The sequence below is a fragment of the Clavibacter sp. GW821-FHT01D01 genome, assembly GCF_059422605.1.
On record NZ_JBWKXC010000007.1, the window covers coordinates 64,733 to 121,535 of the forward strand.

Here is a 56,803-nt window from a genome sequence, read left to right on the forward strand (position 1 = left end):
ACGGACCACCGAGATCTACACCTAGGCAAGGTCGTCGGCAGCGTCAGAGGTGTATAAGAGAAAGGCGGGGACCGGTGCCGGCCCGGTCAGGGCCGGCGGTGGATCAGGACGCGGGCCAGCTCGACTCGATGGCGTCGACCGTCTTCTGGGTGGAGTCGCCGCTCAGCCAGCCGACGATGCCCTTCCAGAAGGAGTCAGTGCCGACCGCGCCGGGCATGAGGTCCGAGCCGTCGAACCGGAACGTGGCGTTCGGGTCCTGCAGGATCTCGATGCTCTGCTTCAGGATGTCGCTCGACGCGTTCGCGGGGTCGAGCCCCGTGTTCGCGCTGATGACGCCGCCGAGCGAGACCCGGTTGTTCGCCCAGGTGTCGCTGGACAGGTAGGAGAGCACCGCGGTGATCTCGTCGCTCGACTTGAAGGCGCCGACGAGCTCGCCGCCGCCGGTGACCGCCGTGGCGTCGCCCTCGTTCGTGGGCGGCAGGAGGAACGCGTAGACGTCGCCGTCGGGCGAGACCTTCGCGTCGGTGCCGTCGGCCTTCTTCCAGAAGCCCTCGTAGAACGAGGCCTGGTGGTGCAGCGAGCACTCGCCCTCGAGGATGGGGAGGCCGGCGTCGCCGAACTCGGTGGAGATGATGGACGAGACGTCGCCCAGGCCGCCGTTGACGTAGTCGGGGTTCTTGATGATCTCCCCCACGCTGTCGAACGCCGCGGCGATGGCCGGGTCGTTGAACGGGATCTCGTGCGTGACCCACTTGTCGTAGGTCTCCGGGCCCGCCTCGCGGAGGACGTAGTCCTCGATCCAGTCGGTGCCCGGCCAGCCGGTGGCGTCGCCGGAGCCGATGCCGACGCACCACGGCTTGTGGTCGCCGTCGGCCGCGATGGCCGCCGTGAGGTCCATGAGCTCGGAGGTCGTCTTCGGGACCTCGTAGCCCTTCTCCTCGAACTCCGACGGGGAGTACCAGACGTAGCCCTTGACGCTCGCCATGAGCGGCGCGCCGTAGAAGGTGCCGTCGACGGTGCCGTAGCCCTTCCAGTCGGGGGACCAGTTGGCGTCGACGTTCTCCTCCACCGCGGCGGGGGCGGCCTGCAGGTAGCCCTTCGACGCGAGCACGTTGAAGAGGCCGGGCTGCGGGATGATGCCGATGTCGGGGGCGGAGTCGCCCTCGGCGAGGACGGCGATCTGCGCCTCGAACTCCTTGGTGCCCTGGTAGTTCACGGTGATGCCCGTGCAGGTCTGGAAGTCCTTCCAGGATTCGACGAGGCGGTCGGCCTCGTCGTCCTGGATGGTGCCGCCGATGCTGACCTCGGCGCCGTCGAACGTGCCGTACGACGAGTACGGCGAGCAGTCGGTGTCCGCGGCGTCCTCGGCCGCGATGTCGCCCGTGCAGCCCGTGAGCGCGAGGCCGGCGATGCCGACCGCTGCGAGGGGTGCCGCGAAGCGACGTCGGAATAGGGCGTGGCCCATGTGCGTCTCCTCTTCATCGAGTGGATGCGGGTCCACCCCGCCGTCCTGTCCTGCGTGCGTCGGCGGGTGAGGCGCCGTCGCCTGGTCGATCTCCCCTGCTGTAGGGAACCGGTTCCACAGGTCAATGTAGGGGAGCTCGCAGGCGACGGCAAGCCGGATCAGGTAACGAATCGGTCTACTTCTCCGGCACGGCGCGTGCGCCGCCGGTGCCGATGGTCCATCATCGGATTCGGCCCCCGCGCTTCCTGGAACCGCTTCCAGTGCGCGCGTCCGGCGCGACGGGGCGCCGCGGGACCCGAGGGAGGGAGCGCGATGAGCGCCATCGCCGACGTCGCGCGCCTGGCCGGGGTCTCGAAGGCCACGGCGTCCCGCGCGCTCAGCGGCCGGGGCTACGTCTCCCCCGCCACGCGGGCCCGGGTCTCCGAGGCGGCCGCCGAGATCGGCTACGTCGTGTCCTCGAACGCGTCGAGCCTCGTGACCGGGCAGTCCAAGAACGTGGGCGTGGTGCTGCCGTTCATCAACCGCTGGTTCTTCGCGGAGCTCCTCGAGGGCATCGAGGAGGCGCTCATCGAGGCCGACTACGACCTCACGCTGTACCGCCTCACCGACGACCCCGAGCAGCGCCGGAAGGTCTTCGAGTACTTCCTCGTGCGCAAGCGCGTGGACGCGGTCATCGCCGTGAGCGTGGCCCTCACGCCCGCGGAGGTCGTGCGCCTCCGCTCCCTCGACAAGCCGCTCGTCGGCATCGGCGGGCCCGTCGAGGGCATGAGCACCCTCAGCATCGACGACGAGGCGGCCGCGCGGCTCGCCACCGAGCACCTCCTGAGCCTCGGGCACGCGCGCGTCGTGCACCTCGGCGGCGACCTCCACGCGCAGATGGCGTTCTTCGTGCACGAGAAGCGGCTCGCGGGCTACCGGGCGGCCATCGACTCGGATCCGCGCGGCCTGGAGGCGCGCTTCGCGACGGCCGAGTTCTCGATCGACGGCGGGTTCCGCTCGGCCATGGCGCTCCTCGCCGATCCGCGGACGCGGCCGACGGCGGTCTTCGCGGCCTCCGACGAGATCGCGATCGGGACGATCCTCGCGGCGCGGCAGCTGGGGATCCCCGTCCCGGCCGAGCTGTCCGTCGCGGGCATCGACGGGCACGCGCTCGCGCCCCTCTTCGGGCTCACGACCGTGCAGCAGCACCCCCGGCTGCAGGGGCGGGGCGCGGTGGGCATGGTGCTCGAGGGGCTCGCGCCGGGCGGGGCCGCGGAGCGCACCGTGACCATGCCCGTGGACTTCGCCGCGCGCACCAGCACGACCGCGCCCCCGGCCCCGACGACGCGCTGAGCGCGGGCGGGACCGGGGACGGGCGGGCGAGGAGCGGTCAGGCGTCGCCGGCGGTGACCGCCTGCGCCTCCTCGAGGGCGTCCACCGACTGCGCGTCCACGCGGCGGAGCCAGCGGTGGCCGGCCACGACGATCACCAGGGCGACCAGCACGGATCCGGCGGCGGCGTAGTACGGCGCGGAGTCGGTGAAGAGCCGCGCGAGCTCCGTGGCCGCGGGCGGCGCGATGGCGCCGCCGAGGAACCGCACCGAGGAGTAGGCGGACGAGGCGACGCTCCGCGGGTGGTCGGTGGCCTCCATCACGCACTCGGTGAGGACGGTGTTGAGGACCCCGAGGAGGAGCCCGCCGACGATGACGCACACCACGAGCCCGGGCGCCGACCGGACCACGAGGCCCGCCGCGGCCAGGTCGACGGCGAGCAGCGGCAGCACGAGGCGGAGGACCGACGTGCGCGCCATCCTCCGGGTCAGCAGCGGTGCGACGAGCACGGAGGTGACGGCGAGGCCGACGCCCCAGCCGAAGAAGGTGAGGCCGAGGCCGATCGCGTCGAACCCCAGGGGGAACGGCGTGTAGGCGAGGAGCACGAAGAAGCCGATGTTGTAGAACAGCGCGGCGGCCGCCAGCACCGCGAGCGCGGGCGTGCGCAGGGCCCGCAGGGGCGCGGACAGGCGCATCGGCGACCGGGGCGCGTCGTCCCTGCCGAGCAGCGCGAGGATCGCGATGAAGCCGACCGCCATGAGGGTCGCGGTGCCGAAGAACGGGCCGCGCCAGCTCCAGCTGCCGAGGAGGCCGCCGAGCAGCGGGCCGACCGCGATGCCGAGGCCGAGCGCCGCCTCGTAGAGCATGATCGCCGAGGCCGTGCCGCCCGAGGCCGAGCCGACGATGGTGGCGAGGGCCGTCGAGATGAAGAGCGCGTTGCCGAGGCCCCACCCGGCGCGGAAGCCGATGACCGACTCCACGTCCTGCGAGAGGCCGGCGGCGGCGGCGAAGACGACGATGATCGCGAGGCCGATGAGGAGGGTGCGCTTGGCGCCGATGCGGCTGGAGATCCAGCTGGTGATGAGCATGGCGAGGCCGGTGACGAGCAGGTAGCTCGTGAACAGCAGCTCGGTCTGCGTGGCGGTGGCGTCGAGGCTCTCCGCGATGGCGGGGAGGATCGGGTCGACGAGCCCGATGCCCATGAACGCGATGACGCACGCGAAGGCGACGGCGAAGACGGATCGGGGCTGGCGGAAGATGTCGCGGAACGACGCGTGCGGCTGGGTGGACACGGGTGCGGTGTCGCCTCCTGGGATCGGTGCGGGTGGGATGGCCGGGGTGCGGCCGGTGGTGCGGTCAGGCGTCGGCGGGCGCGGGGGCGCCGTCGAGGCGCGCCATGACGAGCTCGACGGCGCGCGCGAGCACGGCCACGTCGTCGGCCGGCAGGTCGGCGAAGCGCGGGACGAGGGCGGTCGCGAGCCGGTCGCGCCAGTCGTCGAGCGCGGCGCGTCCGTCGGGCGTGATCTCGAGGAGCGTCGCGCGGGCGTCGGACGGGTCCGTGACCTGCGCGATCCACCCCTGGCCGACCAGCGAGCGCACGATCTTGGTGGTCGTGGGCTGCGAGACCCGGCTGCGCTCGGCCAGCGCGCCGAGGCGCATGCCGCCGGGCCACGTGACGAGCACCGAGAGCGTCCGCCACACGGCGGGCGAGCTGGTGCCGCCGACCTCGTGCGCGGCGAGGCGCGTGAGCCGGTGACCGGCCGTGACCAGGTCGCCGAGGACCGCGCGGAGATCCGGTGCCGTCGTCGTCATGGGTCAATCGTATAGCAAGGCTATGCATGTGTCGAGCGGGTCGCGGGCGGGCACCCCCGAGCTGGGGGTCCGTCCCGGGACACCGGATGGCGTCCGCGGCCGCGACGCGCCCGTCGGGGATCTAGCGTGAGACCCCTAGGGCCGGATCCGCTCCGGCCACCGCCCGCAGGAGCCGCCATGGCCGAGACCACGACCGTCGAGGCGCTGGAGCGCGCCGTCGACGAGGCGCTCGCCCGAGGGGACGACGCGGCGGCCGCGCGCGCCATGGCCACGGCATGGCCACGGCACGTCGACCTGCACCCGCATCGCGTCCGGGAGCTCTACGACCGCATCGCGCCGTCGGCGTGGGAGCACGACGCATGGCTGGTCGCGGGCATCGCCGCCACCTACCGCGGCACGTCCGAGACCGACCGCCGCGCGATCCTCCCCTACCGCTCCGCCGTCGACCTCCTGCTCACCGAGGACCCGCCGCCGCCCCCGATCGTGCGCGCCGGGGTGCTCGCGCACCGCGCCGCGGGCGACCGCCGGGTGGGCCGTCTCGACGAGGCGCGCGCATCGCTCCGTGAGGCGCGCCGCATCCTCGACACGGAGCGGGGCCTGCCGCTCGGCACCCGCATCTCGCTGCAGGCCGCCGTCGCGCTCCAGCACGGCCTCGTGCTCGTCCACCTCGGCGCCTTCACGGCCGCACGGGACGAGCTGCGCACCGCCGAGGCGCTCGCCGCGCGCCACCTCGTGATCACGGACCGGCTCGAGTGCCGCGGCGCGCTCGCCTACGTCGCCTACTGCCTGGGCGAGATCGCGGAGGCGCGCGACCTGGTCGACCGCGCGCGGGCCCTCCTGGTCGACGAGGAGGCGGGTCCCGCGCTCGCGCGCAGCGGGTTCCGCGCGCCCGCCGAGATCGCGGCGACGCTCCTCGCGGTGGACGAGACGCGTCGCGAGGACGCGCTCGCCCTCCTCGACGACCTCCGGCCGGCGTGCACCGGCACGGATTGGGAGCTCCTCGGGCTGTACGCGGAGGCGACGGTCGCCGCGATCCACGGCCTCCGGCTCGACGCGCTCGACCACCTCCGACGCCTCCACGACCTCGGCACGGCCTGGCCGGAGCAGGGGCCGCTGCCGGTCATGCGCGACTCCCTACGCGCCTCGCTGCTGGCGCACCTCGGCCAGACGGCGGCGGCCTGGGACCTGGTGCGCACCCTGACCCCGACCGAGCGCCACTCGACGTGCCCGGCCATGGTCGCGGGCCGCTTGCGGGTGCTCGCGGACGACCACCAGGGCGCCCTCACGGAGATGGCGGACTGCCTGGAGCTCGGCGACGCCCACTCGGGCCGGACCCTCGGCGACGTGCTGCTCGTGGTCGCGGCCGCCCACAGCGGCCTGGGCGACCCGGCCCGCGGCGACCACGCCTACGACCAGGCGGCCCGCCTCGCCACCTCGACGGGGATCCTCCGGCCGTTCGCGGTCTTCCCCGCCGCCGCCTCCGCCGCCCTGCTCGAGCGTGCGCTGGACCGCGACCAGCTCCCGGAGGTGCGACGGATGCTCGAGGGCATGCGGGCCGACCGCGGGCCCGCGGCGGCGGTGCGCATCGACCCGCTGAGCGAGCGCGAGCGCGTGATCGTCGCGTGCCTCGCCGACGGGCTGACCGTCGCGCAGATCGCGGGCCGGCTCTTCATCTCCCCCAACACGGTGAAGTCGCACGTGCGGAGCGTGTACCGGAAGCTCGAGGCGTCCAGCCGCGCGGAGGCCGTCGAGCGGGCCCGTGCGCTCGGCCACGACCTCCGCCCGGACACCTCCGCCTGACCCGGCCCCTCGGGCCGACCGGCGCCCCGGGCCCACCGGCGTCGGCCCCGGGGACGACGCAGGGCGCCGACCCCCGGGGGGATCGGCGCCCTGAGCGCTGTGCGGTGGTGCGAGCTACTTGACGGTGACCGTCGCGCCCGCGGCCTCGAGCTGGGCCTTGGCCTTGTCGGCGGCCTCCTTGTTGGCGCCCTCCAGGACGGCCTTGGGGGCTCCGTCGACGAGGGCCTTCGCCTCACCGAGACCGAGGCTCGTGAGGGCGCGCACCTCCTTGATGACCTGGATCTTCTTGTCGCCGGCAGCCTCGAGGATGACGTCGAACGCGGTCTTCTCCTCGACCTCCTCGGCGGGGGCAGCGGCGCCGGGGGCGGCGGCAGCGGCGACGGGGGCCGCGGCGGTGACCTCGAAGACCTCCTCGAACTTCTTGACGAAGTCGCTGAGCTCGATGAGCGTGAGCTCCTTGAAGGCCTCGATGAGCTCGTCGTTAGAGAGCTTTGCCATGATGTATCTCCTTGGGTTGGTGTGGTGTCTCGTGGGTTCAGTGCATCGCGCCCCGGGAACGGGACCCGAGGGGTGCTACTGAGCCGATTCCTGCTTCTCGCGCAGCGCCTCGACGGTGCGTACGGCCTGCGAGAGCGGTGCATTGAACAGGTACGCCGCGCCGAAGAGCGAGGCCTTGAAGGCGCCGGCGAGCTTGCCCAGCAGCACCTCCCGCGACTCGAGGTCGGCGAGCTTGTTCACCTCGTCCGCCGTCAGGGGGTTGCCGTCGAAGTAACCGCCCTTCACGACGAGAAGAGGGTTGGCCTTGGTGAAGGTGCGCAGCGCCTTCGCGACGGCGACGGTGTCGCCGTGCACGAACGCGATCGCGGACGGGCCGACGAGCTCGTCGTCGAACGACGAGATCCCCGCCTGGTTCGCCGCGATCTTGGTCAGCGTGTTCTTCACCACGGCGTAGGTCGCGTCTGCACTGATGCTCTTCCGCAGCTGCTTGAGCTGGGCAACGGTGAGACCGCGGTACTCGGTGAGCAGTACGGCGTTCGAGCTGCGGAACTTGTCCGCGAGCTCGGCGACCGAGGCTTCCTTGTTCGCCATGGCACTCCTTATCACGTGGTTCCCCGACACCGCGGAAGCGGTGCGAGGTGCTGGCAGCCCCCGGCTGCACACATGAGAAACGCTCCGGCACAGGAGGCCGGAGCGGGAGTGTCGCGCAGGCCCTCGGGGCATGCGCTGCATCGTGCTTCGATCACCTGCGCGGGCCTTCACCTGAGTGAACCTTCGTCCGACGCATCCCCTCACGGGAGCACGCCGACGACCAGCGGTCTGTGGCTCCGTTCAGAGTAGGGGCTCGGCGGGCGCCGCGCAAGTCGGCTCAGCCGCGACCGGATCCCCGCTCGTCGCCCGTCGCTCCGCCCGCCGCACCGTCCGCCGCGGAGCGGTCCCCGGCCGTGTCGCCACCGGCGGACGCCCCCTCCGTGGAGCTGAGCGGCGCCGCGATGTCCTCGAGCGACCGGCCGGCCGCCTCCACGCCGAGGAATGCCTCGACGAGACCCGCGCCGATCATCAGCCCCGCGCCGATCAGGTAGCCGTTCGCGACGGCGCCGATGCTGTCCTCCACGAGCCGGCCGAACAGCAGCGGGCCGACGATCCCGCCGAGGCCCGTGCCCAGCGCGTAGAAGAAGGCGATCGCCATGGCGCGCGTCTCCATGGGGAAGATCTCGCTCACGGTCAGGTACGCCGCGCTCGCTCCGCACGACGCGAGGAAGAACACGACGACCCAGCAGGCGGTGAGGGAGACGGGATCGAGCACCTCCGCCCGGAAGAGCAGCGCCGTCACGACGAGGAGCACCCCGGAGCCGATGTAGGAGATCGAGATCATGACCTTCCGGCCGATGCTGTCGAACAGGCGCCCGAGGGTCAGCGGCCCGGCGAAGTTGCCGAGCGCGATGGGCACGAGCGCCCACGGCACCACGTCGTCCGGCACGTCGAGGAGCTGGCTGAGCACGAGCGAGTAGGTGAAGAAGACCGCGTTGTAGAGGAACGCCTGCCCGGTGAACAGCGACAGGCCCAGCACGAACCGCTTCGGGTAGCGCGTGACCGCCACCCGGGCGATCTCGCCGAAGCCGATGCTGCGGCGCTGGCGGATCTCGAGGAGGTCCTCGTCGGGGTCCGTCGCCGGGAGCCGGGAGCCGGTCTCCTCCTCGATGGTCGTCTCGATCTCCCCCACGAGGCGCTCCGCCTCCTCGTCCTTCCCGTGGATGAACATCCAGCGCGGCGACTCGGGCACGTTCCGGCGCACCAGGAGGATCACGACGCCGAGGACGGCGCCCAGGCCGAAGGCCACGCGCCAGCCGACGTCGGCGGCGAGGAAGGACTCGTTCAGCAGCAGCACGGAGATGACCGCACCGAAGGCCGCGCCCAGCCAGTACGAGCCGTTGATGGCGAGGTCGACCATGCCGCGGCGCCGGGCGGGGATCAGCTCGTCGATGGCGGAGTTGATGGCCGCGTACTCTCCCCCGATGCCCGCGCCCGTGAGGAACCGGCAGACGAAGAAGAAGACGGGGTTGAACGAGAACGCCGTGGCGACGGTGGCGAGCAGGTACAGGCCGAGCGTCGCGATGAACAGCCTCTTCCGGCCGAAGCGGTCGGTGAGGTAGCCGAAGACGAGCGAGCCGGCGCACGCGCCCGCGACGTAGATCGCCGCGGCGAGGCCGATGTCCGACGGCGACAGGCCGAGGCCCGCCTCGGGGTCGGTGAGGCGGCTGCCGATCGCGCCGATGATGGTGACCTCGAGACCGTCGAGGATCCAGACGGTGCCGAGCCCCACCACGATGAGCCAGTGCCAGCGCGCCCACGGCAGGCGGTCCATCCGCGCGGGGATGTCGGTGCGGATGGTGGAGAGCCCGTCGCCGGTCATGTCGATCCCCTCGCCGTCGTGGTGTGACGGCGACGCTACTCGCGCATGCGCTCGGCGCCCAGGGGTGCGGGGAGGGCGTCCGGACGACCCCGCGGGGCCGTCCGGACGGCGCTCAGTACCCGACGACCGCGTGCGGCACGTAGTGCTCCTCGAGCCGGGCGACCTCGTCGTCCGTGAGCTCGAGGTCGAGGGATGCGACCGCGTCCTCGATGTGCGACACCCTCGTGCCGCCCACGATGGGCGCGGTGACGACGGGGTTCCGCGACACCCACGCGAGCGCCACCTGCGCCCGCGGGATCCCGCGCGCCTCGGCCACCTCCGCGACGGCCGCGGCGACCCGGCGGTCCGAGTCCTCCTGGGCCGCGTAGAGCGTCTTGCCGAACTCGTCCGTCGCGCTCCGGTCGGTCGTCGCGTCCCAGTCGCGCGTGAGCCGCCCGCGCGCGAGCGGGCTCCACGGCAGCGATCCGACGCCCTCGTCCTCGCAGAGGGGCAGCATCTCGCGCTCCTCCTCCCGGTTCACGAGGTTGTAGTGGTCCTGCATGGTGACGAACCGCGCCCAGCCGTTCGCCCGCTGGAGGTGCAGCGCCTTCGAGAAGCGCCACGCGTCCATCGAGGAGGCGCCGAGGTAGCGCACCTTGCCGGCGCGCACGAGGTCGTCGAGCGCCTCGAGCGTCTCCTCCAGCGGGGTCGCGGGGTCGAACCGGTGGATCTGGTAGAGGTCCACGTAGTCGGTCCCGAGGCGCCGGAGGCTCTCGTCGATCTGCCACATGATGTGCTTCCGCGACAGCCCGCGCGAGTTCGGCCCCTCCCCCATGGCGCCGTGCACCTTGGTGGCGATGACCACCTCCTCGCGCCGCGTGAGCTCCTTCAGGGCCCGGCCCGTGATCTCCTCGCTCGACCCGTCGGAGTACACGTTCGCGGTGTCGAAGAAGGTGATGCCGAGCTCCACCGCACGGCGGATCAGCGGGAGCGAGTCCTCCTCCGGGAGCGTCCACGCGTGGCCGCCGCGCGTCGGCTCGCCGTAGCTCATGCAGCCGAGGGCCAGGGCCGAGACCTCGGTGCCCGTGCTGCCGAGGCGGACGTACCTCATGACGCGGCCCTCACGACGGGTGACCGGCGACCGGGTCGTCGCCCGTCTCGGCCGGCGCGTGGTCGCGCCAGGTGTGCTCGGGCTCGTAGCCGAGGATCCGGCGCGCCTTGTCGATGGACAGCAGGGTCTCGTGCTCCCCCAGCTCCCGGGTGACCTCGACGCCCGGGAACACCTCCGCGGCGAGCTCGGCGCTCGAGCGGCTCATCACCGTGTCGGCGTTGGCGACGATGAAGCGGTCGAAGCCGCGGCCGTCGTGCTCGAGCGCCTTGCGGACCGCCTGCGCGCCGTCGCGGCCGTCGATGTAGCCCCACAGGTTCCACTTCCGCGCGAGCGCGTCGGCGTCGTAGCCGGGGAACGCGTCGTAGTCGTCGACGTCCATGACGTTCGAGAACCGCAGCGCCGTGACCTGCAGCTCCGGATCCCAGCGGCAGAGCTCGATGGCCATCTGCTCCTCGAGGTGCTTCACCAGCGAGTAGGTGCTGTTCGGCTGCGCCGGGTACTCCTCGTCCACGGGGAGGTACGGCGGCGGCACGTCGAACGGCAGGCCGAGCACGGTCTCGCTCGACGCGTAGACGATCTTCGTGATGCCCGCCCGGCGCGCGGCCTGGAACACGTTGAAGCTCGTGAGCATGTTGTTGTGGAAGGTGGCCACGTCGCTCAGGATCGCGGGGGCCGGGATCGCGGCGAGGTGCACGATCGCGTCGAACCCGTCGTGCAGGTCCTGGACGCCGAACACGGCGTCGACGACCTGGCCGTAGTCGGTGGTGTCGACGCGGACGTAGCCGGATCCGCGCTCCCCCACCTGGTCGATGTTGGTGACTTCGCGTCCGTGGGCGCGCAGGTCGGCCACGACGTGGCGGCCGAGCTTCCCCGAGCCTCCGGTGACGGCAATTCTCATCAGCGAGCATCTCCTTTGTGGGGCGGTTCCGCCCCCGTCCATCCTGCCCCGCGGCGGACGGACGCGACAGCCGGGCGCCGCTCGGCGGATGCCCGGACACGGCGACGGCCCGCCGCCCCCTCTCGGGGACGACGGGCCGTCGGTGCGGAGCCGGTGCCTAGTCGCTGGTGATGGCGAGGTCCGGGGTGCTCGGCCCCGTGCCGATGCCGGCCGCGACCGGCAGGCCCTCGCGCTGCGTGGTGAGGAACGTGAACTGCCCGTCCACGTAGTCCACGTGCACGTGGTCGCCCGCGTTGAGCTCGCCCTGCAGGATGCGCTCCGACAGGCGGTCCTCGATCTCGTGCTGCACGGCGCGGCGGAGCGGCCGGGCACCGAGCGACGGGTCGAAGCCGACCTCGATGAGGCGCTCCTTCGCGGCGGTCTCGAGCGTGATCGTCAGGTCGCGGTCCATCATGCGGTCCGACAGGCGCTTCACGAACAGGTCGACGATCTGGAGCAGCTCGGGCTTCGACAGCTGCGGGAACACGATGGTGTCGTCCACGCGGTTGAGGAACTCGGGCTTGAAGTTCTTCTTCAGCTCCTCGCTGACCTTGCCCTTCATGCGCTCGTACGAGTTCGCGGCGTTGTTCTCGACCTGGAACCCGACCGGGGCACCCGTGATGTCCTTGGTGCCGAGGTTGGTGGTCATGATGATGACCGTGTTCTTGAAGTCGACGACGCGACCCTGGCCATCCGTCAGGCGCCCCTCCTCCAGGATCTGGAGGAGCGAGTTGAAGATGTCCGGGTGGGCCTTCTCGATCTCGTCGAACAGCACCACGGAGAACGGCTTGCGGCGCACCTTCTCGGTGAGCTGACCGCCCTCCTCGAAGCCCACGAACCCGGGAGGGGCGCCGAAGAGGCGGCTCACGGTGTGCTTCTCGCCGTACTCGCTCATGTCGAGCGAGATGAGGGCGTCCTCGTCGTCGAACAGGAACTCCGCCAGGGCCTTCGCGAGCTCGGTCTTGCCGACGCCCGTGGGGCCGGCGAAGATGAACGATCCCGAGGGACGACGCGGGTCCTTGAGGCCCGCGCGGGTGCGGCGGATGGTCTTGGAGAGAGCCGAGATGGCCTCCTCCTGGCCGATGACCCGCTGGTGCAGCGCCTTCTCCATGAAGACGAGCCGCGAGGACTCCTCCTCCGTCAGCTTGAACACCGGGATGCCCGTGGCCTGGGCCAGGACCTCCGCGATCAGGCCCTCGTCGACCTCGGCGGTGGTGCGGACGTCGCCCGAGCGCCACTGCTTCTCGAGGCGGAGGCGCTCGCCGAGGAGGTTCTTCTCCTCGTCGCGCAGGCTCGCGGCCTTCTCGAAGTCCTGGTCCTCGATGGCGGTCTCCTTGGCCACGCGGACCGTGGAGATGCGCTCGTCGAACTCGCGCAGCTCCGGCGGCGCCGACAGGATCGAGAGGCGCAGGCGCGCGCCGGCCTCGTCGATCAGGTCGATGGCCTTGTCCGGCAGGAACCGGTCGGCGATGTAGCGGTCCGCGAGGTTGGCGGCCGAGACGATGGCGCCGTCGGTGATGGACACCTTGTGGAACGCCTCGTACTTGTCGCGCAGGCCCTTGAGGATGTTGATCGTGTGCGGCAGCGAGGGCTCCTGCACCTGGATCGGCTGGAAGCGGCGCTCGAGGGCCGCGTCCTTCTCGAAGTGCTTGCGGTACTCGTCGAGCGTGGTGGCGCCGATGGTCTGCAGCTCGCCGCGCGCGAGGAGCGGCTTGAGGATGCTGGCCGCGTCGATCGCGCCCTCGGCGGCACCCGCGCCGACGAGGGTGTGGATCTCGTCGATGAAGGTGATGATGTCGCCGCGGGTGCGGATCTCCTTGGTGACCTTCTTCAGGCGCTCCTCGAAGTCGCCGCGGTAGCGGGACCCGGCGATGAGCGAGCCGAGGTCGAGCGTGTAGAGCTGCTTGTCCTTCAGCGTCTCCGGGACGTCGCCCTTGACGATGGCCTGCGCCAGGCCCTCGACGACGGCGGTCTTGCCGACGCCGGGCTCGCCGATGAGGACGGGGTTGTTCTTGGAGCGGCGCGACAGGATCTGCATCACGCGCTCGATCTCCTTCTCGCGCCCGATGACGGGGTCGAGCTTGCCGTCGCGCGCGGCCTGCGTGAGGTTGCGCCCGAACTGGTCGAGGACCGTGCTGCCCGCCTGCGCGCTCTGCTGGGTCTCGCCGCCGACGGCGACCGCCTCCTTGCCCTGGTAGCCGGACAGGAGCTGGATGACCTGCTGGCGCACGCGGTTGAGGTCGGCGCCGAGCTTGACGAGCACCTGGGCGGCGACGCCCTCGCCCTCGCGGATGAGGCCGAGGAGGATGTGCTCGGTGCCGATGTAGTTGTGGCCGAGCTGGAGGGCCTCGCGGAGCGACAGCTCCAGGACCTTCTTCGCGCGCGGCGTGAACGGGATGTGACCCGTGGGCTGCTGCTGGCCCTGGCCGATGATGTCCTGGACCTGTTCGCGGACGGCATCGAGGGAGATGCCGAGCGACTCCAGGGCCTTGGCGGCCACGCCTTCGCCCTCGTGGATGAGGCCGAGCAGGATGTGCTCGGTCCCGATGTAGTTGTGGTTGAGCATCTTGGCCTCTTCTTGGGCCAGGACGACGACGCGACGAGCGCGGTCGGTGAATCTCTCGAACATCTGTATCTCCCTGGGCACCGGGGCAGGGGGCCGGTGCCGATATGTAGAGAGTAACGACGGGTCCCGGCAGTGCATGCCCCTGTTCGCCGTGGGCGTGACGCGATGCGGCGGGCGGTGCGGCAGGCGGTCCGGCAGCGCTCCGCCGGGGCAGGCGCGGGCGGCTTCCGGTGCCGGTGCGGGGCTGCGGGCGGGCTAGCGGTCGGCGTCGGGCGCGGGCACGCCCATGCGGGCGCGCTCCTTGGCCTCGATGGCCGCGTACGCCTTCCGCTCCTGCTTGTCGGCCTGGATGACCGCGCGCATGATGAACCAGAAGATCAGGCCCACGCCGAGGGTGGGGAGGAGCGACCAGATCGCGCTCGCCCAGAAAGCATCCATGTGAGGAGGATACGCCGTGCTCTACGTGAGGATGCCGTAGACGCCCTGGCCGATCATGACGACGGCGATGCCGCCGACGATGATCCAGAGCGCGTAGCGCGCGGTGGTGGGCTTCTTGGGGTCGGTGCCGTTCGGTCCGAGGGGCATGGTCGCCTACTTCACTAGGGGGAACAGGATGGTCTCGCGGATGCCGAGGCCGGTGATGGCCATGAGGAGCCGGTCGACCCCCATGCCCATGCCGCCCGACGGCGGCATGCCGTGCTCGAGCGCGCGGAGGAACTCCTCGTCGAGCGGCATCGCCTCGTCGTCGCCCCGCGCCGACTGGCGGGCCTGGTCGAGGAAGCGCTCGCGCTGCACGACCGGATCGACCAGCTCGGAGTAGCCGGTGGCCAGCTCGAAGCCGCGGATGTAGAGGTCCCACTTCTCGACGACGCCCTCGATGGAGCGGTGGGCGCGCGTGAGGGGGGAGGTCTCCACGGGGAAGTCGAGCACGAAGGTCGGGCGTTCGAGGCCGCCCTTCACGAAGTGCTCCCAGAGCTCCTCGACGAGCTTCCCGTGCGTGCTCAACGGCACGACGACGCCCTCGCGGTCGGCGATGGCCTGCAGCTCCTCGACGGAGGTGGCGGGCGTGATCTCGACGCCGGCCGCCGCGCTCAGCGAGCCGTACATGGAGATGCGGTCCCACTCGCCGCCGAGGTCGTACTCCGTGCCGTCGGCCCACGTGACGACGTGGCTCCCGGCCACGGCCATGGCGGCGTCCTGCACGAGCGTCTGCGTGAGCTCGGCGATGGAGGTGTAGTCGCCGTACGCCTCGTAGGCCTCGAGCATCGCGAACTCGGGGCTGTGCGTGGAGTCGGCGCCCTCGTTCCGGAAGTTGCGGTTGATCTCGAAGACGCGGTCGATGCCGCCGACCACCGCGCGCTTCAGGTACAGCTCCGGCGCGATGCGGAGGTACATCTCCGTGTCGAACGCGTTGGAGTGCGTGACGAACGGGCGCGCGGAGGCGCCGCCGTGCATGACCTGGAGCATGGGCGTCTCGACCTCGACGTAGCCGCGGAGGCGGAAGGTCTCGCGCATGGACGCGTTCACCCGTGCCCGGTCGAGGACGTTCCTCCGGGCCTGGTCGCGCACGATGAGGTCGAGGTAGCGGCTGCGGACGCGGGTCTCGTCGGAGAGCTCGGAGTGCAGGTTCGGCAGGGGCAGGAGCGCCTTGCTGGCGATGCGCCACTCGGCGGCCATGACGGACAGCTCGCCCTTGCGGCTGGCGATGACCCGGCCCGCGACGAAGACGTGGTCGCCGAGGTCGACGAGGTCCTTCCATGCCGCGAGCGCGTCCTCGCCGACCTCGGCGAGCGAGATCATGGCCTGGATGCGCGTGCCGTCGCCCGCCTGGAGCGTGGCGAAGCAGAGCTTGCCGGTGTTGCGGTAGTGGACGACGCGCCCCGCGATGCCGACCACGCGGTCGGTCTCCTCGCCCGGCGCCAGGTGCCCGAACTCCGCGCGGACGGCCGGGATGGTCGTGGTCACCGGGACCTGCACGGGGTACGCGCCGCCGCCGAGGCCGCCCTCGGCGTTGAGGCGGTCGCGCTTCGCGAGGCGCACGGCCTTCTGCTCGGCGATGTCCTCGGCGGACCCCTCGGGGGCCGTGGCCGTGGCCGTGGGGGTCGCGGGCGTCGCGGGCGTTCCGGGGGTGTCGGTCATGTGCGGACGGATCCTCGCGGGTCAGGGGGGCGGGCGGCCGGTCGGCCTCCTCGATTCTCGCAGGTGCCGGCGGGGCCCGGGCACGGCGGCGCGGGCGGTCGCCCGACCTCGCTCAGGCGATGACGACGGTCTCGTTGTCGATGAGGCGCGTGCTGCCGACGCGGGCGGCGATGACGGCGAGCGCGACGCCGCGGAAGCCGTCGTCCACGGTCTCGAAGGTGGTCGGATCCACCACCTGGAAGTAGTCGAGGGACACGGCGGGCTCGCCCATGACCACCGACTGCGCCGCCGCGATGACGGCGTCGATGCCGCGGGACCCGGCGCTCTGGGCGGCCTCGAGGGCCGCGGGGAGGACCCGCGCGGCGCGGCGCTCCCGGTCGTCGAGGTAGCGGTTGCGGCTGGAGAGGGCGAGTCCGTCGGGCTCGCGGACGGTCTCCAGGTCCTCGATGCGGACCGGCAGGTCGAGGTCGTGCACCATGCGGCGGACGAGGTGCAGCTGCTGCGCGTCCTTCCGGCCGAACGTGGCGACGTCGGGCGCTGCGATGTGCAGCAGCTTCGCCACGACCGTGAGCATGCCGTCGAAGTGGCCCGGGCGGGAGCGCCCCTCGAGCGTGAGCGCGACGGAGCCGCCGGTGACGCGGATGCGGGCGGGGCCGTCCGGGTACATCTCGGCGGCCGACGGGGCGAAGACGAGGTCGACCCCGGTCTCCGCGAGGGCGGCGACGTCGGCGTCGAGCGTGCGGGGGTAGGCGTCGAGGTCCTCGCCGGCGCCGAACTGGAGCGGGTTGACGAACACCGAGACGACGACCAGCGAGCCGAGCTCGCGGGCACGGCGGGCGTGCGCCAGGTGCCCCTCGTGCAGCGCGCCCATGGTGGGCACGAGCACGACGGTCGACGCCTCGTCGGCGGCGGCGCGCGCGGAACGGTGGTCGCGGATGCGGGCGCGCAGCTCGGCGATGCCGATGACGACGGCGGGCGCGGGGTTCGACATGCCTTCGGGCTCCTCGGGTGCTCGGGACGCGGACACGCCAGGTTAGTGCGGCGCGCCGCCCTCGTCCGCCGGCGGCGGCACGTCGCGCGTGGTGAGGCGCGCGCCGCCCGACGGGGAGGAGCGGCGGAGGGCGTCGTCCACGGCGGAGCGGATCAGCGGGCCGAGCACGCGCCCGGGCTCCTCGACGCCGATGCCGGCGAGGAGGCCCGCCGCCTGGTCGACGATCGCCGTGGAGAACGTCGTGGCCGTCGCGATGGCCTCGGCGTACGCCGCGCGGTCGCGCTCCTCCACGACGACGGGCTCGCCGCCCATCTCCACCACGAGCACCTGCGCGATGGGGAGCACGGGCGCGGGGGCGGTGACGGCGAACCAGCTCTCCGCCATGCGGCCGAGGTCCATGCTCGTGCCGGTGAACGACATGGCCGGGTGGATCGCGAGGGGGATGATGCCGGCGGCGAACGCGGGCGCGAGCACCTGGATGCCGTGCGCGGCCGACGTGTGCACGACCAGCTGGCCGGCCTGCCACGCGCCCGTGGCCGCGAGGCCCGCGACGAGCCCCGGCAGCTCGGCGTCCGGGACGGCGAGGACGACGAGCTCGCTGCGCTCGATGAGCTCCGGGATCGCGAGGACGGGGACGCCGGGGAGCATCGAGTCGGCGCGCTCCCGGCTCGCCGCCGACACGGCCGAGATGCCGGTGATCGCGTGACCCGCGCCCGCGAGCGCCGCGCCGAGCACCGGGCCGACGCGGCCGGCGCCGACGATGCCGACGCCGAGGCGCCCGGAGCGCTGGGACGGGGAGCTCACGCGGGGTCCTCCGGGGTGGAGCGGTGGCGGGGGGCGGGATCGGGCATGGGCTCCGGAGTGGTCTCCGGGGCGGGGCTGCGCTCCGGGCCGGGGGTGGGCTCCGGGGCGGAGGCGGGCTCCGGGGCGGGGGTGGGCTCCGGGGCGGGGGCGGTCCCGGAGGCCGGCGCCGGCCAGTCCCCCGACCCCGCACCCCAGTGCGCCGACGTGTCGGAGCGGGCGGAGGCGACCGCGGCCGCGACCAGGCGGGTGGAGAGCTCCATCCCGGTCGCGCGGTCGATGGCGCCGAGCCGCGTGTCCACGGGACCGGCGACCGTGGCGGCGCGGACCGAGACGAGGTCGAGGCGACGGTCGACGGGCCCCTGCGTGAGGTCGACGCCCTGGGTGCGGGCGTGCGGCACGATCACGAGGCGGCGCCAGATCACGCCGCGGCGGATCAGGAAGGCGGACGCGTCGACCGCGAACCCGGTGCGGCGCCAGGAGAAGGGCTTGAGGATCCGCGCGCGCCGCGGCGACGTCGTGAAGCCGTCGTCGGTGCCGCCGCGGCCGGTCATGCCCACGTCGACGAGCGCGAGCGCCTGCTCGCCCACCAGGTCGGGGAGCACCAGGCCGAGCACGCGGTCCACGTCGCGGCGGTCGCCGACGGGGAGGATCGAGGTGTTCTGCTGCCCCGCGGCGCCGGGCGCGGACGAGTGCGAGGCGCGCGTGATGCGGATCTCCCACCAGCCGGCGGCCCGCCAGAGGAGCGGCTGGACGACCTCGACCGCGTGGATCCGGCCGGGCGGGATGGTGTCGTTGCTCGTCGACAGCAGGCCGAAGCCCACGCGCACGCCGTCCGGCGTGCCGGCGACGCTGTAGCGGAGCGAGCGCGTGATGCGCCGCACGAAGAAGCCGGCGGAGCCGAGGAGGGTCGGCAGCAGCGGCACGAGCAGGTACCAGGCCTCGAAGCGCACGATGAGCGGGATCCCGACCACGACGAACAGCACGAGCACGACCGTGGGCGCCGACAGGAGCACGGCCCCGACGAGGCGCGGGATCGGGATGCGCACGACCGACTGCGGCGGCGCGGCGTCGGGGTCGAGCTCGGGCGCCAGGAAGTCGTCGACGCGGGCGCCCACGAAGCCGCGTGCGGCGCCGGCCGGGCCGGACGCGGGAGCGGGACGGGACCCGGCCGCCTCGGCGCGCGCGCCCGACGCGAGGCGGAGGACCCGCAGCCGGAACGCGTCGGCGTCGCGCGAGCGGAGGTACTGCAGCGGCAGGTTGGCGTCGTTGCCGGCCACCTGGATCTCGAGCTTCGCCGCGCCGATCAGGCGGGCGACCACCGGTCGCACGATGTTGACGCCCTGGATCCGGTCGAGCCGGGCCCGCCGGTTGGTGCGCGAGAGGATGCCGCTGCGCACCTCCACGGTCTCCTCCGTGACGCGGAACGTGTGCATGCGCCACGACAGGTACGAGACGCCGACCGCGAGCAGGGTGAAGGCGAGGAGGCCGAGGATCACCCAGATCAGGCTGCCGGTCTCGACGAGCATCGGGATGAGGTCCTGCTCGCCGTCGCGGCGCTGACCGGGCACGAACTGCTCCACGAGCTGCTCGCGCAGGGACGACAGGAGGAAGCCAATGACGACGAGGAAGACGATGCCGCCGCGCAACAGAGGCGTGGCGGGGTGGAGGCGGTGCCAGTCGCCGTCGGTCAGCTCCTCGGCGATGCGCGCCTCCGCGGCGGGGACGGCGGGTCCGGCGGGGTCGGCGGGGCCGGCGGGGCCGGCAGCGGAGCCGTCCGCGGACTCCGGGATCCGCGGTGCGCGCGCCGGGTCCGGCTCCCCCGACGTCGGGTCGGTCACAGCCCGGCCCGGCGGGTCTCGGCGAGGGCCACCAGGTGGTCGCGCAGCTCCTCGGCGTCCGCGTTCGTGAGGCCGGGGATCTGGATGGCCGCGGCCGCCGCCGCCGTGACGAGCTTGAGGTCGGCGAGGCCGAGCGCCCGGCCGACGGGCCCGCGCGTGATGTCGACCAGCTGCATCCGGCCGTACGGCACCGCGACGACGCGCGTCCACATGATGCCGCGGCGGAACACCAGGTCGTCCTCGCGCAGCTGGTAGCCCATCGCGCGCACCCGGCGCGGGACGACGACGAGCGTCACCACGAGCTCGACGAGCGCCGCGGCGCCCAGCACGATCGGCAGCCACCGGGGCGCGTCGACCGCGTACAGGAAGGCGGCGACGCCGCCGAGGACGAGGGCGGTGATCACCCCGCCCACCAGCTCGACGCCGATGAGGCGCGGGGAGACGCGGCGCCACGAGACGCCGTGCGGGTCGACGTTCGCGGTCACGGGGGCTCCTCGGGGTGGGTGCGGCGGTGGGCCTAGGAGAGCTCGCGCGCCGGGTCCCCGGGACGCGTGTCGTCCCGGTCGTCGGGAGGGACCGTGCACCAGTGCTCGGCGACCAGCCCGGCGACGAGCAGGACGACCGCTCCCACCGTACCGGCCACCGCCAGCCCGACGGAGGACGCGCCGGGCAGCACGGGCCGAGCCAGCACGAAGGCCAGCACCCCTCCCGTGATCCCCGTGAGCAGCGCCCCCGCGAGCGCCGACGCCTTGGCGAGCAGGACCACACGCGTGGCGCGGAAGGGGTCGACGCGTCCCGGCGTGCGGCCGAGCGTCGAGCGTCGGATGGGGCGGGCGAGCGCGAGCAGGACGATCCCGACGATGAGGAGGGTGGCGCCGAGGGTGAGCGGCGGGATGAGGAGCGCGCGCCCGCTCATGAGGAGCGCGTTCTCGGCGAACCAGCCGACGGCCGCACCCGCGATGAGCAGGGCGACCAGGGTGGTGGGGCGCGTGCGGGTCATCGGCCGGCCTCGGCGGGGCCCGTGGATCCCGCGGATCCCGCTGCCTCGAGATCCCGCAGCAGCGCGTCCACGCGGCCCCGGCCCGGCAGCTCCGCGTCCGGGTCCGCCTGCAGCCAGGGCCCGAGGACGAAGGCGCGCTCGGCGGCGCGCGGGTGCGGGAGCGTGAGGCGGTCGTCGTGGATCCGCGCGTCGCCGAACGCGACGACGTCGAGGTCGATGGTGCGGTCGCCCCAGCGCTCCTCGCGCACGCGGCCGAGGTCGCGCTCGATGGCGGCCAGCTCGTCGAGGAGCGCGTGCGGGCCGAGGCCGGAGTCGACCAGGACGACGCCGTTGAGGTAGCCGGGCTTCGTCGGGTCCTCCCCGGCGGGCGTCACGGCGACGGACTCCACGAGCTCGGAGGAGCGGACGACCCGGAGGCCGGGCACGCGGCCGATGCGGGCGACGGCGTCCTCGATGGTCGCGCGGCGGTCGCCGAGGTTCGACCCGACGGCCACGACCGCGCGCACGGGCGCACCCGGGGCGGGGAGCGTCGACGCGCGCTCGATCACGACGGCGACGTCGTCGAACGGCACGGCGATCGGCGCGTCCGGCTTGTGCACGGTGACGCGCACGGACCGGGCGACGGCGTGCGCGAGCACGACCGCCGCGACGCGCTCGGCCAGCGTCTCGATGAGGTCGACGGGATCCCCGCCCACGGCCGCCGCGACCTCCTCGGCGAGCTCCCCGTAGTGCAGGGTGCGGCCCAGCTCGTCGCTGCCGCCCGCGGGGGCGAGGTCGAGGGCGACCTCGAGGTCGATCACGAACGCCTGCCCGTCGCGACGCTCCGCGGCGTAGACGCCGTGGTGCGCGTGGACGCGCAGCCCGGTGAGGACGATGCGGTCGGTCGGGAGGGCGGTCACCACGAGCGGCCCACGACGATGGAGGGGAGGTCGCCCGGGTCGGTCGGGTCGTACCAGAGCGGGAGCTTGCCGCCGACGGCGGGCAGCAGGCGGTCGGCGGTGGTGACGGTGCGGGTCACGTGGTGGTCGCGTCCGTCGGCATCCGTGAAGGCCACGGTGAGGCGCGCGCGGACGGCGTCGCCGGATCCGTCGAGGCGCTGCACGGCGGTGACGATGGCCGCGGTCCGGCGGCCCGTCTCGGTGACGCGGCGGGCCGTGGCGGCGAGGCGCGCCACGCGGCGCTGCACGACGGCCCACGCGACGGCGGCGGCGACGCCGAGGACGACGAGCACCGCGGCGACGAGACCGAGGACGCCGTGGGACGCGTCCCCGTCGCCGGCCGTGGCGGCGAACGGGAGGGCGCCCACGATGCCCAGCGCGGTGCCGAGGAGCACCACGGCGACCGGCCAGAGGACGGCTCCCGCGGTGGTGAGGACGGGCGAGAGCAGCACCACGGAGGCGTAGACGGCGCCGAGCGACCCGAGGAGGCCGAGCACGGCGGCCGCGACCTTCACGACCACGACGGCCGTGGCGGCGCCTCCGGCGAGGTCGGCCGGGAAGGTCAGCCCGGCGCCGAGGACCACCGAGGCGATGAGCGCGGCCACGGCGATGCGCACGAGCAGCCCCTGCGGGGAGACGACGACACGGTCCTGGCTCACGGCGCTCATGCTCCTACTCTGACAGACCGGCGGCGACCGACCACCCGGCGGCGGCCGGTCGCGCGGAGCCGGCGGCAGCGGTCGCGTACCCGGCCTCGGCGCGTCCGCGCGCCCACGCCCCCTCCACCGCGAGCGCGGCACGGGTGGATCCGACGTCGTGCACGCGCACGGCCCACGCCCCGGCGCGCGCGGCGAGCGCGCTGACGACGGCCGTAGGCACGTCCCGGTCCTCGACGGCGGCGCCGTCGGGCAGCAGGCGCCCGAGGAAGCGCTTGCGGGAGGCGCCGACGAGCACGCGGTGACCGAGGCCGGTGAACTCCTCGAGGGATCCGAGGAGCTGCCAGTCGTGCGCGGCGTCCTTCGCGAAGCCGAGGCCCGGGTCGAGGACGATGCGCGCGGGATCCACCCCGGCGGCGACGAGCCCCTCGACGCGGGCGCGCAGCTCGTCGCGCACCTCGCCGACGGTGTCCGCGTAGGTCGCGCGCGCGCCCATCGTGTCGCTGTGGCCCCGCCAGTGCATGGCCACGTAGTCGACGTCGACGCCCGCGACGACCGCCGCCATCCGCGGGTCGGCCAGACCTCCGGACACGTCGTTGACGATGCGCGCACCGGCGGCGACGCACGCCTCGGCGGTCGCCGCGCGCATGGTGTCGACGCTCACGACGAGGCCCTCGGACGCGAGCTCGCGGACGACGGGCAGGACGCGGGCGAGCTCCTCGTCGGCGTCGACGCGGCCGGCTCCCGGCCGGGTGGACTCCCCGCCCACGTCGACGACGTCCGCGCCCGCCGCGACCAGCCGCCGGGCGTGCGCGAGCGCGTCGTCGAGCGCGAGGTGGAGTCCGCCGTCGCTGAAGGAGTCGGGGGTGGCGTTGAGGATCCCCATCACGAGCGCGCCGGACGACGGGGCGCGGGTCACGGCCGGTCCCGGCCGGCGGCGACGGGCAGCAGCGCGAGCACCTCCGCGCGCGCGGACGCCTCGGCGAGCGAACCGCGCGCGGCGATGGTGATGGTGGTGCTCCCGGCCTGGCGCGTGCCGCGCGCGGTGACGCAGCCGTGGGTCGCGTCGAGGATCACCGCGACGCCGCGGGCGCCGAGGCCGTGCTCGAGCGCCTCGGCGATCTGCTCGCCGAGCCGCTCCTGCATCTGCGGGCGGGAGGCGAGGTCGTCCACCACGCGCGGCAGGCGGCCGAGGCCGACGATGCGCTCCCCCGGCACGTACGCCAGGTGCGCGACGCCCGTGAACGGGAGCAGGTGGTGCTCGCAGATGGAGCGGAACGCGATGCCCGTGACGATGACGGGCTGCGGCGCCGCCGCCGTCTCCGGGAGCGGGAAGGTCTCCCGCAGGTGCCGGAGCGGATCCGTGCCGACGCCCGCGAAGAACTCGCCGTAGGCCTCGGCGACCCGGGCCGGGGTGGTCGCGAGGCCCTCCCGGCCCGGGTCCTCGCCGATGGCCAGGATCAGCTCGGACACGGCCGCCTCGATGCGCGCCCTGTCGACGCCCACCGGGTCAGGCCGTCGCGGGACGCGGGAAGGGCGAGCGCTTCGGCTTGCCGGCCGGCGGCTCCGAGTCGACCGCGCCGTCGACGACGCCCTGGTCGATGGGCGCCTTCTGCGGCATGGGCACGGGCGGCAGGTCCGACAGCGGGCGCTTGTCGCTCGACAGCCACTGCGGCCGGGGCGGCAGCTTCCGCACGTCGGCGAAGATCGCGGCCAGCTGGTCGTGGTCGAGCGTCTCCTTCTCGAGGAGCTCGGTGGCCAGGTGGTCGAGCACGTCGCGGTTGTCGTTGATGACCTGCCACGCCTCGTCATGGGCGCCGTCGAGGAGCGCGCGCACCTCGGCGTCGACCGTGAGGGCCATGTCCTCCGAGTAGTCCCGTCCCCCGCCGAGCTCGCGCCCGAGGAAGGGCTCGCCGGAGCTGGAGCCGAGCTTGACGGAGCCGACCTTGGCGCTCATGCCGTACTCGGTGACCATGCGGCGGGCCGTGGACGTGGCCTTCTCGATGTCGTTCGAGGCGCCGGTGGTGGGGTCGTGGAACACGATCTCCTCCGCGACGCGGCCGCCCATGGCGTACGTGAGCTGGTCGAGCAGCTCGTTGCGGGTGACCGAGTACTTGTCCTCCAGCGGCAGCACCATCGTGTAGCCGAGGGCGCGGCCGCGGGGCAGGATCGTGACCTTGGTCACCGGGTCGGTGTTGTTCATCGCCGCCGCCGCGAGCGCGTGACCGCCCTCGTGGTACGCGGTGATGAGCTTCTCGTGGTCGCGCATGATGCGGCTGCGGCGCTGGGGCCCGGCCATGACGCGGTCGACGGCCTCGTCGAGGGCGCGGTCGTCGATGAGCTGCGCGTCGGAGCGCGCCGTGAGGAGCGCCGCCTCGTTGAGGACGTTGGCCAGGTCGGCGCCGGTGAAGCCCGGGGTCTTCCGCGCGAGGACTTCGAGGTCGACACCCGAGGCCAGCGGCTTGCCGCGCCCGTGCACCTCGAGGATCTGCCGGCGGCCCTGCAGGTCGGGGGCGTCGACGCCGATCTGGCGGTCGAAGCGGCCCGGGCGCAGGAGCGCGGGGTCGAGGACGTCGGGCCGGTTGGTGGCCGCGATGAGGATGACGTTGGTCTTGACGTCGAAGCCGTCCATCTCCACCAGGAGCTGGTTGAGGGTCTGCTCGCGCTCGTCGTTGCCGCCACCCACGCCGGCGCCGCGGTGGCGGCCGACGGCGTCGATCTCGTCGACGAAGATGATGGCCGGCGCGTTCTGCTTGGCCTGCTCGAAGAGGTCGCGCACGCGGCTCGCGCCCACGCCCACGAACATCTCGACGAAGTCGGATCCGGAGATGGAGTAGAAGGGCACGCCCGCCTCGCCGGCGACGGCGCGCGCCAGCAGGGTCTTGCCGGTGCCGGGAGGGCCGTAGAGCAGCACGCCCTTGGGGATGCGGGCGCCGACGGCCTGGAACTTGGCGGGCTCCTTGAGGAAGTCCTTGATCTCCTCGAGCTCCTCGATGGCCTCGTCCGACCCGGCGACGTCGGCGAACGTCACCTTCGGGGAGTCCTTCGAGGCGAGCTTCGCCTTCGACTTGCCGAACTGCATGACGCGGTTCCCGCCGCCCTGCATGCCGGAGAACATGATCCAGATGAAGAAGCCGATGAGCAGCAGCGGCAGCAGGATGCTGAACGCCGACAGCAGCCAGCTCGGCTGCGGCACCTGGTCGTCGAAGCCCTCGGCGGGGTTGGCCTCCGTGATGGCGGCGACGATCTCGGTGCCGCGCTGGGCGACGTAGTTGAACTGCACCATGGTGCCGTTGTCGCCGTCGGCGTTCGTGAGCGTGAGGTCCACGCGCTGCTCGCCGTCGATGATCTTGGCGGAGGCGACCTCGCCGTCCTGGATCAGCTCGAGGCCGTGCTGCGTGGTGATGGTCTTGTAGCCGGATCCGGTGATGAGGCTGAAGCCCACCGACACCACGACGATGGCGAGGACGACGATGAGGATCGGGCTGCGGAGGAGTTTCTTGAAGTTCATGAGCGTAGGGGCGCGGGCCCGACACCTTTCTGCCCGTGCCGCGCCGTACGGCGACGAGATGTCTCGAGGATACAAGCGGCTGTCTGGGCGTGGCCGCGGTGTTCGCCGCCAGCCGAACGTGCGCCGCCCTGGAGCCGGATAAGAGGAGAGGGGCGCGTCAGCTGTAGACGTGCGGCGCGAGGATGGCCACGTCGCGCAGGTTCCGGTACCGCTCCGCGAAGTCCAGGCCGTAGCCGATGACGAAGTCGTTCGGGATCTCGAAGCCCACGTAGCGCACGTCGACCGCGATCTTCACGGCCTCGGGCTTGCGGAGGAGGGCGCAGACCTCGACGCTCGCGGCGCCGCGGGAGCGGAGGTTCGCGAGGAGCCAGGAGAGCGTGAGGCCGGAGTCGATGATGTCCTCGACGATGAGCACGCGGCGGCCCGTGAGGTCGGCGTCGAGGTCCTTGAGGATGCGGACGACGCCGCTGGACTTCGTGCCCGACCCGTAGGAGCTGACGGCCATCCAGTCCATGTGCACCGGCAGGGCGAGCTCGCGGGCGAGGTCCGCCATGACCATGACCGCGCCCTTCAGCACGCCGACGAGGAGGAGCTCCTCCCCCGCGTAGTCCCGCTCGATCTCGCGGCACATCTCGGCGATCCGTGCGTGGATCTGCTCCTCGGTGTGCAGGACCTCGGTCAGGTCGTCGGCGATGTCGGTGGATCTCATGTCACTCTTCCGTCGTCCTGGCGCTGAGGACGATGAGCTCGTCCCTGCGTACGACCCTAACGCCCGGCAGGTCGACCGGCCCCTGCCCGTGCCAGTCGGTCACGAGCCGCGCGACCTCCAGGACGTGCGTCCGGGAGAGGTGCGCGGCGAACTCCTCGCGGGCGGCGAGGCGGATCAGCCGGTGCCGCAGCGCGGGCGGAGCGGCCCGGAGCGCGGCGACCTCGAGCGAGATGCCGGCCTCGGCGTGGTCGGCGATCTCCTCGACCATCTCGGCCGCGAAGAGCTCGAGCGCGTCGTCGTCCTCGCGCAGCTGGTCGGCGGTGCGCGCGAGCGCCTCGGCGATGCCCGGGCCGATCTCGCGCTCGAGGACCGGCAGCACGTCGTGGCGCACGCGCACGCGGCGGTACGCGGGGTCGGCGTTGTGCGGGTCCTGCCACGGGTCCAGGCCCTGGTCGGCGCAGGCGGCGCGCGTGGCGGCGGCGCGGATCCCGAGCAGCGGCCGCAGGTAGACGGCGTCCGCGCCCCGAGCGGGCGCCGACAGTGCCATGCCGTGGAGGCTCGCGGCGCCGGATCCGCGGGCGAGCCCCAGCAGGACGGTCTCGGCCTGGTCGTCCAGCGTGTGCGCGAGGAGGAGCGCGCGGGAGCCCGTCGCCCGGAGCGCGTCGTCGAAGGCCGCGTAGCGCGCGGCGCGGGCGGCGGCCTCGGGGCCCGCGCCACCCGGGTCCACGCGGACGCGCGTGACGACGACGGGGTCGAGGCCCAGTGCGCGCGCGGCCTCCGCGGCGCCTGCGGCCACCGCCGCGGAGGCGTCCTGCAGGCCGTGGTCGACCACGACGGCGCCGACCGCGACACCCGCGCGCGGCCCCTCGAAGGCCGCCGCGGCCGCGAGGGCGAGGGAGTCCGCGCCGCCCGAGAGCGCGACGAGCACGGGGCCGGCGGCTGCCGCGGGCAGCTCCGCGAGGGCCTCCCGCACCGCCCGTCGGAGGTCCGCGACGGCGGGCGTGAGACGGGGTCGCTCGGAGGGCATCCACTAACGTTATGGCAGCATCCCGCCCACGGCAGAACCACGAGGAGCACACGCATGGCCAGCTACGACGTCGTCGTCGAAATCCCCAAGGGGTCCCGCAACAAGTACGAGGTCGACCACGAGACGGGCCGCGTGTACCTCGACCGCGTGCTCTTCACGTCGTTCGTCTACCCCACCGACTACGGCTACTTCGAGAACACCCTCGGCCTCGACGGGGACCCGGTCGACGCGCTCGTGCTGCTCGAGTACCCGGTCTTCCCCGGCGTCGGAGTCGCCGTCCGCCCCGTGGGCGTGTTCAACATGAGCGACGAGGCCGGCATCGACTCGAAGGTCATCACCGTGCCCGCGAAGGACCCGCGCTGGGCCCACATCCAGGACATCGAGGACGTGCCGCAGCAGGTCCGCAACGAGATCGAGCACTTCTTCGAGCGCTACAAGGACCTCGAGCCCGGCAAGTGGGTCAAGACGGAGGGCTGGGGCGACGCGGCCGAGGCCGAGCGCATCGTGCAGGCCGGCTTCGAGAAGCTCCAGGCCGAGGGCGGCCACGACGGCCACGCCGGCGAGCCGGAGGAGGACGCCTGACCCGCGTCCGCACCTGACACCACGACGCCCGCCCACCCGCAGCAGATGCGGGTGCGGCGGGCGTCGTCGTGCGTGCCGGGGACGCGGCGCGGGCCGGGATCAGCCCGGGCGGCCCACGTAGGGCATGAGGTCGCGGCCGCCCCAGAGTCCCTGGATCTTGACCACGTCACCGGGCTTCGGCGCCGCGATGATGGTGTCCCCGCCGAGCGAGATGGCATCGTGGTAGAACCCGCCGCCGCTGTTCCAGAAGACGATGTCGCCGGCCTGGCGCTGCGAGAACGGCACGAGCCGGCCCTGCGCCTGCATCCTGGCGTACTGCGAGCTCACCGAGTGGCTGCCGACGTCGATGCCGGCTGCCCGGTACGCCATCATCACGAGGCCCGAGCAGTCCCACTGGTTCGGGCCGGCGCCGCCGAGGAGGTACGGCTCCCCGAGCTGCGCCTTCGCGAACGCGATGGCGACCTGCGCGGCGTTGCCGGACGGGGCGGGCGCGGGGGCCGGGGCGGGTGCGGGGGCGGGAGCTGGCGCCGGACGCGAGGGCTGCGGCGGCGCGGGCTGGGGCGCCGGCTGCGGGGGTGAGGGCTGCTGGGGCGCGGGCTGGGCCGGCGCGGGGGCGGGGGCGCTCGAGCCGCCACCGGTGGAGGCGCCGCCGCCCGACGAGGATCCCCCACCCGACGAGGCTCCGCCACCGGTCGACGAACCGCCGTCTGTGGAGCCGGATCCCGCCGACGGTGCCGCCGCCGCCGGGATGGCCGGCTGCGTGAGGCTCTGGATGTACTGGGCCTCGATCTCGGACGTGGAGTCCTTCAGCAGCGCGAGCTGCGCGATGAGCTGGTCGCTGTTGCGCGTCTGCTCCGCCACCGCGGCCGCGGCCGCCGCGGCCGCGCCGTTGGCTGCCGCCAGCGACTCCTCCGCCTCGTCGGCGAGACGGGCGAGCTCGTCCTTCGCGATCTGCGCCTGGTCGCTGAGCGACGCCGCGCTGTTGCGGTCCGAGAGGGCCTGCGCGTACACGGTCTGCGTGCTCTCGGAGAGCTTCGACATGGTGCCGAGCGAGCGCAGCAGCTCCTCGGCGTCGTCGCCGTCGGAGGCGAGCAGGCTCGCCGTGATGTCCTGGCCGCCGGCGCGCGCGAGGTGGCTCGCGAGGAGACCGGCGCGCATCCGGCTGGTGAGGGCCGCGGCCTGGGCCTCGTCGGCCTTCTGCTGCAGGCGCTCGAGCTTCTCGGCCTGCGCGTCGCGCGCCGCCTGGGCCTGCGCGTAGGCCTCCCCCGCGATCATCGCCTCCTTGTTGGCCTGGTCGGCCGACTCCTGGAGTCCCGTCGCGAGCTCGGTGACCCGCTCGATGGCGGTCTGCGTCTGCGCCTCGTCCGCCTTCGCCGCCTGCACGTCGGCCCACGAGGGGTAGTCCGTGGCGGCGAACGCGGTCTGGGCGGCGACGCCGCTGGAGACCGCGATCGCGCCCACGGCGAGCGTGGAGATGACGACCGTGGTCGGGCGGAGGTGGGTCATGTCGTTCCTCATGTCAGTGCGTGCTGGTGATGGAGACGCCCTGGCCGTGCATGAACGCCACCGGATCGGTGGGGTTCCCGTTCAGGCGGATCTCGAAGTGGGAGTGGCAGCCGGTCGAGCCGCCCGTGGTGCCGGTGATCGCGATGGGCTGGCCGGCGACGACCTGCTGCCCGTTCCGCACCAGGGTCCCGCCGTTGGCGATGTGCCCGTAGGCGGAGGAGACGCCGCCGCCGTGGTCGATGCGGATGTAGTTCCCGTAGCCGCCGTTCCATCCCGCGAAGACGACCGTGCCGGAGTGCACGGCGTACTGGGTGGTGCCGCACGTGGCGCCCCGGACGAGGTCCTCGCCGGCGTGGAAGATCATGCGGTGCTGGATGGGGTGGAAGCGGGGGCCGTAGTAGCCGCTCGTGTAGGCGCCGGGGAGCGGGGCGGTCCAGCCGGACGCGCTGATCTGGCCGGGCGACACGTCGCCGCCCGCGCGGCCCTGGCTGGCGGCGAGCGCGTCGGCCTCGGCCTGGCGCTTGCGGACGCCCGCCTGGTAGTCGTCCTCCGTGGCCTCGCGGTCCTCCGCCATCACCGCGAGCTTCGCGTCGGCATCGGCCTTCTGCACGGTCTGCTCCTCGAGCGCCGTCTCGAGGGCCGCCTGCGCGTCGGCGGCCTCCGTCAGGAGCTGCTCGGCCTTGGCCTTGAGGGCGTCGAGCTCGGTGAGCGCGACCTGGGCCTGGTCGCTCAGGGACTTGGCCGCGTTGCGGTCCTGCAGGGCGATGACGTAGATGCGGTCGGACTTCTCGGCGACCTTGCTCATCGTGCCGAGCTTGTCGAGGAGGTCGTCGGTGCCGTCGCCCTCGCTGAGCAGCAGGGTGCCGGAGAGGTTCTGCCCGCCCGAGCGCATGAGCTGCTTCGCGAGTCCCGCCGCCTGCTCCTGCGAGCGCGTGGCCTTCTGGTCCGCCGCGTCGACCTTCCGCTGCAGCTGGACGGTGTCCTCGTACTTGTCGTCGGCCGCCTGCTGCGCCTCGTCGTGCTCCTCGCCGCGCTTCGTCACGAGCGCCCGGGCGTCGGTGACCTGCTGCTCGAGGGCGGCGACCTCGTCGGTGATGCGCTGGACCAGGTCCTTCTGCGCCTGCTCGTCCCCGCGCGCCTTCTGCACGTCATCCCAGGAGGCGAACGTCTCGGCGTGGGCGGGGGCGGCGATCGACCCGGTGAGGAGGACGGCGAGCACCGCGACGACGGCCTGCAGCCCGCGGCGTCCGCCCAGGCGCGTGCGCGGGACGCGTGCCGTGCGCGCGCTCCGGTGGAGTTCCGTGTCCATGGTGATCCCGATCATCGTGTCGCCCGGCTGGCCGGCTGCGCCTCCCCGCGGGGCCGGCGGGGTGCCGCGGATCGCATCCGCCACACCGTCACCGGCTCTCACAGTAACAACGGGGATCGTCGGCGCACAGCGCGCACGATGCGGGGATCCGCGCGGGGATCCCCTCCCGGGAGGGTCGAGCGAAGGCTAACCTCGCCGACGGCGGGCGCCCGGGCAGCGCGCGGGCCGTGTCGGCGATCCCGCAGCCGTCGCGTGCCGGTCGGCGCCTACGGGCCCTCGCGCGGGGCGCGCGCTCCGCCGGAGGTGCCTCCCGATGACGCGCGACGGGACCGCGACACGCCGTCGGATCCGCATGCCCGCGCGGTGCGTCCCGTCGCTCGGACCGTCGATTTGAGTCCTCGCCCGGCATGCGGTTATGCTGACGTGTCGGTTGCTGCAGGCCTGGGAGACCAGGGCGAGCGGCCCCATCGTTTAGCGGCCTAGGACGGCGCCCTTTCACGGCGCTAACACGGGTTCGAATCCCGTTGGGGTCACCACAGCAGACATCGACACGCAAGGCCCTGTAGCGCAGCTGGTTAGCGTGCCGCCCTGTCACGGCGGAGGTCGCGGGTTCAAGTCCCGTCAGGGTCGCCACGGATGTGAAGCCCTCTCACACGAGAGGGCTTCTGTCCGATGTGGGTGACTTCTCGAAGTCGCCCGCTCGCCTGGGTAGCTCAGTTGGTAGAGCGTTCGACTGAAAATCGAAAGGTCCGCGGATCGACGCCGCGTCCAGGCACATCACGCCGGTCCCCGTCCTCGACGGCAGGGCCGGCGTCCTGCTTTCCCCCGGGTGCGCGTTACGAGCCCGTCGACCTCGATGGCGCGGCCCCGTCCCTCAGGCGTCGGACGCGAGCGCCGCATCGAAGGCGGACAGCACCTCGTCCGAGAAGAGCACGAAGCGCACGAGCTCGAGGCCGGCACCCCGCCCCTCGGCGAGCGCCCCGCGCACCGCGGCGACCGCCACGCGCGCCGCGTCGTCCACCGGCCAGCCGTAGACGCCGGCCGAGACCGCGGGGAACGCGACGGTGCGGATCCCGAGGCCGGCCGCCACCTCGATCGAGCGGCGGTACGCGCTCGCGAGCACGGCGCTCCGGTCGTCGGTCGCGGACCACACCGGGCCGACCGTGTGGATCACGTGCCGGGCCGGCAGTCGGAAGCCCGGGGTCGCGACCGCCTCGCCCGCGGGCAGGCCGTCGGGGAGCTGGTCGGCTCGGATGCGGCGGCACGCGGCCAGGAGCTCGGGGCCGGCCGCGCGGTGGATCGCGCCGTCCACTCCCCCGCCGCCGAGGAGGGACGAGTTGGCCGCGTCCACGATCGCGTCGACGTCCTGCCGGGTGATGTCGCCGCGGACGGCCTCGAGTCGGGTCATGCACCCAGCCTGCACCGCGTGGAGCAGGAGAGGAGAAGAGGAGGGGGAGGTGGCCCGTGCGGACGGCGCTGTCCCACGGGCGGTGACCGGAACCGTTCGGGTTGGCTCCGGGCCCATCAGCCGTGTTCGGAACGTGCTGGAAAACGGTTTGCACGAGTTCGAGGCCACATGCGCGGCGAACCGCGCACGGCGAGCCGTCATGTCCCGCGACTCCCCCGCGCAGGCCGAGCACCGGGGGTCCAGGGATACTGGAGGGGTCGGTGCCCCGCCTGCCGGCGTCGACAGGAGTCCCATGGCCACGCCCGCAACCCGCCCCGTCCCCGAGCGGATCGACGGCTACATCGCGCTCCGCAGCTACGCCGCCATCGGGGACGGCCGCACCGTCGCGCTCATCGCCGAGGACGGCGACATCGACTGGCTGCCGCTGCCCGACCTGCACACGCCGCCCGCGTTCGCCGCCATCATCGACGCGCCGCACGGTGGGCGCTTCACGCTGCGGCCCGACGAGGACTTCGAGGTCGCCCGGGCCTACGTCCCCGGCACCAACGTGCTCACCACCACCTTCACGACGGCGTCCGGGAGCGTGCGGGTCACGGACGCGCTCATCACCGGCGTCGCCGGACGCCTCCCGTGGTCCGAGCTCGGTCGCCGCGTCGAGGGGCTCACCGGCTCGGTCGCGATGAGCTGGCGGGTCGCGCCCGGAACCGCGCTCGGCACCTCGTCGCCGTGGGTGCAGTCGACGCACAACGGACCCGTCATCCGCGTGGACGGCGTCACGCTGGCGGTCGTCGGGTTCGAGCACGGGCCCGCGGAGCCCGGCACGCAGTCCCTGTCGGGGGCCTTCACGACGGGGAAGGGGTCGCGCCACATGATCACGATGGTCGGGACCGAGCGCGAGCCCGTGCGGATCCCGAACCCGGAGATCGTCGACCAGGGCATCGACCGCACCATCCGCAACTGGGAGAACTGGAGCGCCGAGTTCCGGTACGACGGCGAGTGGGCCGACGCCGTGCAGCGCAGCGCCCTCGCGCTCAAGCTGCTCGTGCACGCCCCCACCGGGTCCATCGCCGCGGCCGCGACGACGTCGCTCCCCGAGCGGATGGGCGGCGGCAAGAACTGGGACTACCGCTTCGCCTGGGTGCGGGACCTCGCCTACACCGTGAACGCGCTGGTCAAGTTCGGCCTCCGCGAGGAGACCCACGCCGCCGTGTCGTGGATGCTCCGCACGATCCGCGACAACGGCCCCGACCTGCACGTCTTCTACTCCCTGCAGGGCGGCGTGCCCGAGGGCAGCACCGAGCCGGAGGTGCCGGGCTGGCGGGGCGTCGGCCCCGTGGTCGACGGCAACGACGCGCAGGCGCAGCTGCAGCTCGGCGTGTACGGCGACCTGTTCGACGTGGTGCGCACCTACGTCCGCGACGGCAACGTGCTCGACGCGGACACCGGCCGGCTCCTCGCCACGTTCGCCGACCGCGCCTGCGACATGTGGCAGCGCCGCGACGCCGGCATGTGGGAGCTCGAGGACGAGCAGCACTACACCACCTCCAAGCTCGGCTGCTGGCAGGCGCTCGACTGCGCGGTCGAGCTCGCGGAGCTCGGCCAGATCCCCGGCGTGCCCGACCGGTGGCGGGCCGAGCGCGACCGCATCCGCACGTGGGTCGAGGAGGAGTGCTGGGACGAGGGCCGCGGCGCCTACGTGATGCACCCGGGCAGCCAGCGGCTCGACGCGAGCATCCTCCTGCACTCCATCTCCGGCTTCGACCGCGGCGAGCGCATGTCGCGGACGCTCGACGCCCTCCGGTCCGAGCTCGGCCGCGGACCGCAGCTGTACCGCTACTCGGGGATGCCGGAGGAGGAGGGCACGTTCACGGCCTGCGGCTTCTGGATGGCCGGGGCGCTCGCCTGCGTGGGCCGGATGGACGAGGCCCGCGAGCTCATGGACGAGCTCGTCGCCCTCGGCAACGACGTGGGCCTCTACTCCGAGATGATCGACGCCGCGGACGACTCCTTCCTCGGCAACCTGCCGCAGGGGCTCAGCCACCTCGCGCTCGTCAGCGCGGCGATCACCATCGACGAGCTCGCGGGCGGGAAGGCCCGGTCCACGCGGACTCCGCGCGAGGACCGCTGACGCGGGTCGCGGTCACGCGGACGTGCGACGCGTCCGCGCGCGGCGTCCGCGGGACGTCAGGCGTCGGCGCGAGGACGCAGCGGTCCGGCGAACTCGGTGCGCACGCCGCGGGAGAACAGCACGGAGTCCGGGGCGCGGTCGACGATCCCGGGAAGGCCGGCGGCCGCCACCAGCTCGTCGTCGAGGTCGACGAGCTCCGCGCGCTCCAGCGTCCACGCGTCGTGCGTGTTCGGCCAGTACCGCGTGACGCCGCCGCGCGCGACGTGCATGCCCCAGCGCGCCGTGAGGAAGTCGGCCAGCGGATCGCCCTCCACCTCCTCGCCGAGGGGACGCACCGAGATGCGCGACGAGGGGCGCGCGCCCGTGCGCCGGCGCGACGTGTAGGTGATCACGCCGTCGCGCTCCCCGTGCGTCATCGACGCCCACATGTACGGCAGGCCGAGGCCCACGCGCGCGCCGAGCACCGGGAGCAGCTTCGCCGCCTCGAGGGACCGGAACACGACCCCCCGGCGGCCGTCGTCGCCGACGCTGTAGAGGCGGACGTTGAGCTCGGCGAACGTGCCGGCCCACGGCACGGCCGGCAGCGGCGGGAAGGCGCTGCGGGACAGCACGAACGGGATGAGGCCGACCCAGCTGGAGCCGTCGTGCACGTCGGGGCGCGTGCCCGGCGGGAGGAGCGGGGCGACGAGCGCGGGATCCACGCGCCAGTGCACGAAGGCGAGGTCGCTCCACCGCTGGCGGATGACCGCGCGGCCGGGCAGGTCGGGGGCGGCGGCGGAGACCGGGTCCGCAGGGCGGGTCATCGGCGGGGCCGGGCGGAGGCGGAGGCGGGTTCGGATTCGGATGGCGCGGCGGCGGGCGGCGCGGCGGCGGGCGCGGGGCGGCCGGCCGCGCGGATCACGTCGATGAGGCCCCGGCGCATCTCCTCGGAGCGGGTGAGCTCGGGGAGGACGTCGCGCTCGAGGTCCTGCGCGCGCGACCAGGCCTCCGCGCCGGCGTCCGTGCGGGCGACGACGTGCCGGCGGCGGTCGTCGGGATCCGGTGCGCGCGACACCAGGCCCTCGCGCTCCAGGCGCTCGAGCGTGCGCGACATGGTCTGCGTCTCGACGTGCGCGGAGCGGGCGAGCTGGATCTGGCTGAGCGGCCCGTCGCGGAGCAGGTGCAGGGCGATGAGCCCCGCGTGCGTGACCCCCAGGGTCGCGAGCGCCTCCGCCCACGCGTGCTCGACGGCCCGCGCGGCGGTGGACAGCAGCCGTCCCGTGGGCCAGCTGGCGAGCTGGTCCTCCGCGGACACCTCTCCGGCCATCAGCACCTCTCCCTGCTAGTGTGATCATCAGCAGGCTTACTATCCGCCTGCTGACATTCCCATCGTAGAGGAGCAGGCCGCATGGGCACCGTGAAGGACATCGTCCGCCAGATCGTCGTCATCTCGAGCATGGTGTTCGCCATCGTGGGCTCGGCGTTCGGCTCCGGCGCGTTCAGCGACGAGAGCATCCAGAACGCGTCGAGCGGTGCGCTCAGCGCGAGCTACACCCCCGTCGCGCCGGCCGGCCCCGCCTTCTCCATCTGGAGCGTCATCTACCTCGGCCTCGTCGCGTACACGATCTGGCAGGCGCTCCCCGCCCAGCGCGCCGACGAGCGCCAGCGCCGCGTCGGCTACCCGGTCGCCATCACCCTCGTGCTCAACGCCGCGTGGATCCTCAGCGCGCAGGCCGGTCTCCTCGTGCTGAGCGGCGTCGTCATCGTCGCGCTGCTCGTGACGCTGATCTGGACCTTCCGCGCGCTCCTCGCCACCCGGCCGCGGAACCTCGTCGAGGGCATCGTGCTCGACGGCACCATGGGCCTCTACCTCGGGTGGGTGAGCGTCGCGACGATCGCGAACATCACGTCCATCCTCACCGCCTCCGGCTTCCAGCCCGGGACGGCCGGCCGCGACGCGTGGGCCGTCGTGCTCCTCCTCGTCGCCGGGGCGGTCGGCGTGCTGCTCGCGCTCCGCGACGGCGGGCGGCTCGCGCCGACCGCGGCCATCGCGTGGGGGCTCTCCTGGGTCGCCGTCGGACGGCTCACCGGCGAGCTCCTCTCGACGCCCGCGGCCGTCGCGGCGCTGGTGGCAGCCGCCGCCGTCGTGGTCGTGACGCTGATCGCCCGGACGCGCGCCGGCTGGGCGGGACGCACCGCGCGGCCGGCGGTCGCCGGCCGCTAGCGGGCCCGGCGCCAGCGCGGCGTCGGCGCTCCGGCGCCCTAGCGCCCCGCAGCCGCCCGGTAGGCCTCGTCGGCCGCGTGCTTCGCCGCCACGAGGCGGGTGATGCGGCGGTCCGTGTCGGCGTCCGGCCGAGCGAGCTCCGGGTGCGCGGCCCGCCACGTCACGATGCCGCGGACCGCCAGGTGGAACGGGATCCGCGGCTGGAAGGCGGGGACGAGCCGCCGGATCCTGGTCGTGTCGAAGACCGCGCTGTGGGAGAGGTCGCCGAGCACCAGCTCGGACCAGCCCCAGTCGGGCTCCACGACGGGGAACTGCTCGGCGGGCACGTGCACCAGGCGGGCCTCGACGCCCAGGGCCTCGGCGACGAGGTGGTGGATCCGGTCCCACGTGAGGACGTCGTCGCTCGTGATGTGCAGGGCCTCCCCCACGGCCCGCTCGTCGCCGAGGATGCCGACGAGGCCGACCGCGAAGTCGTCGGCGTGCGTCAGGGTCCAGAGCGAGGTGCCGTCGCCCGGCACCACGACCTCCTCGCCGCGCGCGATGCGGTCCACGACCGTCCAGTCGCCGGCGAGCGGCGGGCTCGCCTCGTCGTAGGTGTGCGACGGGCGCACGATCACGACGGGGAAGCCGCCCTCGGCGTGGTGGCGGAGGAAGGCGTCCTCCATCGCGATCTTGTCGCGGGCGTAGGCGAGGAACGGGTTCGCCCGGAGCGTCGACTCGGTGATGGGCGTCTGCAGCGCGGGCTTGCGGTAGATCGACGCGGAGCTGATGGCGACGAACTGCCGCGTGCGGCCGGCGAACGCGGCCACCCGGCGGTCCGCTCCGGCGGCGTCGTAGGAGAGGAAGTCGACCACCGCGTCGAACGTGCGGTCGCCGAGGGCGGCGGCGAGCGCGGCGGGATCCTGGACGTCGGCCACGAGGGTCGTCACGCCCTCGGGGACGCCGCGACCCTTCGCGTCGGCGCCGCGGTTGACGACGGTGACGTCCATGCCCGCGGCGGCCGAGGCGCGGACGCAGGCGGCGCTGATGGTGCCCGTCCCGCCGAGGTAGAGGACGGACAGGGACGCGGCGCCGGGGATCATGTCGTGCACGCTACGCCGCGGGAGCCCCCTTCCCCGCTCGGCGCGAGGGGAAAGCTTTCGGGTATCCGCGGCGCGGTGGACGCCCCGCGCGGCCCCCGCGTAGGTTCCGGACGACCGCACCGACGCGCCCGTCCGTCGCCCGCGTCGTCCGCCCTCCCGTCCGCCTGACCGGACGAGTCGGACCGGCGGCGGGCGGCCGTGGCGCCCGCTCCTCGAGGGGACCCATGACCGCCACGCCCGCCGCATCCGCCGCCTCCCCCGCCTCCGGGCGCCGACCCGCCGCGATCCCCGACGCGCGCCGCGCCGACGCCGTCATCACCCTCCGCGACGCCTCCGGGGAGCCGCTCGCCCACGCCGACGTGCAGGTGGAGCAGGCGCGGCAGGAGTTCGCGTTCGGCAACATCGGCTTCGACCTCATCCCGCTCGGCAACGGCGAGACGGACCCGGAGCAGGCCGGCATCGAGATCTTCGGCGGCGCACGGCTCGAGGGCCTGGAGCGGCTCGCCGAGCAGTGGCTGGCCGTGTTCGACACCGCCACGCTCCCCTTCTACTGGGGCCGCTTCGAGCCCGTGCGCGGACGCCCCGACACGGAGCGGCTGCGCACCACGGCCCGCTGGCTCCGCGAGCGCGGCGTCGACGTCAAGGGGCACCCGCTCGTCTGGCACACGGTGACCGCGCCGTGGCTGCTCGACCTCCCGCTCGAGGAGGTCGAACGGGTGCAGCGGGAGCGGATCCGGCGCGACGTCGGGGACTTCGCCGGACTCGTCGGCACATGGGACGCCATCAACGAGGCGGTCATCATGCCCGTGTTCGACCGCGAGGACAACGGGATCACCCGGCTCGCGGCAGCCCGCGGGCGCCTCGCCATGGTCCGGCTCGCGTTCGAGGAGGCGCGGGCGGCGGACCCGGCGGCCACCCTCGTCCTCAACGACTTCGACCTCTCCCCCGCCTACGAGGAGCTCATCGAGGAGGTCCTCGGCGCCGGCATCCCGGTCGACGCCATCGGCCTGCAGACCCACATGCACCAGGGCTACCGCGGCGAGGAGCAGGTGCTCGGCATCGTCGACCGGTTCGCGCGCTTCGGGCTGCCCATCCACCTGACCGAGACGACGCTGCTGTCGGGCGACCCGATGCCCCCCGAGATCACCGACCTCAACGACTTCCAGGTGCGGAGCTGGCCGTCCACCCCGGCGGGCGAGGAGCGTCAGGCGGACGAGATCGAGCGGCACTACCGCTCGCTCGTCGGGCACCCGGCCGTGGCGGCCATCACCTACTGGGGCCTCACCGACGACGGCATGTGGCTGAACGCCCCCGGCGGGCTCGTGCGGGCGGACGGCACGCCGAAGCCGTCCTACGAGGCACTGCGTCGACTGATCCGGGAGGAGTGGCGCCTGGCGCCGACGACACTGCGCGCGGACGCCGCCGGACGCGTGGCCGTCACCGCCTTCGCGGGCGACGTGCGGGTGTCCCACGCGGGGCGCGAGGCCGTCGTGCCGGTCGCCGCGGGGGCGTCGGCGGTGGGGGCGGTGGTGGGCTAGGAAGGGACGCGGGGGGCGACCGCCCCCCGAAGTGGGGAAGCCGCCCGGAGGCCGTCACCTCCTATGGTTGTCGGAGCAGCAGACGATCGTCCATATGCCGTACCCGCGGCGGACACCGGCCGTCCACGTGCTCACCCGGCACGAACCGCTGCAGCCCCTCGCACGACGGCTCCGTCGGTCCCCTACCCAGGATCGCCGCGCCTACCTCCCCGCACCACCCACCTGTAACCCGAAACGCAGGCACTCACCCGATGAACCCGTCATCGGCGCTGGACCGAGCCCGTCGGCCGCGCCTCCCCGCATCCACCCGCACCTCCGAGACCCCTCGCCGGCTCGACGCGCTGCTCGGCACGCGATGAGCACCACGAGGAACCGCCCCGCGACCCGGGGCGACCGCACCCGCGTGCGCGCCGAGCGCCGTTCCGCGCACCGCCCGATCATCGGATCCGGCGTCGCGCCGGCCGCCCCCGCCGTGCCCTCGGGCCGCCGTTGGGCCCGTGACTACCGCACCCGCCTGATCGCGAGCGACTGGGCGATCATCGTCGCGACCGTCCTGGTCGCGCAGCTCACGCGCTTCGGCACCGCCGACGCCGCGGTCGAGGCCGGCGCGGTGCAGCTCGACTACGGGATCGTCTCCGTCGTCGTCATCGGCGCGTGGATCGCCGTGCTCGGCGCCTTCCGCACCCGCGACGCCCGCATCGTCGGCGTCGGCGTCTCCGAGTACAAGCGGGTCGTCAACGCGTCCGCCATCACGTTCGGCGCCCTCGCGATCGGCTTCCTGCTCCTCAAGGTCGACATCGCCCGCGGCTACGTCGTCATCGCCTTCCCGCTCGGCGTCGTGGCGCTGCTCGTGGCCCGGTGGAGCTGGCGCCAGTGGCTCATCCGCCGCCGCATGCAGGGCGCGCACCTCTCCCGCGTGGTCGTCGTCGGCAGCCGGGCGGACGTCGAGGACGTGGCCACGCAGATCCTGCTGCGTCCCGCCTCCGGCTACACGGTCGTCGGCGTCGCGATCGACGACCACCTCGACGGCCTCGAGGTCGCCGGGCGCACCATCCCCGTCGTCTCGGACCTCGGTTCCGTCGCCGCCGCCGCCGCCCGCACCGCCGCCGACGCCGTCATCGTCGCGAGCCAGCCCCGCGCCGGCAGCAACGCCGTCCGCACGCTCGGCTGGGAGCTCGAGGGCTCGTCGATCGAGCTGGTGCTCGCCTCGCGGCTCACCGACGTCGCCGGTCCCCGCATCCACTTCCGCCCGGTCGAGGGCCTCCCGCTCATCCACGTGGAGATCCCGCAGTTCGAGGGCGGCAAGCACGTGATGAAGCGGGCCCTCGACATCGCCGTGGCCGGCGTCGCGCTCGTGATCCTCGCGCCCGTGATGCTCGTCCTCGCGATCGTCGTGCGCATCGACAGCCCCGGCGGCGCCATCTTCCGCCAGGAGCGCGTCGGCAAGAGCGGCCAGGAGTTCCACATGCTGAAGTTCCGCTCGATGCGGGTCACCGCCGAGGCGGAGCTCGCGGCGCTGACGGCGGCCAACGAGGGATCCGGCCCGCTGTTCAAGATGCGGAAGGACCCCCGCGTCACCCGCGTGGGCGCCGTGCTCCGCCGCTACTCGCTCGACGAGCTGCCGCAGCTGTGGAACATCCTCGTCGGCGACATGAGCCTCGTGGGGCCGCGCCCGCCGCTGCGCACCGAGGTCATGGGCTACGAGAGCCACGTGCACCGCCGTCTGTTCATCAAGCCGGGCCTCACCGGCATGTGGCAGGTGAACGGCCGGAGCGACCTGAGCTGGGACGAGAGCGTCCGGCTCGACCTGTACTACGTCGAGAACTGGTCCCTGACCGGCGACGTCATGATCATGTGGCGCACCTTCCGTGTGCTCACCCGACCCGTGGGGGCTTACTAGCATGTCAACGATCGAACCGCGCCGACTCCGCATCGCCATGGTCGGGACCCGGGGGGTCCCCGCCGCGTACGGCGGATTCGAGACCGCCATCGAGGAGATCGGGCAGCGCCTCGCCGCCCGCGGCCACGACGTCACCGTCTACTGCCGCTCCACGAACCGCGCGCGTCCCCGCACCCACCTCGGCATGAAGCTCGTGCACCTGCCCGCGCTGAAGACCAAGTCGATCGAGACGCTCAGCCACACCGCGCTGTCCGCGATCCACCTGGCCTTCGGCCGGCACCAGGACGCGGCGTTCGTGTTCAACGCCGCCAACGCGCCGTTCGTCCCCCTCATCCGCTCGCGCGGCACGGCCACGGCCGTCCACGTCGACGGGCTCGAGTGGAAGCGCGGCAAGTGGGGCCGCATGGGCAAGAAGTACTACCGCATCGCCGAGCAGATGGCCGTGAAGGACGCCGACGCGCTCATCTCGGACGCGCAGGGCATCGCCGACTACTACGACCACGAGTTCGGGATCCCCACGGAGCTGCTCACCTACGGCGCCAACATCCTCCGCGACCCCGCGTCGGACCGCCTCGCGGAGCTGGGCCTCGAGCCCGGCGGCTACCACCTCGTCGTCGCGCGCTTCGAGCCGGAGAACCACGTCGACGTCATCGTCGACGGGTACACCGCCTCGGACGCGACCCTGCCGCTCGTCGTCGTCGGATCCGCGCCGTACTCCGCCGCGTACACCGACCGCATCGAGCAGGTCGCCTCGGCCGACCCGCGCATCCAGCGCCTCGGCGGGGTGTGGGACCAGGAGCAGCTCGACCAGCTCTACGCCCACGCGCTCACCTACATCCACGGCCACTCGGTCGGCGGCACCAACCCGTCGCTGCTGCGCGCCATGGGCGCCGCGACCGCCACGCTCGCCAACGACAACGTCTTCAACCGCGACGTCCTCGGCGACGACGGCCGCTTCTGGTCCGACGCCGCGGGCGTGGCCGCCCTCGTCGAGGGCGCGGAGGCCGCGGCCGACGAGGCCGCCGCGATCGGCGCCCGCCTGCAGGAGCGCGCCGAGGAGACGTACGACTGGGATGCGATCGCCGACGGCTACGAGGAGCTCGCCGCCCGCATGACGCGCGGCTACTCGACGCGCGGCATGAGCCGCGGCGTCCGCTCGGCCACCCGCTGGCAGCCGGAGCTGCGCGCGAGCGACGCCACCCGCACCTCCTTCCTCCTCGAGGAGAGCCGATGAGCGCCGCGACCGACGCCCGGACGGAGTCGTACCTCGACGTCGTCCGCCGCCTCGCCTCCGCCCAGAAGAAGGCGGCCCGGGGCGCCCCCGCGTACTCGATCCGCGTCAACCGGCCCGCCGGCCGCCTCCTCGCCGCCTGGGCGTTCCGCGCGGGCCTCACCCCGAACCAGGTGACCGCGATCAGCGCCGCCTTCACGTTCAGCGGCATCGCGATCCTCGCGCTCGTCGAGCCCGCCGCGTGGGTCGGCATCGCCGTCTGGCTGCTGCTCGCCGTGGGCTACGCGTTCGACTCGGCCGACGGCCAGGTCGCGCGCCTCCGCGGCGGCGGCTCGCTGTCCGGCGAGTGGCTCGACCACGTCGTCGACTGCATCAAGATCTCCTCGCTGCACCTCGCCGTGCTCGTGTCCATGTTCCGCTGGCCCGCCACGGACTCCGACCTGTGGCTCCTCGTGCCGATCGCCTACGCGATCGTCGCCGCGGCGAGCTTCTTCGCGATGATCCTCAACGACCAGCTGAAGCGCGTGCACGCCGTCACCGGGGCCACCGCCCCCGAGGCCGGCCGCTCGACGCTCCTCCGCTCGCTGCTCGTGATCCCCACCGACTACGGCTTCCTCTGCATCGTGTTCGCGCTGCTCGGCGCCCCCGTCGTATTCCTCGCCGTCTACACGCTGATGATGCTGGCCAACGCCGGGCACCTGGCGCTCGCGTCGGTCAAGTGGTTCCGCGACATGGGCGCGCTCGACGCGCGTCGTGCCGCGGCCGCCGCGTCGACCGCCGCACCCGCCGCCCGGGTGACCGCGTGACCGCGTTCGCCGGCACGGAGCACGCCCTCGTGCAGGCCGACGACGAGGGCGCGGACCTCCGCGGCCGCACGGTCCTCGTCGCGCACCCGAGCGCCGAGCTGTACGGATCCGACCGCGTGCTCCTCGAGTCCGTCGCGGGCCTCGTGTCCGCGGGCGCCCGCACGGTCGTGACCCTCCCCTCCGACGGCCCGCTCGTCGACGCGCTCATCGGCGTCGGCGCGGTCGTGCACCACGCGCCCACGCCCGTCCTGCGGAAGTCGATGCTGCGTCCCCGCGGCTTCGCGGCCCTCGTCGGCCAGTCCGTCCGCGGACTGTCCGCGGGCATCGGCCTCGTGCGCCACGTCCGTCCGGACGCCGTCTACGTCAACACCGTCACGATCCCGCTGTGGGTCCTCGTCGGCCGCATCACGCGCCGCCCCGTCCTCTGCCACGTGCACGAGGCCGAGGGATCCGCGTCGCGCACCGTCGGCACGGCGCTCGCCCTGCCGCTCGCGCTCGCCACGAGCGTGGTGGCCAACAGCCGGTACAGCGTCGACGTGCTCGCGAAGGCCCTGCCCCGGGTCGCCGGGCGCACCGACGTCGTCTACAACGGCGTCCCCGGCCCCGCGGAGGTCGTGCCGGCGCGCGAGACGCTCGACGGGGGGCTCCGGGTCCTGTACGTCGGCCGCCTCTCGGACCGCAAGGGCGTGGACGTCGCCGTCGAGGCGATCGTCGAGCTCCGCGACCGCGGGGAGCTCGCGACCCTCGACATCGTCGGCGCCGTCTTCCCCGGCTACGAGGCGTACGAGGAGCAGCTGCGCACGACGATCCGCGTGCTCGGGCTCGAGGACCTCGTCACCCTGCACGGCTTCCACGCCGACGTGACCCCGTTCCTCGCCGCCGCCGACGCCTGCGTCGTGCCGTCGCGCGTCGACGAGCCGTTCGGCAACACCGCCGTCGAGGCGCTGCTGGCCGCACGGCCCGTGGTGGTCAGCGACACCTCCGGCCTCCGCGAAGCCGCAGGCGGGTACGAGTCGGCGCAGCTGGTGCCGCCCTCGGACCCCGCCGCGCTCGCGGACGCCCTCCAGGACATCGCGACGGACTGGGACGCGTTCCGCGCCCGGGCCATCCGCGACCGCTTCCGCGCCGAACACCGGCACGGACCTGAGCTCTACCGGCAGCGCATCGCGCGGTCGGTGGGCGCGATGCTCAGCGCGGCGAAGCGGCGCTAGCGCATCCCGGGCCGCTCCCGCCGCTCCCGAACGGGGGCCGCGGAGAGCGGTCCATCGCACGCCCGCCGGGAAGCGGACGGCACACACTTGATCACGACACGAGAGACGGGGGGCGGGCACATGGATCCGCACGACTACTGGACAGCGCTCCGACGACGATGGATCACAATCGTCGCGCTCGGGCTCGTCGGCGGGGGCGCCGCGTACGGCTACGCGAGCACGCTCTCGCCGAGCTACCGCTCCACGAGCAGCGTCTTCGTCTCCAGCACGCAGGGACAGACCACGACGGAGCTCGTGCAGGGCTCGACCTTCTCGCAGAACCTGGTCCAGTCGTACGCCCAGCTGGCGACGACCCCCGCGGTGCTCGAGCCCGTCATCGCGCGGCTCGGGCTCGAGGTGACGCCGACTGCCCTGGCGCGGTCGGTCACCGTCGACACCCCCCTCAACACCGTCATCATCGACGTGTCCGTGACCGACAGCTCCCCAGAGCAGGCGGCCCGCCTCTCGGATGCGGTGAGCGACTCGCTCGCGGACGTCGCGGGCGAGCTCGCGCCCGAGAGCGCTGGCGGTGACCCGTCGATCGCCCTGACCACGGTCGCGGAGGCGCAGGTGCCCCGCAATCCGATCAGCCCCAACACGCGGCTCATCGCGCTGACGGGAATCCTCGCGGGCCTCGCGCTCGGCGTGGTCTACGCCCTGGCACGCCAGATCCTCGACACCCGGATCCGCACCGAGCGCGACGTCGAGCGGGTCACGGAGGCTCCCGTCATCGGCTCCGTCGAGCGCCGCGACCGCGCGGACGGGGTCACGCTCCTCGCCGCCCCCCACAGCGCCGCCGCCGAGGGGTACCGGCGCATCCGGACGAACCTGGAGTTCGCCGACGTCGACACCCCGATCCGCTCGATCGCCGTCACCAGCGCGCTCCCCGGAGAGGGCAAGACCACCACCGCGGTGAACCTGGCCCTCGCGCTCGGCGAGCACTCGGACCGGGTGCTCCTCGTCGACGCCGACCTGCGGCGCCCGACGGTGGCGGACCAGACGGGCCTCGAGGGCGTGGTCGGGTTGACCACCGTGCTCGTCGGCGCAGCCTCGATCGAAGACGCGGTCCAGCCGTGGGCGTCCGGCGTCCACGTCCTGACCTCGGGCTCGGTGCCCCCGAACCCCAACCAGCTCCTCGGCTCGGCCGCGATGGCCTCGCTGATGGCCGACCTCACCGCACGGTACGAGTTCGTGGTCCTCGACAGCCCGCCCATCCTCCCCGCCGCCGACGCGCTCACCCTCGCCCACCTGACGGACGGCGCGCTCCTCGTCACGCGCGTGCGGACCACGCGCCGAGCGCAGCTCGCGGAGGCGGCCGACGCCCTCGACGGCGTGAACGCCCGCACGCTGGGAGTGGTGCTGACGCGGGTGGCGCCGTCCCGCCACACGACGTACTACGGACCGGTGAGCACGGACGGCGCGCCCGTCGCCACGTCCATGCCCACCGCCGTGAGCGCTCCCGCCACCGCCCCGGCTCCCGCGGACCCCACCGCCGGCGTCGCCGCGTCCCCGACTCCGGACGAGACCACGGCCACGACCCCGGAGGGTGCCATCACCCCGGAGGACGCCGCGACCCCTGCCGTCGACCCGGCCGCGGAGGCGTCGTCCGAGACCGCCGTACCCGCTCCCCGGAGCGCCCGCGTGGAGGAGCAGCCCGCCCTCCCCCGCCGCACGAGGACACGGAGCCGATGACCGCGTCCTCCGTCCCCGCGCTGCGGTCCTCGCGGGTCCGCCTCTACGAGTCGCTGCGCACCGCGCACCTCGAGCGCGCCCATCAGCTCGCGCCAGCGAGCATCCTCTACCGGGTCACGCGGTACGACTTCGACCACGATGCCGCGCGGGGTCTCGACCTCGTCCAGGCGGGCCGCCTCCGCGCGGGCCTCGTCCTCCTTAGGTCGGACGTGCGCGTGCTCGAGGTCAACGAACCCCTCATGCTCTCGAGCCTGCCCGCGACCGCCGTCGCGCTGGCCGCGGTGGGCATGCGTCGCATGGTCGGCCGTCCGCGGACGTCCGTCGTCACCTACGCCATCGGCAACGCGGACCCGTTCGACGCCCCCGTCGGTCCGCGGCTCAGGTCCCGCCTCCGGCGGACGGGTGAGCGCCTCCTCGCGCGCTGGGCGATGCGCCGCGTCGACCGCATCGTCTACGGGACCGCGGGCGCGCAGGAGGTCTACCGGGCCGTCCTCGGGGGCTCCCGCGCGGATGCGTCCGCCGAGCTGGTGCTGGCTCTCCCCGAGCCGCACGATGCCCGGCCGAGCGACGCCGATCCCGGCAGCGTCGTCTTCGTCGGCGCACTCAGCGAACGCAAGGGCATCCGCGTGCTCCTCGCCGCATGGCCGTCCGTCCGTGACGCCCGGCCCGACGCCGTGCTGCGGATCCTCGGCAAGGGCCCCCTCGAGGCCGAGGTCGCGGCCGCTGCGGCGAGCGATCCCTCGATCGTGCTCGAGGTCGACCCCGAGCGCTCCCGCATCCACGCGGCCATGCGCTCGTCGGCCGTGCTGACGCTCCCCTCCCAGCCGAGCCCGACGTGGCGCGAGCAGGTGGGGCTCCCGATCGTCGAGGGCCTGTCTCATGGCTGCACCATCGTCACCACCACCGAGACCGGCCTCGCGGACTGGCTCCGCGAACTGGGACACGGCGTCACGGCCGATCCGGCCTCCCCCTCCGAGCTGGCTGCCGTGCTCGTCGACCGCCTCGACGCGCCCGTGGCCCGCGACGCGGTGCTGAGCGCGCTTCCGCATCGGGACGGCCGGCTCGCGGCGGACGACGTCCTGTTCGCGGCCACGGCCGACGTCGCGGCGGGACGGGCATCGTGAGCCGACGCGGCGGAGGCGGATCGTCGCTGGCGTCCGCCGTCGGATCGACCGCGGCCGTCAAGGTCGGAGTCATGGCACTGTCCGGTGTGCTCGGGATCCTCACGAGCCGCATGATCATCCAGTCCTTCGGAACGGACGCCTACGCGCAGTACGGGCTCCTCAGCACCTTCCCCACCCTGCTGCCGTTCGCCGACCTCGGGATCGCCGCCGTCGTCATCAACGCGGTCGCCGGCTCGAGCTCGCCGAGGACCGACGACCAGGTGAAGCGCGCCATCGTCACCGCGTTCCGCATCCTCCTCGTCTCCGGCGGCGTGATCGCGTTCGTGTCGCTCGCCATCACGCTGCTGGGCTGGTGGCCGGCGCTCCTCGGCGAGGGCCTCATGTCGGGCGGGGGCGAGATCGCCGCCTTCCTCTGCCTCGCCGTATTCGGGCTCGTGATCCCGCTGACGGTCGGTCAGCGCATCCTCGTCGGGCTGAAGCGGACCAACGTGCAGGTCGCGAGCCAAGCCGTGGTCGCTCCGGTCATGTTCCTCGTCATCGGTGCCTTCGTCGTCCTCGCGGTGCCAGCCGGCACCTACCTCGCGGTCGTGTCCTACGGGGCGAACGCCCTGGTCTCCGTCATCTGCCTGATCGTCGCCGCTCGGGCCCTCCGCCCGCAGCTCGGCGAGGCGGTCCGTGCGATCCCCCGGATACGGAGCTATCCGGGCGTGCCCGCCATCGGCCTCGCCTGGCCGATGCTCGTCCAGATGGTCGCCCTCCCCGTGGCCATGCAGACCGGCCGCCTCCTCCTCAGCCACCTGGCGGGTCCGGACGAGCTGGCCCAGTACAACCTCGCGTCGCAGCTCTTCGGCATCGTGCTCCAGACCATCGCCGCGGCCGGCCTCGCGCTCTGGCCCATCTACGCGACCGCCCGGTCGGCGCACCGCGTCGAGTCGCCGACCGCTCCGACCCTCTGGTTCCTCCTCGGCGGGCTGCTGCTGGGCGGTGCGCTCGCTGGCGCGTCGCCGTGGATCGCCGCCTTCGTCTCGGACGGTGCCATAGCCCTCGACCCAGCGCTGGTGATCGCCTTCGTGGTGTTCGTCGGGCTCCAGGCCGCCAAGTACCCGGTCGGCATGTACATGACGGACAAGCGCGGCCTCGTGTTCCAGGTCGTGCCCGTGCTCGTGATGGTGCCCATGAACCTCGGGCTCTCCTGGTACTTCATCGGCGTGGCCGGAGCCGCCGGCCCCGTCATCGGGTCCTCGATCTCGGTCGCCGTCTGCCAGGTCGTCCCCAACCTCGTCTACGTCTCCCGCGACCTGCGACGCCGACGCGCGGAGCAGGAGGCCGCGACGGTCGTGTCCGACGACGGCGACGGCGACGGCGACGACGGAGCCCCTGGCGCGCAGCCAGCGACCGCCGCTCGCGTCACGAACCCCTCCGCCCCGCTCTGACGCCCCGTCGTCCCCCGACGCCCGGCCCACCGACAAGAGGTCACATGCCCGCCACCGCTGACTCCGCCCGCCCCTCGGTCGAGGTCCTCTTCCCCGTCGAACGCGACCTCCGCCGCTGGCGGGAACGGCACGCCGCTGGAGAGGTCCCCGGCGCGTGGCCCTACGGACTCGACGCCCTCCGGGGATACGACGCGGACGTGCGGGTCGCCTCGCTCGAGGCACCGTCCCGCGTCGCGTCGCTCCGTGACCGCATCGCTCCCCTGCGCTCGCGCCCCGTGGCGCGGACCGGCACCGGACCCCGGGACATCGGCATCACCTGGGACGAGAACGCCGCTCGTCGGATGCTCCTGACCCGACCGCACCGCGAGATGTACACCGGGGTGATCTGGGTCACCGACATGCTGGCCCGCGGACAGGACGTCGGGCGGATGCGTGACGTCCTCCGTCGCATGGACGGGCTGTGGGTCATCAGCCGCGGACAGGTGGAGCCGCTGCGCGAGTTCGTCGGCGTCGACGGACCCCCCGTCAGCTTCTTCGCCTTCGGCGTGGACGGAGGGTTCTACCCGGCGCGGCCGATGCCGACGCGACCGTGCGTGGTGAGCGTGGGCGGGGACCGCGACCGAGACCCGGCAACCCTCTTCGCGGCGCTCGCCCGGGTGCACCGAGCGGTGCCGGAGGCGGAGATCGTCGTCCAGAGCACGTCCGACGTCGACGCCCCCGAGGGCATCCGCAAGGTGCCGTACTTCACGCACTCGGAGCTCGCCGACCTCTACGCGCGCGCCAGCGTCGTCGCGGTGGCGACGCGCGAGAACCTGCACGTCTCCGGCATGACCGTGAGCCTGGAGGCGATGGCGACGGGACGACCGGTCGTCATGACCGGCACACCCGGGGTCGAGGACTACGTGCATCCGGGACGGACGGGCCTCCTGACGCCCGTCGGCGACCCCGACGCGATGGCCGACGCGGTCCTGGCTCTGCTGCGCGACCCTGCTCGCGCCGCCCGCTACGGGGAGGCCGGGCGCCGGGATGTCGAGACGCGGGTCGGCACGGCGCACCTCGCGGCGGGTCTCGCGGACCTCATCGGGCTCCAGCCGCAGTCCGGCGTCTGAGCCGCCGCTGCGTCAACCTCGCCCGGATCGTCGTCGCAGCTCGCGGCGGGCGATGCGGTCGCCGTCGCGCAGCCCCCGGAGGGCGGCCGCGAGCGGTGCACGGGACTCCACGAGCTGGCGCCGTCCACCCTGGAGGAGGATCTCCCACGCGACACGGGGCGAGTTGCGGCGCCATGCGCGCAAGTCGGCGAGGTCCAGGTGTCGGGCGGCGAACAGCATGCGGTTGCGGACGTTGTGGTAGTAGTACGTCGTCGACTTGGCCTGCCCGGCGGACTGCCCGCCCTCGCCCTGGGTGCCGCCCTCGGCGTGCACGGCCGACACGTCGTCGCAGAGCTCGAGCTGTCCGCCCGCGGCGGTCACGCGGTGCGAGAGGTCCACGTCCTCCCAGTACAGGAAGTACTCGTCGTCGAAGCCCCCAGCCCGTCGGAAGAGCGAGACGGGGAGGAGGAGGCAGGCCCCGCTCAGCCAGGGCTCGATGCGGACACCCGGGCCCTCGACCCGGCGTCGACGCGAGCGGATGCGCCCGTCGCCGAGGTACAGGTCCGACCCCGCGGACCACAGCGTCCCGTCCGGGCGGAGGATGCGCGGGGCCACCATGGCGTCACCGGAGCGCCCGCTGGCGGCGAGCAGGGCCGCCACCGCCTCCGGCTCGATGAGCGCGTCCGGGTTGAGCAGCAGGACGTGCGTGCGCCCGAGCGAGGCCGCACGGGACACTCCGCGGTTCATGCCCGTGCCGAACCCCTCGTTTCCCTCCGGCAGCTCCAGGTGCCAGCCCTCCGCCTCCGCCAGTGCAGTGACCGCGACCCTCTCACCGGGTGTGCTGAGGTTGTCGACGATCACCACGGCCAGCTCCGGGCACGCCCGCGAGAGCGGGGCCAGGTTCGCCTCGAGCAGCGCATGCGAGCCGTAGTTCACGACCACGACGGCCAAGGGGGACATGTCACGGTCCGTCATCGCGGATCCTCTCGTCGGGTGCGGGTGCGGGTTCGGATTCGGGTGTGGGTGGGAGCGCCTCGGCCGCGGACCTCGCCGGGCGGCGAGCTGCAGGGGCGTCCGCCGTCCCCCGCCTCCGCCGCTGGGATGATGGGGGTATGAGCTCCGAAGCCCGCCCTGCGCCCGCGAACGCGACCCCGGGGAGCGGTGGTGCCGATGGGTCGCCGAGCATCGCGATCGCGGTACTGACGTACCGGCGGCCCCGCGACATCGTCGCCGTCCTGCCCCTGCTCGCGGAGCAGGCTCGCGCCGTGCACGATCGCGGCTCGGCCGTGCGCATCGTGGTGGTCGACAACGACCCGGACGCGGGCGCGCGCGACGCCGTCCGTCGGGTCTCCGTGGACGCGCCCGTCCCCGTCATGTACGCGCACGAGCCCGAGCCGGGGATCTCCGCCGCGCGGAACCGCGCACTCGACGAGGCCGGCGACGTCGACCTGCTCGTCTTCATCGACGACGACGAGCGCCCGGTCGCCGGCTGGCTCGCGGCGTTGCTCGGCACGTGGCGGACGAGCGGCGCGACCGCCGTCGCCGGGCCGGTCGAGTCCCGCTTCGAGGTCGAACCCGATGCGTGGATCCGGGCCGGGCGCTTCTTCGAGCGCCGTCGTCCGACGACGGGGACGGCGATCGAGGTCGCCGCGACGAACAACATCCTGATCGACCTCCGTCGCGTGCGGGCATGGGGCCTCCGGTTCGACGCCGGCTTCGGCGCCACCGGGGGCGAGGACACGCTGTTCACGAGGTCCATCGTCGCGCACGGCGGGACGATGGTCTGGGCGGCCGAGGCGCGCGTGCTCGACATCGTCCCCCGCGCGCGCATCACGCACCGCTGGGTCGTGCTCCGCGCGCTGAGCAGCGGGAACAGCTGGAGCCGCACGACGCTCGCCCTCGCGGCGTCGCCGCGGCAACGGGCCATCGCCCGAGCCTCCCTGACGGCGCGGGGCGGTGTCCGGATGGTCGGCGGGCTCGCGAGCGTGGCCGCGGGCGCCGTCGGTCTCGGCCTCGGCCGCCGTGCCCGCGGCGTGCGCACGATGGCACGCGGCGCCGGGATCGTCTCCGGTGCGTGGGGTCACGCGCATCGCGAGTACGCCCGCCCGCCCGCCTGACGAGGGGTCATGCGCGCGGGCGTCGTCCGGCCAGGGCGACGGCGCGGCGGTAGGCGGCGACGTGCCGGGCTCCGGCCTCCGGCCACTCGCGTCGGCCGAGGTCCGGTCGCGCGTCCGGGCCGAGCGCGCGCACCCGTGCCAATGCCCCGATGATGTGCTCCGCCGTCAGCTCGCCCTCGTACCGGTTCACCCAGGCATCCCCCATCTCCTCGGCCAGGCGGTCGTTGACGCGGTTGGCAGGGAGCAGGACGGGCCGGTCGAGGGACAGGGTGGTCAGCGCACCACCGGAGTTGTGCATCTCCCGGTACGGCAGGACCACGAGCTCCGACCGGCGCACGAGGTCCACGACCTCCGCGTCGTCGAGGAACCGCAGGTCGAGGGCGATGCGCTCGTCGCCCCGAGCGAGATCCGTGAGCGTCGCGGCGAGCTCAAAGGACGACGGCCGTCCGCCGACCTGGAGCGATGCCGAGCCGGGCATGCCCTGGAACGCGCGCAGCAGCCGGTCGACGCCCTTGTAGCGGCGGATGAGGCCGAAGTAGCCGATGCGGCCCGGGACGGGCGCCGCCATCGCGTGCGTGGCGAACCAGTCTCGGTAGTGCCCGTGCAGGATCGTCTCGTGGGGGCGGTCCTCGCGTTCCGGTGTGTCCTCGTTGAGGTGGATCCAGAGGGTGGTGCGCCGCTCCAGGAGGCGGAGCAGGAGCGTCTCGCGACGTGAGATGCCGTCGGGCAGCTCCAGGTTGTGCAGCGTCCGCACGAGAGGCGTGCGGGTGAGGCCGAGGCGCGCCACGAGCGCGAGGGTGAGGCCCTGCCGGACGAGCTGCTTCAGGGGACTGTGGCCGGAGACCAGGATCTCGGGCCAGTGCACGTGGAACACGTCGTACGGGCGGAGGAGGGCGCTCGTCCACGAGAACGTGCGGACCGCGACGCCCTCCTGGCGCGCGATGCTGCGGCCGAGCATGACGAGGTAGGGGTTCGTGGTGGGCCGCGGGGTGGGGAACGACTGCTGTACGACGAAGGGGCGGGGGCTGCGCCGACGGAGGGCGGTGATCTTCATGGGAGCTCCCTGATGGGCCCGGCGTGCGGGAGTCGGTGGATGAGATGCAGCGCGGCCCCCGGTCTCCGGGAGCCGCGCTGCGGGTCGTGCACGTCCGAGCGGGATGCGGCCTCGCGACCGCATCCCAGTCGGATCAGGGGGCGAACGCCGTCAGGTCGCGGACGGTGACCGTCTGCGGGGCGTTCGTGGCGGATCCCGAGACGTACGACAGCACGCCCAGGCCTCCGGCGGCCTGCAGGCCGGCGGACGAGTCCGTCGTCTGCACGGTCCACGCCTGGGGCTCCGGCGTCCCCGCGACCCAGACCTTCGCCCGGATCGTCGTGGGACTCGTGCCGACCACCTGCGTGCGGACGCTCACCGCGGTGCCCGCCGCGATGGTCCCGGGGATGCGGACCTCGTTGGCGATGGTGGTCGCCGTGCCCGAGTTCCGGTGCGCCACCAGCGAGACAGCGGCGGTGCCGTTGTTCGCCAGGCGGACGACGGCGCGGTACTCGTTGTTGTTCGACACGCGTCGGCCGATCGCGTACACGTACGTGCCACCGCCGGTCGCGGCCTTGTCCAGCGTGAAGTCGAGGCGCATGTCCACCGCAGTCTGCTTGACCGAGTCCAGGGTCGCACCCGTGGTGACGCCGGTGGTGGGCAGGAGGAACCGGGCCGCGCCGTCCTTGACGGAGAGGTTCGCGGCGGTCCCCCAGCGGGTCCACGCGCCCCCGACGTCCGCCGTGCCGAGGCCGTTGGCCACGGTCCGGGCGAACGCGTCGCGGGCGATCGGGGCGGCGACCGGCGGCGCAGCGATGGTGACGGTGCCCGTGGAGGTCGCCTGGGCACCCGCGGAGTCGGTGACCCGCAGCGTGACCGTGTACGTCCCCGGGGTGGCGTAGACGCGGGTCGCGGTGCGGCCCGTCGCCGTGCTGCCGTCGCCGAAGTCCCACGCGTAGGCCGAGATCGGGCCCTCCGCATCCGTGGACGCCGAGGCGTCGACCGATGCCGTGGATCCGGAGACCGTGCTCGTGAAGGACGCCGTCGGGGGCGCGTCGACCACCACGGGGGCGGTGGCGACCACGCTCTGGACGGTCGTCGCGGTGGCACCCGCGTCGTCCGTCACCGTCAGCCGCACCTGGTAGGTGCCGGCCGCCGCGTAGGCGTGGGACGCCTTCGCGCCGCTGGCCGTGGCGCCGTCCCCGAAGGTCCAGGCGTACGACGCCACGCTGCCGTCGGCATCGGCCGAGGCCGAGCCGTCGACCGCGAGGCCCAGGTCCGTCACCGTGCTGGTGAAGGACGCCGTCGGCGCCTGGTTCACGGGCGGGGCGGCGGCGACGGTCACCGAGGAGGTGGAGACCGCTGTGAGGCCCTCGTCGTCCGTGACCGTGAGGGTGACCGGGTAGGTCCCCGCCGCGGCGTAGGAGTGCGACGCCTGGGCTCCGGTGGCGGTCGCCCCGTCGCCGAACTTCCAGGCGTAGGAGGCCACGCGGCCGTCGGCGTCGGCGGACGCGCTGCCGTCGACCGCGAGCGCCAGGGCGTCCGTCGTCGTCGTGAACGCGGCCGTCGGAGCCTGGTTGACCCGCGGGGCGATGACCGTGACGTCGGCGGTCTTGACCGCGGTGGCGCCCTTGTCGTCGGTCACCGTGAGGCGGACCGAGTACGTGCCCGCTGCACCGTAGGCGTGGGCGGCGGTGGCGCCGGTCGCCGTGGCGCCGTCCCCGAACTCCCAAGCGTACGAGGCGACCTGACCGTCGGAGTCGGTCGATGCCGAGCCGTCGACGGACACGGACAGGTCCGTGGTCCGAGCGCCGAACTCCGCGACGGGAGCGACGTTCGGCTTGGTGCCGAGGCCGAGTGCGTAGTGCTGGCTGACCGTGGCTGCCGAGAGGGCGGTCGAGTACACGGCCGCCTCGTCGATGGTCGCCGCCACGAACGGGCTGGAGGAGCCCCACGTCGGGTCTCCGCCGAGCTTCCAGTAGCCGTCGTAGCCCTGCGCCTGCGTCTGCGGGTTGGTGCCGATGAGCTCACCGTCCACGTAGAGCTTCAGTCCATCGGACGACTGGCTCGCCACGACCTGGTGCCAGCGCCCGTCGGTGTAGGAGCCGGGCGACGTGATCGTGTTCAGCTGCCCCGTGTAGGTGCCGAAGACGAGGCGCCCGTCGTCCTGGAGGTAGACGTGACGGTCGTAGTTGCCGGACAGCCCGTTCGGGTTGTCGCCGAAGCCGATCAGCTTGCCGCCGCGGTTCGTCGTCGAGTTGAACCAGAGCTCGAGCGAGTAGGTCTGCGGGTTGGAGATGCGGCGGGTGCCGGTCACCTGCCCGCTCTGGCCGTCGAACTGCGCCGCGGTGCTGCCAGCGGTGGTGAGGACGCCGGGCACGCCCTGCGTCACGCCTCCGCGGAAGGCCGCGGGGCTGTCGGTCGGGCTGGCGTCCGCCGCGACGTCCGTGCCGCCCTTCTCGTCCAGCCGCCAGAACGACTCGGGGCTGTCCTGGAAGACGCGTGCGCCGTAGGAGTCGGCCGGGGCCTTGGGCAGTCGCGACTGTCGGCCGGAGGCCACGTAGTGAGCGTCCACCTGCTGGCGGTCGAGCGCGGTCGGGTAGATCGCGACGTCGTCGATGGCACCGGCGAAGAACTGGCCGCCGTCCCACGAGTTGTCCCCGCCGATGCGCCAGTAGCCCTTGTAGTCCTGCGCGGACGTCGTGTCGCTGCGGAAGCCCGCGCGGACGCCGTCGACGTAGAGCTGCATGCCGCCCTGGCCGAGCGTGCCGACCACCTGGTGCCACTGGCCGTCGTTCAGCGCCGTGGCGGAGCTGAGGCTGCGGATCTGGTTCGGGTAGACGCCGAAGTTCACGCGTCCGTCGTTCGACATGTAGATGTGGCGGTCGTAGCTGCCGGACGTGCCGGACGGGTTGCTGCCGAATCCGACGATCTTGCCGCCCGAGGTCGTGGTCGTCTTGAACCACGCCTCGACGGAGAACGTCTGCGGTCCGGAGATCAGCTTCTTGGAGACCGAGAGGCCGTTCACGGTGCCGTCGTAGGTCGACGCCTTGGTGGAGTCGCTGAGGATCGCTCCTGCTGCTCCCCGGGTGATGCCCGTGCCCGCGGTCTGGTCGTCGAAGCCGGCCCAGTCGTAGTTCACGGTGCCGGAGGCCTCGCCGAGGCGCCAGAAGGACCCGGCTCCGTCGGCGCGGACGGCGTCGACGTAGGGGCTCGGGGCGTCGCTGGTCACGGTGGCCGAGACGCTGTCGCCGATGACGGTGTTGCCGAGGGGATCGGTGGCCCGGATCCGGTAGCTGTACGCCTTGCCGGGCGTCAGACCACGATCGATGAAGCCCATGGCCGGGCGGTTCCACGGGGACGAGTCCTGCGTGGTCGTGTAGACGGGGGTCGTGGTGTTGCCGTCGCGGTACACCTGGTACATGAGGCGCGTGTTGTCGCGGTCGGCGTTGGCGGGCCAGCTGACGCGCAGCGTGCCGGACTCCTGCGACGTGACCGTCGCCTTGAAGGCCGCTCCGGAGTCGATGGGGCCCTGCGTGTTGGGGGCCTTCGACTTCGCGGCGAAGCGCACGATTCCCTGCTGGCGCTTGCCGTTCACCTGGGTGAACTCGCCCGCGTAGGAGAGGTAGCCGTCGCCGGCGGCGACGCTCCAGGGACCCTGGCTCTGGCCGGTGAAGGTGCCCACGTTGATGTCCGGGTACCAGTCGAGCATGGTCGGAGCAGGGGTGCCCTCGTAGTTGTAGTACCCCATGGGGTCGCGCGTGATGGTCTGCGTGGCCTTCTTCGTGAACGCGAGCCCGCGGTAGAAGGTCCAGGTGGGCTCCGTCTGCGGGAAGCCGCCGATGTTCCCGCAGTAGTGCGGGTGGCCG

General features: G+C 73.4%; 48 protein-coding genes and 3 tRNA genes (1 of these 51 only partly in view). 18 read left to right on the top strand and 33 right to left on the bottom strand.

What is annotated here, in order from left to right:
* Positions 1-103: 103 nt before the first annotated feature.
* Complete coding sequence (locus tag AC07VC_RS10695; protein ID WP_317229042.1) at positions 104-1,465, bottom strand: ABC transporter substrate-binding protein; 1,362 nt, start codon at positions 1,463-1,465, stop codon at positions 104-106.
* Between the two features lie 312 nt (positions 1,466-1,777).
* Between AC07VC_RS10695 and AC07VC_RS10700 the strand changes: the two genes are divergently transcribed.
* A complete protein-coding gene (locus tag AC07VC_RS10700) occupies positions 1,778-2,797 on the top strand; it encodes a LacI family DNA-binding transcriptional regulator (protein ID WP_494675292.1) in 1,020 nt (339 codons plus the stop codon).
* 37 nt (positions 2,798-2,834) lie between these two features.
* Here AC07VC_RS10700 and AC07VC_RS10705 read toward each other — a convergent pair whose 3' ends face one another.
* Both AC07VC_RS10705 and AC07VC_RS10710 read right to left on the bottom strand, forming a co-directional pair.
* Positions 2,835-4,067: an MFS transporter gene (locus AC07VC_RS10705; RefSeq protein ID WP_494675291.1), complete on the bottom strand. Its 1,233-nt coding sequence runs from the start codon at positions 4,065-4,067 to the stop codon at positions 2,835-2,837.
* Between the two features lie 64 nt (positions 4,068-4,131).
* Positions 4,132-4,587 carry a MarR family winged helix-turn-helix transcriptional regulator gene (locus AC07VC_RS10710; RefSeq protein WP_494675290.1) on the bottom strand — a complete coding sequence of 152 codons (456 nt, stop codon included), beginning with the start codon at positions 4,585-4,587 and terminating at the stop codon, positions 4,132-4,134.
* Between the two features lie 177 nt (positions 4,588-4,764).
* Here AC07VC_RS10710 and AC07VC_RS10715 point away from each other — a divergent pair, with 177 nt between their 5' ends.
* Positions 4,765-6,387 (top strand): helix-turn-helix transcriptional regulator, encoded by a 1,623-nt coding sequence (locus AC07VC_RS10715; protein ID WP_494675289.1) that lies wholly within the window; start codon positions 4,765-4,767, stop codon positions 6,385-6,387.
* A gap of 114 nt (positions 6,388-6,501) precedes the next feature.
* On the opposite strand, the gene rplL is transcribed toward AC07VC_RS10715, so the two are convergent.
* From rplL to tilS, 21 genes are all read right to left on the bottom strand, one after another.
* Entirely contained in the window at positions 6,502-6,885 is a 384-nt protein-coding gene (rplL, locus tag AC07VC_RS10720) for a 50S ribosomal protein L7/L12 (RefSeq protein ID WP_012037546.1), read from the bottom strand.
* Positions 6,886-6,960: 75 nt separating this feature from the next.
* Positions 6,961-7,476 (bottom strand): 50S ribosomal protein L10, encoded by a 516-nt coding sequence (gene rplJ, locus AC07VC_RS10725; RefSeq protein WP_087196496.1) that lies wholly within the window; start codon positions 7,474-7,476, stop codon positions 6,961-6,963.
* A gap of 277 nt (positions 7,477-7,753) precedes the next feature.
* Positions 7,754-9,298, bottom strand: a complete 1,545-nt coding sequence (locus AC07VC_RS10730; protein ID WP_494675288.1) for an MFS transporter — start codon at positions 9,296-9,298, stop codon at positions 7,754-7,756.
* Between the two features lie 112 nt (positions 9,299-9,410).
* Positions 9,411-10,388 (bottom strand): aldo/keto reductase, encoded by a 978-nt coding sequence (locus AC07VC_RS10735; protein WP_494675287.1) that lies wholly within the window; start codon positions 10,386-10,388, stop codon positions 9,411-9,413.
* A 10-nt stretch (positions 10,389-10,398) separates the two neighbouring features.
* Complete coding sequence (locus tag AC07VC_RS10740) at positions 10,399-11,286, bottom strand: NAD-dependent epimerase/dehydratase family protein (RefSeq protein WP_494675286.1); 888 nt, start codon at positions 11,284-11,286, stop codon at positions 10,399-10,401.
* 157 nt (positions 11,287-11,443) lie between these two features.
* Positions 11,444-13,954 (bottom strand): ATP-dependent Clp protease ATP-binding subunit, encoded by a 2,511-nt coding sequence (locus AC07VC_RS10745; RefSeq protein WP_094115255.1) that lies wholly within the window; start codon positions 13,952-13,954, stop codon positions 11,444-11,446.
* A gap of 192 nt (positions 13,955-14,146) precedes the next feature.
* On the bottom strand, positions 14,147-14,329 hold the full coding sequence (locus AC07VC_RS10750; protein ID WP_104291435.1) for a hypothetical protein: 183 nt from the start codon (positions 14,327-14,329) through the stop codon (positions 14,147-14,149).
* Positions 14,330-14,350: 21 nt separating this feature from the next.
* Positions 14,351-14,476, bottom strand: coding sequence for a hypothetical protein (locus tag AC07VC_RS10755; protein ID WP_258070436.1), 126 nt, complete (start codon positions 14,474-14,476; stop codon positions 14,351-14,353).
* 6 nt (positions 14,477-14,482) lie between these two features.
* On the bottom strand, positions 14,483-16,030 hold the full coding sequence (gene lysS / locus AC07VC_RS10760) for a lysine--tRNA ligase (protein WP_494675285.1): 1,548 nt from the start codon (positions 16,028-16,030) through the stop codon (positions 14,483-14,485).
* Between the two features lie 112 nt (positions 16,031-16,142).
* The gene (panC, locus tag AC07VC_RS10765) at positions 16,143-17,021 is read right to left on the bottom strand and encodes a pantoate--beta-alanine ligase (RefSeq protein WP_494675284.1); all 879 of its coding nucleotides are present in this window, start codon (positions 17,019-17,021) and stop codon (positions 16,143-16,145) included.
* A gap of 42 nt (positions 17,022-17,063) precedes the next feature.
* Positions 17,064-17,825 (bottom strand): Rossmann-like and DUF2520 domain-containing protein, encoded by a 762-nt coding sequence (locus tag AC07VC_RS10770; RefSeq protein WP_094115251.1) that lies wholly within the window; start codon positions 17,823-17,825, stop codon positions 17,064-17,066.
* Entirely contained in the window at positions 17,822-19,663 is a 1,842-nt protein-coding gene (locus tag AC07VC_RS10775) for a PH domain-containing protein (RefSeq protein WP_494675283.1), read from the bottom strand. Before AC07VC_RS10775 ends, AC07VC_RS10770 begins: the two co-directional genes overlap by 4 nt.
* Positions 19,660-20,148, bottom strand: a complete 489-nt coding sequence (locus AC07VC_RS10780) for a PH domain-containing protein (protein WP_317230302.1) — start codon at positions 20,146-20,148, stop codon at positions 19,660-19,662. Before AC07VC_RS10780 ends, AC07VC_RS10775 begins: the two co-directional genes overlap by 4 nt.
* A gap of 32 nt (positions 20,149-20,180) precedes the next feature.
* Positions 20,181-20,663, bottom strand: a complete 483-nt coding sequence (locus AC07VC_RS10785; RefSeq protein ID WP_494675282.1) for a DUF3180 domain-containing protein — start codon at positions 20,661-20,663, stop codon at positions 20,181-20,183.
* Entirely contained in the window at positions 20,660-21,562 is a 903-nt protein-coding gene (gene folK / locus AC07VC_RS10790; RefSeq protein ID WP_494675281.1) for a 2-amino-4-hydroxy-6-hydroxymethyldihydropteridine diphosphokinase, read from the bottom strand. Before folK ends, AC07VC_RS10785 begins: the two co-directional genes overlap by 4 nt.
* The gene (locus tag AC07VC_RS10795; protein WP_494675280.1) at positions 21,559-22,269 is read right to left on the bottom strand and encodes a DUF3592 domain-containing protein; all 711 of its coding nucleotides are present in this window, start codon (positions 22,267-22,269) and stop codon (positions 21,559-21,561) included. Before AC07VC_RS10795 ends, folK begins: the two co-directional genes overlap by 4 nt.
* A gap of 4 nt (positions 22,270-22,273) precedes the next feature.
* Positions 22,274-23,143: a dihydropteroate synthase gene (gene folP / locus AC07VC_RS10800; protein ID WP_494676549.1), complete on the bottom strand. Its 870-nt coding sequence runs from the start codon at positions 23,141-23,143 to the stop codon at positions 22,274-22,276.
* 29 nt (positions 23,144-23,172) lie between these two features.
* The gene (folE, locus tag AC07VC_RS10805) at positions 23,173-23,763 is read right to left on the bottom strand and encodes a GTP cyclohydrolase I (RefSeq protein WP_494675279.1); all 591 of its coding nucleotides are present in this window, start codon (positions 23,761-23,763) and stop codon (positions 23,173-23,175) included.
* Positions 23,764-23,767: 4 nt separating this feature from the next.
* On the bottom strand, positions 23,768-25,768 hold the full coding sequence (gene ftsH / locus AC07VC_RS10810) for an ATP-dependent zinc metalloprotease FtsH (RefSeq protein WP_494675278.1): 2,001 nt from the start codon (positions 25,766-25,768) through the stop codon (positions 23,768-23,770).
* A 157-nt stretch (positions 25,769-25,925) separates the two neighbouring features.
* A complete protein-coding gene (hpt, locus tag AC07VC_RS10815; RefSeq protein WP_317230297.1) occupies positions 25,926-26,477 on the bottom strand; it encodes a hypoxanthine phosphoribosyltransferase in 552 nt (183 codons plus the stop codon).
* Between the two features lies 1 nt (position 26,478).
* Entirely contained in the window at positions 26,479-27,504 is a 1,026-nt protein-coding gene (gene tilS, locus AC07VC_RS10820; protein ID WP_494675277.1) for a tRNA lysidine(34) synthetase TilS, read from the bottom strand.
* 54 nt (positions 27,505-27,558) lie between these two features.
* Between tilS and AC07VC_RS10825 the strand changes: the two genes are divergently transcribed.
* The gene (locus AC07VC_RS10825; RefSeq protein WP_094115242.1) at positions 27,559-28,086 is read left to right on the top strand and encodes an inorganic diphosphatase; all 528 of its coding nucleotides are present in this window, start codon (positions 27,559-27,561) and stop codon (positions 28,084-28,086) included.
* A gap of 99 nt (positions 28,087-28,185) precedes the next feature.
* Here the strand turns inward: AC07VC_RS10825 and AC07VC_RS10830 are convergent, their stop codons facing one another.
* Together AC07VC_RS10830 and AC07VC_RS10835 are read right to left on the bottom strand one after the other, a co-directional pair.
* On the bottom strand, positions 28,186-29,592 hold the full coding sequence (locus tag AC07VC_RS10830; protein ID WP_494675276.1) for a C40 family peptidase: 1,407 nt from the start codon (positions 29,590-29,592) through the stop codon (positions 28,186-28,188).
* A 13-nt stretch (positions 29,593-29,605) separates the two neighbouring features.
* Positions 29,606-30,901 carry a M23 family metallopeptidase gene (locus AC07VC_RS10835; RefSeq protein ID WP_494675275.1) on the bottom strand — a complete coding sequence of 432 codons (1,296 nt, stop codon included), beginning with the start codon at positions 30,899-30,901 and terminating at the stop codon, positions 29,606-29,608.
* A 460-nt stretch (positions 30,902-31,361) separates the two neighbouring features.
* Here AC07VC_RS10835 and AC07VC_RS10840 point away from each other — a divergent pair.
* From AC07VC_RS10840 to AC07VC_RS10850, 3 genes are all read left to right on the top strand, one after another.
* A tRNA-Glu gene (locus AC07VC_RS10840) sits at positions 31,362-31,437 on the top strand.
* 20 nt (positions 31,438-31,457) lie between these two features.
* Positions 31,458-31,534: transfer RNA gene (locus tag AC07VC_RS10845), tRNA-Asp, on the top strand.
* 69 nt (positions 31,535-31,603) lie between these two features.
* Positions 31,604-31,676 (top strand) — tRNA-Phe (locus AC07VC_RS10850).
* 99 nt (positions 31,677-31,775) lie between these two features.
* Here the strand turns inward: AC07VC_RS10850 and AC07VC_RS10855 are convergent.
* Positions 31,776-32,309: an O-acetyl-ADP-ribose deacetylase gene (locus AC07VC_RS10855; protein WP_494675274.1), complete on the bottom strand. Its 534-nt coding sequence runs from the start codon at positions 32,307-32,309 to the stop codon at positions 31,776-31,778.
* 292 nt (positions 32,310-32,601) lie between these two features.
* On the opposite strand from AC07VC_RS10855, the gene AC07VC_RS10860 reads away from it, so the two are divergent.
* A complete protein-coding gene (locus AC07VC_RS10860) occupies positions 32,602-34,437 on the top strand; it encodes a glycoside hydrolase family 15 protein (protein WP_494675273.1) in 1,836 nt (611 codons plus the stop codon).
* Between the two features lie 56 nt (positions 34,438-34,493).
* On the opposite strand, the gene AC07VC_RS10865 is transcribed toward AC07VC_RS10860, so the two are convergent.
* Together AC07VC_RS10865 and AC07VC_RS10870 are read right to left on the bottom strand one after the other, a co-directional pair.
* Positions 34,494-35,240, bottom strand: coding sequence for a YqjF family protein (locus tag AC07VC_RS10865; RefSeq protein WP_494675272.1), 747 nt, complete (start codon positions 35,238-35,240; stop codon positions 34,494-34,496).
* Entirely contained in the window at positions 35,237-35,743 is a 507-nt protein-coding gene (locus tag AC07VC_RS10870) for a MarR family winged helix-turn-helix transcriptional regulator (RefSeq protein ID WP_494676548.1), read from the bottom strand. The genes AC07VC_RS10865 and AC07VC_RS10870 overlap by 4 nt, the downstream gene beginning before the upstream one ends.
* An 81-nt stretch (positions 35,744-35,824) precedes the next feature.
* Here AC07VC_RS10870 and AC07VC_RS10875 point away from each other — a divergent pair, with 81 nt between their 5' ends.
* Positions 35,825-36,640 carry a TspO/MBR family protein gene (locus AC07VC_RS10875; RefSeq protein ID WP_494675271.1) on the top strand — a complete coding sequence of 272 codons (816 nt, stop codon included), beginning with the start codon at positions 35,825-35,827 and terminating at the stop codon, positions 36,638-36,640.
* Positions 36,641-36,678: 38 nt separating this feature from the next.
* Here the strand turns inward: AC07VC_RS10875 and AC07VC_RS10880 are convergent, their stop codons facing one another.
* Positions 36,679-37,722: an NAD-dependent epimerase/dehydratase family protein gene (locus AC07VC_RS10880; RefSeq protein ID WP_494675270.1), complete on the bottom strand. Its 1,044-nt coding sequence runs from the start codon at positions 37,720-37,722 to the stop codon at positions 36,679-36,681.
* 224 nt (positions 37,723-37,946) lie between these two features.
* On the opposite strand from AC07VC_RS10880, the gene AC07VC_RS10885 reads away from it, so the two are divergent.
* From AC07VC_RS10885 to AC07VC_RS10925, 9 genes are all read left to right on the top strand, one after another.
* Complete coding sequence (locus AC07VC_RS10885; RefSeq protein ID WP_494675269.1) at positions 37,947-39,260, top strand: endo-1,4-beta-xylanase; 1,314 nt, start codon at positions 37,947-37,949, stop codon at positions 39,258-39,260.
* A 355-nt stretch (positions 39,261-39,615) separates the two neighbouring features.
* On the top strand, positions 39,616-41,160 hold the full coding sequence (locus AC07VC_RS10890) for a sugar transferase (RefSeq protein ID WP_494675268.1): 1,545 nt from the start codon (positions 39,616-39,618) through the stop codon (positions 41,158-41,160).
* Between the two features lies 1 nt (position 41,161).
* On the top strand, positions 41,162-42,394 hold the full coding sequence (locus AC07VC_RS10895) for a DUF1972 domain-containing protein (RefSeq protein WP_494675267.1): 1,233 nt from the start codon (positions 41,162-41,164) through the stop codon (positions 42,392-42,394).
* Positions 42,391-43,197, top strand: a complete 807-nt coding sequence (locus tag AC07VC_RS10900) for a CDP-alcohol phosphatidyltransferase family protein (RefSeq protein ID WP_494675266.1) — start codon at positions 42,391-42,393, stop codon at positions 43,195-43,197. Before AC07VC_RS10895 ends, AC07VC_RS10900 begins: the two co-directional genes overlap by 4 nt.
* Entirely contained in the window at positions 43,194-44,408 is a 1,215-nt protein-coding gene (locus AC07VC_RS10905) for a glycosyltransferase family 4 protein (protein WP_494675265.1), read from the top strand. Before AC07VC_RS10900 ends, AC07VC_RS10905 begins: the two co-directional genes overlap by 4 nt.
* A 120-nt stretch (positions 44,409-44,528) precedes the next feature.
* Positions 44,529-46,139 (top strand): tyrosine-protein kinase domain-containing protein, encoded by a 1,611-nt coding sequence (locus tag AC07VC_RS10910; protein WP_494675264.1) that lies wholly within the window; start codon positions 44,529-44,531, stop codon positions 46,137-46,139.
* Positions 46,136-47,263 (top strand): glycosyltransferase family 4 protein, encoded by a 1,128-nt coding sequence (locus tag AC07VC_RS10915; RefSeq protein WP_494675263.1) that lies wholly within the window; start codon positions 46,136-46,138, stop codon positions 47,261-47,263. Before AC07VC_RS10910 ends, AC07VC_RS10915 begins: the two co-directional genes overlap by 4 nt.
* A gap of 71 nt (positions 47,264-47,334) precedes the next feature.
* A complete protein-coding gene (locus AC07VC_RS10920; protein ID WP_494675262.1) occupies positions 47,335-48,696 on the top strand; it encodes an MATE family efflux transporter in 1,362 nt (453 codons plus the stop codon).
* Positions 48,697-48,740: 44 nt separating this feature from the next.
* Positions 48,741-49,805, top strand: a complete 1,065-nt coding sequence (locus AC07VC_RS10925) for a glycosyltransferase family 4 protein (RefSeq protein ID WP_494675261.1) — start codon at positions 48,741-48,743, stop codon at positions 49,803-49,805.
* Between the two features lie 12 nt (positions 49,806-49,817).
* Here the strand turns inward: AC07VC_RS10925 and AC07VC_RS10930 are convergent, their stop codons facing one another.
* A complete protein-coding gene (locus AC07VC_RS10930) occupies positions 49,818-50,759 on the bottom strand; it encodes a glycosyltransferase family 2 protein (protein WP_317229091.1) in 942 nt (313 codons plus the stop codon).
* Positions 50,760-50,896: 137 nt separating this feature from the next.
* Between AC07VC_RS10930 and AC07VC_RS10935 the strand changes: the two genes are divergently transcribed.
* Positions 50,897-51,901, top strand: coding sequence for a glycosyltransferase family 2 protein (locus tag AC07VC_RS10935; protein WP_494675260.1), 1,005 nt, complete (start codon positions 50,897-50,899; stop codon positions 51,899-51,901).
* Between the two features lie 7 nt (positions 51,902-51,908).
* On the opposite strand, the gene AC07VC_RS10940 is transcribed toward AC07VC_RS10935, so the two are convergent.
* On the bottom strand, positions 51,909-52,955 hold the full coding sequence (locus AC07VC_RS10940; RefSeq protein ID WP_494675259.1) for a glycosyl transferase: 1,047 nt from the start codon (positions 52,953-52,955) through the stop codon (positions 51,909-51,911).
* 133 nt (positions 52,956-53,088) lie between these two features.
* Positions 53,089-56,803: the 3' portion of a PKD domain-containing protein gene (locus AC07VC_RS10945; protein ID WP_494675258.1), read on the bottom strand. The gene runs 914 nt beyond the window's last position; only the last 3,715 of its 4,629 coding nucleotides appear in the window; its start codon lies off the right edge, out of view; it ends in the stop codon at positions 53,089-53,091.

Coding starts and splice junctions, on each gene's coding strand:
- AC07VC_RS10695 (WP_317229042.1), bottom strand. CDS start 1,465: ATGGGCCACGCCCTATTCCGACGTCGCTTCGCGGCACCCCTCGCAGCG.
- AC07VC_RS10700 (WP_494675292.1), top strand. CDS start 1,778: ATGAGCGCCATCGCCGACGTCGCGCGCCTGGCCGGGGTCTCGAAGGCC.
- AC07VC_RS10710 (WP_494675290.1), bottom strand. CDS start 4,587: ATGACGACGACGGCACCGGATCTCCGCGCGGTCCTCGGCGACCTGGTC.
- AC07VC_RS10715 (WP_494675289.1), top strand. CDS start 4,765: ATGGCCGAGACCACGACCGTCGAGGCGCTGGAGCGCGCCGTCGACGAG.
- rplL (WP_012037546.1), bottom strand. CDS start 6,885: ATGGCAAAGCTCTCTAACGACGAGCTCATCGAGGCCTTCAAGGAGCTC.
- rplJ (WP_087196496.1), bottom strand. CDS start 7,476: ATGGCGAACAAGGAAGCCTCGGTCGCCGAGCTCGCGGACAAGTTCCGC.
- AC07VC_RS10730 (WP_494675288.1), bottom strand. CDS start 9,298: ATGACCGGCGACGGGCTCTCCACCATCCGCACCGACATCCCCGCGCGG.
- AC07VC_RS10735 (WP_494675287.1), bottom strand. CDS start 10,388: ATGAGGTACGTCCGCCTCGGCAGCACGGGCACCGAGGTCTCGGCCCTG.
- AC07VC_RS10740 (WP_494675286.1), bottom strand. CDS start 11,286: ATGAGAATTGCCGTCACCGGAGGCTCGGGGAAGCTCGGCCGCCACGTC.
- AC07VC_RS10745 (WP_094115255.1), bottom strand. CDS start 13,954: ATGTTCGAGAGATTCACCGACCGCGCTCGTCGCGTCGTCGTCCTGGCC.
- AC07VC_RS10750 (WP_104291435.1), bottom strand. CDS start 14,329: ATGGATGCTTTCTGGGCGAGCGCGATCTGGTCGCTCCTCCCCACCCTC.
- AC07VC_RS10755 (WP_258070436.1), bottom strand. CDS start 14,476: ATGCCCCTCGGACCGAACGGCACCGACCCCAAGAAGCCCACCACCGCG.
- lysS (WP_494675285.1), bottom strand. CDS start 16,030: ATGACCGACACCCCCGGAACGCCCGCGACGCCCGCGACCCCCACGGCC.
- panC (WP_494675284.1), bottom strand. CDS start 17,021: ATGTCGAACCCCGCGCCCGCCGTCGTCATCGGCATCGCCGAGCTGCGC.
- AC07VC_RS10785 (WP_494675282.1), bottom strand. CDS start 20,663: ATGACCCGCACGCGCCCCACCACCCTGGTCGCCCTGCTCATCGCGGGT.
- AC07VC_RS10795 (WP_494675280.1), bottom strand. CDS start 22,269: ATGAGCGCCGTGAGCCAGGACCGTGTCGTCGTCTCCCCGCAGGGGCTG.
- folP (WP_494676549.1), bottom strand. CDS start 23,143: ATGGGGATCCTCAACGCCACCCCCGACTCCTTCAGCGACGGCGGACTC.
- ftsH (WP_494675278.1), bottom strand. CDS start 25,768: ATGAACTTCAAGAAACTCCTCCGCAGCCCGATCCTCATCGTCGTCCTC.
- hpt (WP_317230297.1), bottom strand. CDS start 26,477: ATGAGATCCACCGACATCGCCGACGACCTGACCGAGGTCCTGCACACC.
- tilS (WP_494675277.1), bottom strand. CDS start 27,504: ATGCCCTCCGAGCGACCCCGTCTCACGCCCGCCGTCGCGGACCTCCGA.
- AC07VC_RS10825 (WP_094115242.1), top strand. CDS start 27,559: ATGGCCAGCTACGACGTCGTCGTCGAAATCCCCAAGGGGTCCCGCAAC.
- AC07VC_RS10830 (WP_494675276.1), bottom strand. CDS start 29,592: ATGACCCACCTCCGCCCGACCACGGTCGTCATCTCCACGCTCGCCGTG.
- AC07VC_RS10835 (WP_494675275.1), bottom strand. CDS start 30,901: ATGGACACGGAACTCCACCGGAGCGCGCGCACGGCACGCGTCCCGCGC.
- AC07VC_RS10855 (WP_494675274.1), bottom strand. CDS start 32,309: ATGACCCGACTCGAGGCCGTCCGCGGCGACATCACCCGGCAGGACGTC.
- AC07VC_RS10860 (WP_494675273.1), top strand. CDS start 32,602: ATGGCCACGCCCGCAACCCGCCCCGTCCCCGAGCGGATCGACGGCTAC.
- AC07VC_RS10865 (WP_494675272.1), bottom strand. CDS start 35,240: ATGACCCGCCCTGCGGACCCGGTCTCCGCCGCCGCCCCCGACCTGCCC.
- AC07VC_RS10870 (WP_494676548.1), bottom strand. CDS start 35,743: ATGGCCGGAGAGGTGTCCGCGGAGGACCAGCTCGCCAGCTGGCCCACG.
- AC07VC_RS10875 (WP_494675271.1), top strand. CDS start 35,825: ATGGGCACCGTGAAGGACATCGTCCGCCAGATCGTCGTCATCTCGAGC.
- AC07VC_RS10880 (WP_494675270.1), bottom strand. CDS start 37,722: ATGATCCCCGGCGCCGCGTCCCTGTCCGTCCTCTACCTCGGCGGGACG.
- AC07VC_RS10885 (WP_494675269.1), top strand. CDS start 37,947: ATGACCGCCACGCCCGCCGCATCCGCCGCCTCCCCCGCCTCCGGGCGC.
- AC07VC_RS10890 (WP_494675268.1), top strand. CDS start 39,616: ATGAGCACCACGAGGAACCGCCCCGCGACCCGGGGCGACCGCACCCGC.
- AC07VC_RS10895 (WP_494675267.1), top strand. CDS start 41,162: ATGTCAACGATCGAACCGCGCCGACTCCGCATCGCCATGGTCGGGACC.
- AC07VC_RS10900 (WP_494675266.1), top strand. CDS start 42,391: ATGAGCGCCGCGACCGACGCCCGGACGGAGTCGTACCTCGACGTCGTC.
- AC07VC_RS10910 (WP_494675264.1), top strand. CDS start 44,529: ATGGATCCGCACGACTACTGGACAGCGCTCCGACGACGATGGATCACA.
- AC07VC_RS10915 (WP_494675263.1), top strand. CDS start 46,136: ATGACCGCGTCCTCCGTCCCCGCGCTGCGGTCCTCGCGGGTCCGCCTC.
- AC07VC_RS10920 (WP_494675262.1), top strand. CDS start 47,335: ATGGCACTGTCCGGTGTGCTCGGGATCCTCACGAGCCGCATGATCATC.
- AC07VC_RS10925 (WP_494675261.1), top strand. CDS start 48,741: ATGCCCGCCACCGCTGACTCCGCCCGCCCCTCGGTCGAGGTCCTCTTC.
- AC07VC_RS10930 (WP_317229091.1), bottom strand. CDS start 50,759: ATGACGGACCGTGACATGTCCCCCTTGGCCGTCGTGGTCGTGAACTAC.
- AC07VC_RS10935 (WP_494675260.1), top strand. CDS start 50,897: ATGAGCTCCGAAGCCCGCCCTGCGCCCGCGAACGCGACCCCGGGGAGC.
- AC07VC_RS10940 (WP_494675259.1), bottom strand. CDS start 52,955: ATGAAGATCACCGCCCTCCGTCGGCGCAGCCCCCGCCCCTTCGTCGTA.